The organism is Deinococcus peraridilitoris DSM 19664 (assembly GCF_000317835.1).
GTDB classification, from domain to species: domain Bacteria; phylum Deinococcota; class Deinococci; order Deinococcales; family Deinococcaceae; genus Deinococcus_A; species Deinococcus_A peraridilitoris.
This window is the reverse complement of record NC_019793.1, coordinates 3,293,553-3,349,909: the sequence shown is the minus strand read 5'-3', so window position 1 is coordinate 3,349,909 and position 56,357 is coordinate 3,293,553. Positions and strand designations below refer to the sequence as shown.

The 56,357-nt window shown below is 63.4% G+C and carries 52 protein-coding genes and 1 other RNA gene (2 of these 53 cut by a window edge); 13 read left to right on the top strand and 40 right to left on the bottom strand.

Going from position 1 to position 56,357, the window contains the following annotated elements:
* The 22 genes from nuoG to DEIPE_RS16185 form a co-directional block, all read right to left on the bottom strand.
* Positions 1 to 1,708, bottom strand: partial view of an NADH-quinone oxidoreductase subunit NuoG gene (gene nuoG, locus DEIPE_RS16285; protein WP_157448903.1) — the 5' portion only. It extends 434 nt beyond the left edge of the window; only the first 1,708 of its 2,142 coding nucleotides appear in the window; it begins with the start codon at positions 1,706 to 1,708; its stop codon lies beyond the left edge, outside the window.
* Positions 1,705 to 3,042: an NADH-quinone oxidoreductase subunit NuoF gene (gene nuoF / locus DEIPE_RS16280; RefSeq protein WP_015237069.1), complete on the bottom strand. Its 1,338-nt coding sequence runs from the start codon at positions 3,040 to 3,042 to the stop codon at positions 1,705 to 1,707. Before nuoF ends, nuoG begins: the two co-directional genes overlap by 4 nt.
* Positions 3,039 to 3,647: an NADH-quinone oxidoreductase subunit NuoE gene (nuoE, locus tag DEIPE_RS16275; RefSeq protein ID WP_015237068.1), complete on the bottom strand. Its 609-nt coding sequence runs from the start codon at positions 3,645 to 3,647 to the stop codon at positions 3,039 to 3,041. Before nuoE ends, nuoF begins: the two co-directional genes overlap by 4 nt.
* Before the next feature lie 49 nt (positions 3,648 to 3,696).
* A complete protein-coding gene (nuoD, locus tag DEIPE_RS16270) occupies positions 3,697 to 4,920 on the bottom strand; it encodes an NADH dehydrogenase (quinone) subunit D (RefSeq protein ID WP_015237067.1) in 1,224 nt (407 codons plus the stop codon).
* On the bottom strand, positions 4,917 to 5,597 hold the full coding sequence (locus DEIPE_RS16265) for an NADH-quinone oxidoreductase subunit C (RefSeq protein WP_015237066.1): 681 nt from the start codon (positions 5,595 to 5,597) through the stop codon (positions 4,917 to 4,919). The genes nuoD and DEIPE_RS16265 overlap by 4 nt, the downstream gene beginning before the upstream one ends.
* On the bottom strand, positions 5,585 to 6,121 hold the full coding sequence (locus DEIPE_RS16260) for a NuoB/complex I 20 kDa subunit family protein (protein WP_015237065.1): 537 nt from the start codon (positions 6,119 to 6,121) through the stop codon (positions 5,585 to 5,587). Before DEIPE_RS16260 ends, DEIPE_RS16265 begins: the two co-directional genes overlap by 13 nt.
* Positions 6,112 to 6,438, bottom strand: a complete 327-nt coding sequence (locus tag DEIPE_RS16255; RefSeq protein WP_041231658.1) for an NADH-quinone oxidoreductase subunit A — start codon at positions 6,436 to 6,438, stop codon at positions 6,112 to 6,114. Before DEIPE_RS16255 ends, DEIPE_RS16260 begins: the two co-directional genes overlap by 10 nt.
* Before the next feature lie 389 nt (positions 6,439 to 6,827).
* Complete coding sequence (locus tag DEIPE_RS16250) at positions 6,828 to 7,985, bottom strand: ATP-binding protein (RefSeq protein ID WP_015237063.1); 1,158 nt, start codon at positions 7,983 to 7,985, stop codon at positions 6,828 to 6,830.
* A 271-nt stretch (positions 7,986 to 8,256) separates the two neighbouring features.
* Positions 8,257 to 10,284, bottom strand: a complete 2,028-nt coding sequence (locus tag DEIPE_RS16245; RefSeq protein WP_015237062.1) for a M3 family metallopeptidase — start codon at positions 10,282 to 10,284, stop codon at positions 8,257 to 8,259.
* A 53-nt stretch (positions 10,285 to 10,337) separates the two neighbouring features.
* The gene (gene queA / locus DEIPE_RS16240; protein WP_015237061.1) at positions 10,338 to 11,354 is read right to left on the bottom strand and encodes a tRNA preQ1(34) S-adenosylmethionine ribosyltransferase-isomerase QueA; all 1,017 of its coding nucleotides are present in this window, start codon (positions 11,352 to 11,354) and stop codon (positions 10,338 to 10,340) included.
* 10 nt (positions 11,355 to 11,364) lie between these two features.
* Entirely contained in the window at positions 11,365 to 11,898 is a 534-nt protein-coding gene (locus DEIPE_RS16235; protein WP_015237060.1) for a LabA-like NYN domain-containing protein, read from the bottom strand.
* A 118-nt stretch (positions 11,899 to 12,016) separates the two neighbouring features.
* Positions 12,017 to 14,557, bottom strand: coding sequence for a phosphoenolpyruvate carboxylase (locus DEIPE_RS16230; RefSeq protein ID WP_015237059.1), 2,541 nt, complete (start codon positions 14,555 to 14,557; stop codon positions 12,017 to 12,019).
* Entirely contained in the window at positions 14,554 to 15,354 is an 801-nt protein-coding gene (locus tag DEIPE_RS16225; RefSeq protein ID WP_015237058.1) for a TIGR00282 family metallophosphoesterase, read from the bottom strand. The genes DEIPE_RS16230 and DEIPE_RS16225 overlap by 4 nt, the downstream gene beginning before the upstream one ends.
* 83 nt (positions 15,355 to 15,437) lie before the next feature.
* Entirely contained in the window at positions 15,438 to 16,640 is a 1,203-nt protein-coding gene (locus tag DEIPE_RS16220) for an ABC transporter permease (protein WP_015237057.1), read from the bottom strand.
* 89 nt (positions 16,641 to 16,729) lie between these two features.
* Positions 16,730 to 17,344 (bottom strand): RlpA-like double-psi beta-barrel domain-containing protein, encoded by a 615-nt coding sequence (locus DEIPE_RS16215; protein ID WP_015237056.1) that lies wholly within the window; start codon positions 17,342 to 17,344, stop codon positions 16,730 to 16,732.
* Between the two features lie 413 nt (positions 17,345 to 17,757).
* Positions 17,758 to 19,080 (bottom strand): peptidoglycan D,D-transpeptidase FtsI family protein, encoded by a 1,323-nt coding sequence (locus DEIPE_RS16210; protein ID WP_015237055.1) that lies wholly within the window; start codon positions 19,078 to 19,080, stop codon positions 17,758 to 17,760.
* A complete protein-coding gene (locus DEIPE_RS16205) occupies positions 19,071 to 19,421 on the bottom strand; it encodes a hypothetical protein (protein ID WP_015237054.1) in 351 nt (116 codons plus the stop codon). The genes DEIPE_RS16210 and DEIPE_RS16205 overlap by 10 nt, the downstream gene beginning before the upstream one ends.
* Entirely contained in the window at positions 19,418 to 20,299 is an 882-nt protein-coding gene (gene rsmH, locus DEIPE_RS16200) for a 16S rRNA (cytosine(1402)-N(4))-methyltransferase RsmH (RefSeq protein WP_015237053.1), read from the bottom strand. The genes DEIPE_RS16205 and rsmH overlap by 4 nt, the downstream gene beginning before the upstream one ends.
* Before the next feature lie 29 nt (positions 20,300 to 20,328).
* Entirely contained in the window at positions 20,329 to 20,757 is a 429-nt protein-coding gene (gene mraZ, locus DEIPE_RS16195; protein ID WP_041230951.1) for a division/cell wall cluster transcriptional repressor MraZ, read from the bottom strand.
* Positions 20,758 to 21,320: 563 nt separating this feature from the next.
* Positions 21,321 to 21,739, bottom strand: an RNA gene (rnpB, locus tag DEIPE_RS22550) — RNase P RNA component class A.
* Between the two features lie 19 nt (positions 21,740 to 21,758).
* Positions 21,759 to 22,508 carry a pseudouridine synthase gene (locus DEIPE_RS16190; RefSeq protein WP_015237050.1) on the bottom strand — a complete coding sequence of 250 codons (750 nt, stop codon included), beginning with the start codon at positions 22,506 to 22,508 and terminating at the stop codon, positions 21,759 to 21,761.
* Positions 22,509 to 22,536: 28 nt separating this feature from the next.
* Positions 22,537 to 22,905, bottom strand: coding sequence for a hypothetical protein (locus DEIPE_RS16185; protein ID WP_041230950.1), 369 nt, complete (start codon positions 22,903 to 22,905; stop codon positions 22,537 to 22,539).
* Positions 22,906 to 22,963: 58 nt separating this feature from the next.
* Between DEIPE_RS16185 and truB the strand changes: the two genes are divergently transcribed.
* Positions 22,964 to 23,899: a tRNA pseudouridine(55) synthase TruB gene (truB, locus tag DEIPE_RS16180; RefSeq protein WP_015237048.1), complete on the top strand. Its 936-nt coding sequence runs from the start codon at positions 22,964 to 22,966 to the stop codon at positions 23,897 to 23,899.
* 91 nt (positions 23,900 to 23,990) lie between these two features.
* On the opposite strand, the gene DEIPE_RS16175 is transcribed toward truB, so the two are convergent.
* Positions 23,991 to 25,952 (bottom strand): DNA topoisomerase subunit B, encoded by a 1,962-nt coding sequence (locus tag DEIPE_RS16175; RefSeq protein ID WP_015237047.1) that lies wholly within the window; start codon positions 25,950 to 25,952, stop codon positions 23,991 to 23,993.
* 273 nt (positions 25,953 to 26,225) lie between these two features.
* Here DEIPE_RS16175 and DEIPE_RS16170 point away from each other — a divergent pair, with 273 nt between their 5' ends.
* Entirely contained in the window at positions 26,226 to 26,705 is a 480-nt protein-coding gene (locus DEIPE_RS16170) for a hypothetical protein (protein WP_015237046.1), read from the top strand.
* Between the two features lie 88 nt (positions 26,706 to 26,793).
* Here DEIPE_RS16170 and DEIPE_RS16165 read toward each other — a convergent pair whose 3' ends face one another.
* The 3 genes from DEIPE_RS16165 to cysS all read right to left on the bottom strand — a co-directional run bounded on the left by DEIPE_RS16165 (position 26,794) and on the right by cysS (position 29,672).
* Entirely contained in the window at positions 26,794 to 27,342 is a 549-nt protein-coding gene (locus tag DEIPE_RS16165) for a CHRD domain-containing protein (RefSeq protein ID WP_015237045.1), read from the bottom strand.
* 101 nt (positions 27,343 to 27,443) lie between these two features.
* A complete protein-coding gene (locus tag DEIPE_RS16160; protein ID WP_015237044.1) occupies positions 27,444 to 28,148 on the bottom strand; it encodes a CHAD domain-containing protein in 705 nt (234 codons plus the stop codon).
* 81 nt (positions 28,149 to 28,229) lie between these two features.
* On the bottom strand, positions 28,230 to 29,672 hold the full coding sequence (cysS, locus tag DEIPE_RS16155; RefSeq protein WP_015237043.1) for a cysteine--tRNA ligase: 1,443 nt from the start codon (positions 29,670 to 29,672) through the stop codon (positions 28,230 to 28,232).
* 331 nt (positions 29,673 to 30,003) lie between these two features.
* Between cysS and DEIPE_RS16145 the strand changes: the two genes are divergently transcribed.
* Both DEIPE_RS16145 and DEIPE_RS23235 read left to right on the top strand, forming a co-directional pair.
* Positions 30,004 to 30,954 (top strand): GNAT family N-acetyltransferase, encoded by a 951-nt coding sequence (locus tag DEIPE_RS16145; RefSeq protein WP_015237041.1) that lies wholly within the window; start codon positions 30,004 to 30,006, stop codon positions 30,952 to 30,954.
* Positions 30,955 to 31,364: 410 nt separating this feature from the next.
* Positions 31,365 to 32,165, top strand: coding sequence for an IS5 family transposase (locus DEIPE_RS23235; protein ID WP_015237040.1), 801 nt, complete (start codon positions 31,365 to 31,367; stop codon positions 32,163 to 32,165).
* Between the two features lie 21 nt (positions 32,166 to 32,186).
* Here DEIPE_RS23235 and DEIPE_RS16135 read toward each other — a convergent pair whose 3' ends face one another.
* The 4 genes from DEIPE_RS16135 to DEIPE_RS16120 all read right to left on the bottom strand — a co-directional run bounded on the left by DEIPE_RS16135 (position 32,187) and on the right by DEIPE_RS16120 (position 36,727).
* Positions 32,187 to 32,810: a hypothetical protein gene (locus DEIPE_RS16135; protein ID WP_015237039.1), complete on the bottom strand. Its 624-nt coding sequence runs from the start codon at positions 32,808 to 32,810 to the stop codon at positions 32,187 to 32,189.
* 414 nt (positions 32,811 to 33,224) lie between these two features.
* Positions 33,225 to 34,772: a glycine--tRNA ligase gene (locus DEIPE_RS16130; protein ID WP_015237038.1), complete on the bottom strand. Its 1,548-nt coding sequence runs from the start codon at positions 34,770 to 34,772 to the stop codon at positions 33,225 to 33,227.
* Between the two features lie 274 nt (positions 34,773 to 35,046).
* Entirely contained in the window at positions 35,047 to 35,610 is a 564-nt protein-coding gene (locus DEIPE_RS16125; RefSeq protein ID WP_015237037.1) for a YcjF family protein, read from the bottom strand.
* A 121-nt stretch (positions 35,611 to 35,731) separates the two neighbouring features.
* Positions 35,732 to 36,727: a C39 family peptidase gene (locus DEIPE_RS16120; protein WP_052326731.1), complete on the bottom strand. Its 996-nt coding sequence runs from the start codon at positions 36,725 to 36,727 to the stop codon at positions 35,732 to 35,734.
* Positions 36,728 to 36,884: 157 nt separating this feature from the next.
* Here DEIPE_RS16120 and DEIPE_RS16115 point away from each other — a divergent pair, with 157 nt between their 5' ends.
* Positions 36,885 to 37,475 carry a peroxidase-related enzyme gene (locus DEIPE_RS16115; protein ID WP_015237035.1) on the top strand — a complete coding sequence of 197 codons (591 nt, stop codon included), beginning with the start codon at positions 36,885 to 36,887 and terminating at the stop codon, positions 37,473 to 37,475.
* A gap of 53 nt (positions 37,476 to 37,528) precedes the next feature.
* On the opposite strand, the gene ypfJ is transcribed toward DEIPE_RS16115, so the two are convergent.
* Both ypfJ and DEIPE_RS16105 read right to left on the bottom strand, forming a co-directional pair.
* Positions 37,529 to 38,368 carry a KPN_02809 family neutral zinc metallopeptidase gene (ypfJ, locus tag DEIPE_RS16110; RefSeq protein ID WP_015237034.1) on the bottom strand — a complete coding sequence of 280 codons (840 nt, stop codon included), beginning with the start codon at positions 38,366 to 38,368 and terminating at the stop codon, positions 37,529 to 37,531.
* 121 nt (positions 38,369 to 38,489) lie between these two features.
* Positions 38,490 to 38,822 carry a DUF2171 domain-containing protein gene (locus DEIPE_RS16105; RefSeq protein ID WP_015237033.1) on the bottom strand — a complete coding sequence of 111 codons (333 nt, stop codon included), beginning with the start codon at positions 38,820 to 38,822 and terminating at the stop codon, positions 38,490 to 38,492.
* A gap of 151 nt (positions 38,823 to 38,973) precedes the next feature.
* Here DEIPE_RS16105 and trmFO point away from each other — a divergent pair, with 151 nt between their 5' ends.
* Genes trmFO through DEIPE_RS16085 form a run of 4 tightly spaced genes read left to right on the top strand, consistent with a single transcriptional unit; the run spans position 38,974 to position 43,950 of the window.
* Positions 38,974 to 40,368, top strand: coding sequence for a methylenetetrahydrofolate--tRNA-(uracil(54)-C(5))-methyltransferase (FADH(2)-oxidizing) TrmFO (gene trmFO, locus DEIPE_RS16100; protein WP_052326810.1), 1,395 nt, complete (start codon positions 38,974 to 38,976; stop codon positions 40,366 to 40,368).
* Positions 40,369 to 40,403: 35 nt separating this feature from the next.
* Positions 40,404 to 41,378 carry a class I SAM-dependent rRNA methyltransferase gene (locus DEIPE_RS16095; RefSeq protein ID WP_015237031.1) on the top strand — a complete coding sequence of 325 codons (975 nt, stop codon included), beginning with the start codon at positions 40,404 to 40,406 and terminating at the stop codon, positions 41,376 to 41,378.
* A gap of 44 nt (positions 41,379 to 41,422) precedes the next feature.
* The gene (locus DEIPE_RS16090) at positions 41,423 to 42,175 is read left to right on the top strand and encodes an RNA methyltransferase (protein WP_015237030.1); all 753 of its coding nucleotides are present in this window, start codon (positions 41,423 to 41,425) and stop codon (positions 42,173 to 42,175) included.
* A gap of 44 nt (positions 42,176 to 42,219) precedes the next feature.
* The gene (locus DEIPE_RS16085) at positions 42,220 to 43,950 is read left to right on the top strand and encodes a GAF domain-containing sensor histidine kinase (RefSeq protein ID WP_015237029.1); all 1,731 of its coding nucleotides are present in this window, start codon (positions 42,220 to 42,222) and stop codon (positions 43,948 to 43,950) included.
* 29 nt (positions 43,951 to 43,979) lie between these two features.
* Here the strand turns inward: DEIPE_RS16085 and apaG are convergent, their stop codons facing one another.
* Positions 43,980 to 44,351, bottom strand: coding sequence for a Co2+/Mg2+ efflux protein ApaG (gene apaG / locus DEIPE_RS16080; RefSeq protein WP_041230946.1), 372 nt, complete (start codon positions 44,349 to 44,351; stop codon positions 43,980 to 43,982).
* 103 nt (positions 44,352 to 44,454) lie between these two features.
* Between apaG and DEIPE_RS16075 the strand changes: the two genes are divergently transcribed.
* Both DEIPE_RS16075 and DEIPE_RS16070 read left to right on the top strand, forming a co-directional pair.
* On the top strand, positions 44,455 to 44,721 hold the full coding sequence (locus DEIPE_RS16075) for a CBU_0592 family membrane protein (protein WP_015237027.1): 267 nt from the start codon (positions 44,455 to 44,457) through the stop codon (positions 44,719 to 44,721).
* 181 nt (positions 44,722 to 44,902) lie between these two features.
* On the top strand, positions 44,903 to 45,946 hold the full coding sequence (locus tag DEIPE_RS16070; RefSeq protein ID WP_245557549.1) for a M42 family metallopeptidase: 1,044 nt from the start codon (positions 44,903 to 44,905) through the stop codon (positions 45,944 to 45,946).
* Between the two features lie 199 nt (positions 45,947 to 46,145).
* Here the strand turns inward: DEIPE_RS16070 and DEIPE_RS16065 are convergent, their stop codons facing one another.
* The 5 genes from DEIPE_RS16065 to topA form a co-directional block, all read right to left on the bottom strand.
* On the bottom strand, positions 46,146 to 46,502 hold the full coding sequence (locus tag DEIPE_RS16065) for a hypothetical protein (protein WP_015237025.1): 357 nt from the start codon (positions 46,500 to 46,502) through the stop codon (positions 46,146 to 46,148).
* Positions 46,503 to 46,781: 279 nt separating this feature from the next.
* Positions 46,782 to 47,801, bottom strand: coding sequence for a tRNA dihydrouridine(20/20a) synthase DusA (gene dusA, locus DEIPE_RS16060; RefSeq protein WP_015237024.1), 1,020 nt, complete (start codon positions 47,799 to 47,801; stop codon positions 46,782 to 46,784).
* 155 nt (positions 47,802 to 47,956) lie between these two features.
* A complete protein-coding gene (locus DEIPE_RS16055) occupies positions 47,957 to 49,090 on the bottom strand; it encodes a CofH family radical SAM protein (protein WP_015237023.1) in 1,134 nt (377 codons plus the stop codon).
* Positions 49,091 to 49,154: 64 nt separating this feature from the next.
* Positions 49,155 to 49,463 (bottom strand): cupin domain-containing protein, encoded by a 309-nt coding sequence (locus tag DEIPE_RS16050; RefSeq protein ID WP_015237022.1) that lies wholly within the window; start codon positions 49,461 to 49,463, stop codon positions 49,155 to 49,157.
* 1 nt (position 49,464) lies between these two features.
* Positions 49,465 to 52,377, bottom strand: coding sequence for a type I DNA topoisomerase (gene topA, locus DEIPE_RS16045; RefSeq protein ID WP_015237021.1), 2,913 nt, complete (start codon positions 52,375 to 52,377; stop codon positions 49,465 to 49,467).
* Positions 52,378 to 52,553: 176 nt separating this feature from the next.
* Between topA and DEIPE_RS16040 the strand changes: the two genes are divergently transcribed.
* A complete protein-coding gene (locus DEIPE_RS16040; protein ID WP_041230945.1) occupies positions 52,554 to 53,690 on the top strand; it encodes a S1C family serine protease in 1,137 nt (378 codons plus the stop codon).
* A gap of 41 nt (positions 53,691 to 53,731) precedes the next feature.
* Here the strand turns inward: DEIPE_RS16040 and DEIPE_RS16035 are convergent, their stop codons facing one another.
* A complete protein-coding gene (locus DEIPE_RS16035; protein ID WP_015237019.1) occupies positions 53,732 to 54,703 on the bottom strand; it encodes a branched-chain amino acid transaminase in 972 nt (323 codons plus the stop codon).
* 138 nt (positions 54,704 to 54,841) lie between these two features.
* On the opposite strand from DEIPE_RS16035, the gene DEIPE_RS16030 reads away from it, so the two are divergent.
* Complete coding sequence (locus tag DEIPE_RS16030) at positions 54,842 to 55,477, top strand: YdcF family protein (RefSeq protein ID WP_015237018.1); 636 nt, start codon at positions 54,842 to 54,844, stop codon at positions 55,475 to 55,477.
* A gap of 20 nt (positions 55,478 to 55,497) precedes the next feature.
* On the opposite strand, the gene murJ is transcribed toward DEIPE_RS16030, so the two are convergent.
* Positions 55,498 to 56,357: the 3' portion of a murein biosynthesis integral membrane protein MurJ gene (gene murJ / locus DEIPE_RS16025; RefSeq protein WP_015237017.1), read on the bottom strand. 682 nt of this gene lie beyond the right edge of the window; 860 of the gene's 1,542 nt are visible here — the last part of the coding sequence; its start codon lies off the right edge, out of view — the gene reads right to left on this strand; the stop codon is at positions 55,498 to 55,500.

Genomic DNA, 56,357 nt, shown 5'->3' with positions numbered 1-56,357 from the left:
CCGTGAAGATCGCGTTCGCCACCTGACCTGCAGCGGCCGGGTCCAGACGGGAAATCAGGGCGACCTTGGCCGCTCCCAGTTCGGCGTACCCCAGCCCCCGGACCCGTGGCACGAGGTTCAGGTGCGCGAGGCCGCGGGCGTTGGAACTGGCGGGCAGCGGCAGAATTCTGGCGCCGTACTTCGCGGCGATCTCGCGCAGCTGGGCGTGCAACTGGGGACTCCCCTGATTCAATACGTCCGCGCCAATGATTACGATCGGGCGCTCGGCCTTTTCGAGCAGCGCAGCGGCGTCACGAACCGCAACCGAACCTTTCCCGGAAGCCAGACCGGCCACCACGTCCAGACCCGCCTCGTGCGAAGCGAGGGCCGCCTGCGTCGCGAGCCGGGTCTCCTGCGAGGCGAACACGGCCAGCTTCTCGCGCTGTCGAGCGGGGCGCTCGGTCAGGCGCAAATCGGCGATGGCCGTGCCGTGCGGCAGCTCTGGGGGAATCAGGCCACCGCGCAGCATCTCCAGAATGCGCAGTTCGACGATGGGCGCCTCTTCTCCCAGATCCGCGCCGATCACGACCACGGCGTCGCTGGTGGCCACTTCGGTGAGGGTCGGAACGGGCAGCTCCACGCTCATGGCGTAGCGGGGAAAGTGGTCGAGGCTCGGCGTACCGAGCAATGCCGCGACGGCCTCGAGGGCCACGCCCTCTTCCAGGGTGATGTCGCCGCTGGTGTACAGGCCCACGTCAGCGGGGTCCACACCCTGCACACCGCGGTTGATCGCGGCGATGGCCTTGTCCCAGGTCGTTTCGACCAGTTCGCCGTCCACCCGGATCATGGGAAAGCGCAGGCGATCGTCGCTGGCGAGCGGGTGCCCGAAGCGGCCCGCGTCGCAGATCCAGGCCTCGTTGACCTCGCGGTTCTCGGCGGCCAGGATGCGCTCGATGCGGCCGTTACGGGCGTCCACCGTAATGGCGCAGCCCACTGGGCACAGCGTGCAGGTGGTGGGGGTGTGGTCGTACTCCCAGTTGCGGCCACGAAAGCGCGCCACGTTGTCGAGCAACGCCCCCACCGGGCAGATGTCGGCGATGTTGCCCTGAAAGCCGACGGGCAGGCCGCCTTCCTCGGTGTCGATGAATGTATGACTGCCGCGCTCGATGAAGTCGAGCACTTCCTGCCCGGGGACTTCCTCGAAGTAGCGCACGCAGCGCTTGCAGTGGATGCAGCGCTCCTGATCGAGGATGATGAACTCGCTCAGCGGATGGTGCTTGTCGGCATGGCGCCGGTCGAATTCGAAGCGGCTCTCGCCGTAGCCGTACTCGTAGGCGCGGTCCTGCAACTCGCAGGCGCCGCCCTTGTCGCAGGTGGGGCAGTCGAGCGGGTGGTTGAGGAGCGTGAATTCCATCATGCCCGCCTGGGCCTTCTGGACCACATCGGAACTGGTCTTGATGACCATGCCCTCGGTGGCCATCATGGTGCAGGAGGCCATGGGCTTGGGGAACCAGAAGATCTTGGGCTGTTCGCCCTCCATGATCATGTTCCCGTCGGGCCCTTTGCGCGGCGACCCGGCCTCGACGAGGCACATACGGCAGGCTCCGACCGGCGAGAGGTAGGTGTTCGCGCAGAAGTAAGGAACGTCCTTGCCCGCGGCAAAAATGGTGTCAAGTGCGCTCGTGCCGGTGGGCACGTCGACTTCGATGCCGTCTACGATGACTTTCACGCGTCTTTCCATCTCCTTCGTGCGGGGTACATGGGCTTGCCGGTGCTGGCCAGCGCGTCGTACTCCTCGCGGAACAGCTTGACGCTGCTCACGACCGGCCCGAGGCAGGCGTCGGCGAGCGCGCAGAAGCTCTTGCCCGCGATGTTGTCGCTCATGTCGAGGATGAGGTCCACGTCACGCGGCTCACCGCCCCCTCGCACGAGCTTTTCATACATGCGGGTCATCCAGCCGCTGATGCCTTCGCGGCAGGGAGTGCATTTGCCGCAGCTTTCGTGAGCGTAAAAGCGCACCAGGTTCCAGGTGGCGTTCACGATGCAGTCCGCCTTGGGGACCAGGGTCACGCCGCCCGTGCCGAGCATCGAGCCCTGCGCGGCGACGCTTTCGTAATCCATCGGCGTGTCGAGAATCGCGTCCGTGTAGGGCATCATGGGGCAGCTCGAACCGCCGGGAATAATGGCCTTGATGTCCTCCAGGGGTCCGCCGCCCCAGTCATAGATCAGCTCCCGGAAGGTGGTACCAAGGGGCAGCTCGTATACGCCGGGGCGCGCGACCGGGCCGGAAAGCTGGAAGAGTTTGTTGCCCTTGCTCTTCTCGGTGCCCATGTTCGCGTGCCATTCCCAGCCGTAGCGCACGATCTGGGCAGCTGCGCAGAAGGTCTCGACGTTGTTGATGGTCGTGGGCAGCCCGTACACGCCCGCCGCTGCGGGAAAAGGCGGCTTGAGGCGTGGGTTGGCGCGCAGGCCCTCAAGCGAGTTCATCAGCGCGGTTTCCTCGCCACAGATGTAGGCGCCGGCGCCCCGGTGAACCACCAGGCGCATCGAGAAGCCACTGCCCTGGATGTTGTCGCCCAGCAGACCCGCCGCCTCGGCTTCACGGATGGCGGCGTTCATGCGCTCGGCGGCCAGCACGTACTCACCGCGGATGTAGATGTAGCCGACGGAGGCCCGCATGGCGTAAGCCGCGATGATCATGCCCTCGATCAGCTGGTGCGGGTCTTCGGAAAGCAGGTAGCGGTCCTTGAAGGAGCCCGGCTCGGACTCGTCGGCGTTGCAGACCACGTAGTGCTGGCGCCCGTCGTTGAGGGGCATGAAGGACCACTTGAGGCCGGTCGGGAAACCCGCGCCGCCACGACCGCGCAGGCCGGACTTCTTGACTTCGTCGATCACACCGTCGGGGCCCAGCGCGAAGGCGCGGGTGAGGGCCTGGTACCCACCGTGCTGGCGGTAGACATCCAGGGTCCAGGAGCCCGCTATCCCGACGCGGGCATACAGCGTCGGCGCGAAGCGTGGGTCCCGGCCACTGGTGATGGGTTTGGGGGGGATGGCAGTGGTCATGACACTCCTCCTACGGGCACGAGGTCATCGCTCGTCGCGCCCACAGGCTGGCCGTCCGCGGTGAACTGCCGCCCGGCCCGAATCGCAAAGGGCATCGGCTGGTCGAAGGCGGGCGCTTCTCCGGCCCGCATGGCGGCGAGCAGTTCCTGGCACCTGCGCGGTCCGACCCGTTCGTAGTAGCCGTCGTCGCCCAGCTGCACCACGGGCGCGGTGCCGCACGAGCCGAGGCACTCGACCTTCTGAACGCTGAAGAGGCCTCCGGCGCTGACCTCGCCCGGTTGCACGTCGAGGGTTTCGGTGAGGTAGTCCCACAGTTCGTCCGACCCGGCCTGCGCGCACATCAGGGTAGAGCAGACCTGCAGGTGATATCTGCCGGTCGGGACGGTGTGGTAGGTGCTGTAAAAGCTCATGACGCTGCGCACTTCGGTGGCGGTCGTGCCGATTAGGGCCGCGATCTCTTCCATGTGCGCTTCGCTCACGAAGCCGTAGGTGTCCTGCACGTCACGCAGCAACGGCATCAGGGCGCTGCGGCGGCCGCGTTCGGTGTCGGGGTAGCGCGAAAAGATGTCGCGCACCAGCTCGGGCCGGTCGGCGAAGTGACTCACCTGGAGTCACCTTTGAAAATCTGGAAAATCAACTCTTCGTTCCTTTCGTTCATCGGTCCACGTCACCCATCACGGGGTCCATGGAAGCCAAAACGGTGATCAGGTCGGCGAACTGACCACCGACGCCCGCGTATTCCATGGCCTGCAGGTTGACGAAGCTCGGCGCGCGAATCTTCACCCGGTAAGGCATGGAGCCGCCGTCCGAGACCAGGTAGTACCCGACCTCGCCGCGCGCAGACTCGACGGGCACGTAGACTTCTCCAGCCGGGGGGTGAAAGCCTTCGGTCACCAGCTTAAAGTGGTGGATGACCGCTTCCATGCTGGTTTCGAGCGCCTCACGAGGCGGCAGGCTGATCTTGCGGTTGGGGTCCTTGAAGGGGCCGGGGCGCAGTTTGTTGACAGCCTGTGCGATGATCCGGCCACTTTCGCGCATTTCCTGCACACGCAGCATGAAACGCGCCAGACTGTCGCCATCCTGCGAAACGGGCACCTGAAAGTCATATTGCTCAAGGCCGCAGTAGGGACTCGCCTTGCGCACGTCGTAATTCACCCCGCTGGCACGCAGGTTCGGGCCGGTGAGCCCCAGATCGAGCGCCAGCTCGGCGCCGATCACGCCCACGTGCTTGGCACGGTCGAGGAAAATGGGATTCTGCGCGAAGAGCGACTCGTACTCGTCGATCTTGCTGTCGAGCACTCCCACGAACTCGCCGACGTGCTGCGCCCAGCCGTCGGGAATATCGCGCGACAGACCGCCCACGCGCAGCCAACTCTGGTTCATGCGGTAGCCGCTGACTTCCTCGAAGAGGTCGAGGATGGTCTCGCGCTCCCGGAAGGCGTAGAAGAACGGCGTGATGGCGCCCAGATCGAGCATGCCGGTGCCGATGAAGACGAGGTGGCTGGCAATGCGCCCGAGTTCGTGCAGAATGACCCGCACAACGTTGGCGCGCTCCGGAATGTCGGCGCCCAGCAGTTTCTCGACGGACAGCACGTAGGCCAGCTCGTGCCCAAAGCTGTGCAGGTAGTCGGTGCGCGGCGCGTACGTGATGTTCTGATGGTACGTGCGGTGCTCCATGGTCTTTTCAAAGCCGGTGTGCAGGTAGCCCATGTGGTTCACGAGCCGCACGACGTACTCACCGTCCATGTCGACCACCAGCCGCAGCACACCGTGGGTGCTGGGATGCTGTGGGCCGACGTTCAGGCTGAGAATCTCGGTGTTGCGCAGCGCAGCCTCGTCGGTGCGTACCTCGGCGCTCGGGTCACTCTGGATGGTCATGGTTCACCTGCGCTTTTGATGGGGGGCGCCTCGGGGCGGTCCTGCAGGCCTTTGCGCTCGCCGCCCCGCCAGCCGGTCAGGCCGCCGCTCTGCCCGGTCAGGCCGGCACGAAAAGAAGCTGGATCGATAAAGCGGCCCTCACGAAACTGCGTGGGCGATTCGCCCAGCGGAAAGTCCTTACGCAGCGGGTGCCCCTCGAGGTCGTCGGGCGTGAGGACCTTGCGCAAATCGGGGTGCCCTTCGAAGTGCACGCCCACCATGTCGAACACCTCGCGCTCCAGGTAATTCGCCGCTTTCCAGACCGGGTACAGGGAAGGCAGGGGCTCGCCGTCGTCGACAAACACCCGCAAAAAAATTCGGGTGTTGGTGCTCAAGTTGTAGAGGTTGTACACGACCCCAAAGCGCTTGGGCGTCGGCAGCACAAAATTCATATAGTCGATCCCGACCACGTCGAACAGCACAAAGCCGGCCTGCCTGAAGTGCAGCGCGAGCTGCACGAGTTGTGCACTTTCGACCACTGCCGTGGGTTCAAGGCCGCCTTCGAGCGTGAGTCGGGCGCCTTCAAGGGCTGCACGCGAGCGCCCCAGGTGCTCGGCACTCGCCACGGCGGGCTCCACCGGATTGGGTTGCTTCGTGTGCTGCATGTCCAGATTCTGGTCGCGTTTTACCTCGTCCATGCTTCCACCATCGGGAGCTGCTGGCCGAGCTGGTCAAAGCCCTCGCCGCGAATTTTCTTCTGCAGCTGCATCACGCCGTAAATCAGCGCCTCGGGGCGGGGCGGGCAGCCGGGAACGTACACGTCCACTGGCACCACGCTGTCGACGTTCTGCACGATGGCGTAGTTGTTGAACATGCCGCCGCTGCTGGCGCAGGCACCCATCGCGATAACCCATTTGGGATCGGGCATCTGGTCGTAGACGCGGCGCATGACCGGGGCCATTTTTTTGCTCAACCGCCCGGCGACGATCATCACGTCAGCCTGGCGCGGCGAGGCGCGGAACACCTCGCTGCCAAATCGCGCGAGGTCATTGCGGCCGTCGGTGGAGGCCATCATTTCGATGGCGCAGCAGGCCAGGCCGAACGTGGCAGGCCACAGGCTGTTGCTGCGTCCCCAGGCCACGAGTTTTTCGAGCGATGTGAACAGGATGCCCTCGTTTTCGAGTTCCTGCACGTCACGCTCGAAGAGGTCCTTTAGTCCCATTCGAGCACTCCCTTGCGAACGATATAGATGTAGCCGACCAGGACAAGGGCCACGAAGGTCACGGTCTCCCAGAAGGCAAAAGCGCCGAGTTTGCCGTACGCCACGGCAATCGGGTAAAAGAAGGCGGTCTCGATGTCGAAGATGATGAACAGCATCGCCACGAGATAGAAGTGGACTGGAAAGCGCTCGCGTCCGCCGGGCAGCGGGTCGTTGCCGCTTTCGTAGGCCATCAGCTTGGTGCGGCTGGGCTTTTTGGGTCCCAGGATGGCGCTGACGATGATGGCCAGAATGCCGATGCCCAGGCCAATCAACAGCATGATCAGGGCGTGGAGATATTCGATGGTGCTGCCTCCCTCAGGCGACCACATCACTCGTGCAAATTTTCACGAAGAGCATCAAGGCGGGTCCCGAAATCTAAACGAGTTGGTGTCTGGACGAAAAATTCAAGAAAAAGCAGAGATGTACACCTTGTTTTAGCATGAAATTCTCAGCCGCGACACCGCTACGTCACTATGATGCGGCGCTGGTCTCCGGCACTCTCCCACGCCGAGCACGCCACAGTATCCACGGCCCAGCGCAGAGCAGCCTGCTCGGAGTTGTAGGCTTACGCCCGCAATGCCAATGCTGTTTCACCCAAAACGGCGCACGGAGGAATTCAAAACAACCTCTGCATGCAAAACGATCAACAGGTGCCTACTGAAGCAGCCTACTGAAGCACTTCGACGAAGTCTTCCTCTTCCTCGGCCACCATGGGCAGCGTGAAGTAGAACGACGAGCCTTCACCCCGCAGCGATTCAACCCAGATCTGACCGCCATGGCCTTCGACGGCCAACTTGCAGAAGGCCAGGCCCATTCCCGTATCAAAGCGACTGTGCAACGTCAGACGAGATTGCTCGAAGGCACTGAACAGCCTGGGAATATCCTCAGCCGGAATACCTTCGCCATTGTCCGTGAGACACCACTCGACGTAAGAAGGCAGTTCACGCACCGAAAGCACAAGGCGTCCGCCACGCCGCGTATGCTTCACAGCATTTGACAGCAGGTTGGCAAGAATACGCCGCAGGATTTCCGGATCCGCGTGCAACGGCGACAAGCATTCGGGCAGCTTCAGGTACAGTTCGCGCTCACCCAGCTCTGCGCCGACGTCACCCCGGGCCTGCTCGATGATGTCGAGCAGGCTCGGGGTGAACAGGAACGTGCGGTTGAGGTGCATCTTGCCAGCCTGCATCTTCCGAACATCAAGCATGTTGACGGCCAGATGCAGCAGGTGCTGTGATTCGTCGCGGGCCAGCCGCAGCAGTTCGGCAAGATCGTCCGGTACGCGTTCATCGTCCTCCAGCACGACATCAAGCAGGCCGAGAACCGCACTGATAGGATTCTTGAGGTCGTGAACCAGCATGTGGACCAGCTGGTCACGCACCCGTTCCTCGTGTGCCCCAGCCTCAAGACGCTGCTGTTGATAGCGGGCACGTTCCTCGAGTTCTCGCAGCTGCCGGACACGTGCCAGCTGCGTTCTGATCATCAGGGCCAGGGCGACGGCAGGCGTCGTCGGTGCCACCAGCGCATCCACCCCTGCCGTGACGAAATTACCGAGTCCCTGCTCGCCCATGGCCATCCAGCGGGTATGCACGAGTTCCGGCCGCGAGCGCAGGATCGTCAGAATCTCCGCCAGCGGTAACTCGCTCGGCAGATCGTTGACCAGCAGAACCAGATCAGGCGTCGCCGCGTGCGTATCCCTCAACAGGGCCTCGGCAGTTCCTGCATGGTGCAGATGAACCTCAGGCAAGACCCTCGCCAGCACCTCCGCCCGCTCTGTTTGCGCACAGGCGATGTAGACGTGAGGTCGGGGCAGGGCAGTGCTCATGTCCCTTGATTTTAAACTATTATTCAGGTTTGATTCAGAAATTCTTCACTTAAGGGCCGGTTGAGCAACCTGAAAAATCAAATCCTCAGAATGTTTCGAGATCTTGGGGACAGCCCAGGCCACGAACACCGATCACGAAGGCTGGTCTGACCCACCGGACCGTGCCGCAATGGCCGATTGTAATCACAAGCAGGCGGACCAAACATGTGGCCTGAGGCAGAACCAAAAACAAGGGAGGCTGAGCCTCCCCCATCTGCAGACGGCCGTGCGATCAACTGACAGACAGTCCCGAGCGACGCAGTAGGGCCTCGGCATCAGGGTCACGACCCACGAAATCCCGGTAAAGCTGCGCCGGATCCTGGCTGTTGCCACGTGCCAGCACCTTCTCGACGAACTCGTTGCCGGTCACTTCGTTGAAAATGCCTTCCTCTGCAAAACGCGAGAAGGCGTCGGCATCGAGCACCTCAGACCATTTGTAGCTGTAGTAGCCCGAGGCATAACCCACCGAGCTGCCGAAAATATGGTTGAAACCCGCGATGAAGTAGTAGTCGTGTGGCAGCTCCACCGGATTGAATCGCGCCAGGATCTCGCGCGAGAACTCGATCGGGTCACGCTGACCGTCCCAGTCCATGTGAAGTGCCAGATCGACTGTACCGAAGCTGATCTGACGCATGGCCGCGTTGGCCGCCCGGTAGTTGCGCGCACTGATCATCTTCTCGAACAGCTCCTGGGGAATACGCTCGCCGGTTTCAAAGTGCCGGGCGAACAGATCGAGGGCATCGCGCTCCCAGCACCAGTTCTCCATGATCTGCGAAGGAAGCTCGACAAAGTCCCAGGCGACGCTGGTACCGGCCAGGCTGCGTGTCTCCACGCGGGAGAGAGCGTGGTGCAGCAGGTGCCCGAACTCGTGGAAGACCGTTTCGACCTCGCGGTGATTGAGCAGCGCAGGCAGACTGCCCACAGGTGGAGTGAGATTGCCGCACATCAGGCCCAGGTGGGGCAAAAAGCCATCAGGCGTGGGGCGACCGGTGATAAAGGCATTCATCCACGCGCCCCCACGCTTGCTGTCGCGCGGGAACCAGTCGGTATAAAAGCTCGCCACGTGCTCACCCTGGCGGTTATACAGGTTGTAGTACCTGACCTCTTCATGCCAGCCGGGCGACTCGGCCTCCTCGACACGCGCGCCGAAGACCCGGCGCGTGATCTCGAACAGGCCCGTGAGCACGCTTTCCATCGGAAAGTAAGGACGCAGGGCTTCATCGTCCAGGGCGTACTTGGCTACTCGCTGCTTCTCGGCCCAGTAGGTCACGTCCCAGGGTTGCAGTGCGGGCGCTTCCGGACCGGCCTGCTCGCGGTAAAAGGCTTCCAGCTCGGCGTTTTCCCGCTCGTAAAAAGGCCGGACGCGCGCTTCGAGGTCGGCTTCGAAGGTCTGGGCACGCGCGCCACTGCCCGTCATGCGCTCGGCCAGCACCAGATCGGCAAAATTGTCAAAGCCCAGCAGCCGTGCCTTTTCGGCGCGCAGCCTGAGAATCTGCCCCACCAGCGGACGGTTGTCGCGCCCTTCATCCACGGCCAGGCGGTTGGAGGCTTCCCACAACTCCTGTCGCAGGCTGCGGTCGTCGGCATAAGTCAGCACCGGCTGATAGCTGGGCAGGTGCAGCGTCAGTCGGTATCCGTCCCGACCACGCTTTTGCGCTTCAGCGCGCAGTGCCGAGCGGGCCCGCTCGGGAACGCCGGACAGACGGTCCTCGTCAACGTACAGCTCGAATGCCGCGGTGCCGTCGAGCACGTTCTGACGGTACTTGGTGGTCACCTCCGCCAGTTCCAGGTCGAGCGCCTTGACACGTTCCTTCTTTTCGGGAGGCAGATCGGCTCCCTGGCGGCGAAAGCGGTCCATGGTGAGCTGCAGGAAACGCGCACGCTCCCCGGTCAGCGCCCGCGCGTGCGGGGTTTCGGAGTAACGCTTCGTGGTCTGCCACAGCTCATCGGAAAGTTCGAGCTCGGTTTCAAACGCGCTGACCTTGGGCAGGATGGCGTTGAAGGCCGCGCGCCAGTCATCGCTGGACACCACAGCCTCCAGGTGACCGACAATGGTAGTGACGATGTCGAGCTCGCGCGTCAGCCCGTCGAGGTCGCTCAGAAAGCGCTCCGGATCATTCGCGGCCGTGAGCGTCGTCAGCCGCTGACGTGCAGACGCCAGCAGCACGCCCACGGCGCTTTCGGCGTGTTCCGGCCGAATCTGGTCGAACGGAATCTGGAAGCCGACACCGAGCAAAGGATTCACACGTTCCGAGATCATGCCGGGAGTATACGCGAGCGATTTCTGAGGAGGTCGACACCCGGCAATTTGGCTTATCGAAGTGGTGCGTGCTCGCTGCCAGGAGACATCCGGTACAGCAGCATCGCGTCACCCAGACTGTAAAAGCGGTAGCGCTGAGAAATCGCTTCCCGGTACGCGGCTTCGATGAGTGGTGCGCCGGCAAAAGCCGCAACCAACAGCAACAGCGTCGAGTTCGGCAGGTGGAAGTTGGTGATCAGCAGGTCAGGCACGTTCAGCTTGTCACCCGGACGAATGAAGATACGCGTCTCGGCCGTTCCTGCCTGCAATGCGCCGTCACACCAGGCACTTTCCAGGGCACGCACCGTCGTCGTGCCAACAGCCACCACCCGCCGGCCTTCACGGCGGGCGCGGTTGACAGCCTCAGCCGTTGCCGGCGGCACCTCATAGGATTCCGCGTGCATCACGTGCTCCTCGATGGCGCCGCTGATCGGCCGGAAGGTTCCCGCCCCCACGTGCAGGGTGATCTGCACGCGCTCCACGCCCATCGCGTCGATACGCGACAGCAGTTCAGGAGTGAAGTGCAGTCCGGCTGTGGGCGCAGCGACGCTGCCGGGCGCACGTGCGTAGACCGTCTGGTACCGCTCGCCCACATCACCGTGAATGTAAGGTGGAAGCGGCAGGCGACCCAGGCGGTCAAGGTGGGGCTTCACGTCTTGCGAAAAACGCAGCAGACGGGCGCCGTCGGGAAGCTGACCCACCACCTCGGCTTGCAGATCGCCGAACAGCAGCTGGCTGCCAGCCCGCCGGGCGCCTCGCAGCATCGCGCTCCAGGTGAGCGGTGACTCTTCGCGCAGCAGCAGTACCTCGATACGCCCACCCGTGGGTTTGCGTGCCTCCAGCCGCGCCGGAATCACCTTTGACTCGTTGAAGACCAGGACGTCACCCTCACGCAGGAAATCCGGCAGCTCGCGAAAGATGCGGTGCTGCAACGTTTCTCCTACAATCATCAGACGCGAGGCGTCACGGGGTTCAGCGCCCCGCTGGGCGATCAATTCTCCGGGAAGTTCAAAATCAAGCAATGTGGACACGTAACCCCACTCACGCCGGTCGGGCCTTGGCAGGCATCAGGGCACCCTCGATGTCAACCAGATTGGTGAATTTATCCACCACATCCACCAGCTTCTGAGCAGTGTGCTCCCGGAAGGCCACGACCTCAATGCGCTTGCCCCGCTCCTGAAAGACCTCCATCATGTCGGCAAAGTCGCCGTCGCCGCTGCCCAGCACGATCACGTCAAGATGATCGACCAGCCGGGTCATGTCGGCGACCATGCCCATGTCCCAGTTGCCTTCCCAGATGGGCTTTCCCTGCTCGGTAACGTGATGCAGCTGCAGATTCATGCGCCGCACCTTGTAGCCCAGCGTGCTGAGCTTGTAGATGAAGGGCCGCGCCGAGGACTCGCCCTCCTTTTCCACCACGTACGCCACGGCGCGCACGAGTTCGCGCCCCTCACAGCCATAACGCAGCAGCGTCTCGAAGTTGACGGTACGCTCGTGCAGGTCACGCGCGGAGTGATAGAGATTCTGGGTATCGATAAAAATGCCAACTCTGGGTTTATGAACGACGTAGTGCATTAGGGAAGCTCCTAAAAGCTGTCAGCGGTCGGCTTTCAGCGGTCAGCAAAAGATGAGCCCAGGCTAACACGCTGCGCCGCGCAACGGGCCAGGCCAAAGGCCGACCGCTGAGCGCTTCTCAGCCCGTGTTGCGCATGCCGGCCGCAATGCCCTGAATGGTGAGCAGCAGGGCACGCTCCATGTCCTCTGGCATCTCCCCGCCCTGCGCGCGAGCACGTTGCAGCAACTCGACCTGCAGGCGGTGAATCGGGTCGACATAGGGATTGCGCAGTTCGATCGAGGTCCGCAAGCGGGGTTCGTGCAGCAGCAACGGTCCGCCGACTGCGTCCTCGACGCGCATGACCGTCTCGGCGTAGGCCTCCTTGATACGTGAGGCGAGCGCCGAGACAGGCGCGAGGCGCAGGTACTCGTCGAAAATCAGCAAGTCACTCTTGGCGAGGCTCATCTGGGCGTTGTCCAGCACCGCACGGAAAAAGGGCCATTCGCGGTACATTTCACGTGCCTGGCCTTCACCGATGGCCCTGAGTCCCTCTGCCAGACCGTACCAGCCTGGCAGGTTCGCACGGTTCTGCGTCCACGACATCACCCACGGAATAGCCCGCAGGTTGTGCAGCGTCGGTGCGCCGGGACGCCGCACAGGGCGCGAAGCGATGTTGAGACGCGCGATTTCGTGAATGGGGGTCACCGCTTCGAAGAAGCCGAGAAAGTCCTCGTGATCGACCAGCGCGCGGTATGCCTGCACGCTCGCAGCTGCGCCACGCGAAAGTGCCTCGGTCCAGTCGGAGGGCAGCAGCTCATCGTCGCGGGCTGCCGCCAGCAGCAACCCGTGCAGCGCCTGTTCGAGGTTACGGTGGGCCAGCAGCGGGTGGCTGTACTTGTCCGCCAGCGCCTCTCCCTGCTCGGTCAGGCGCAGACCCGCACCGATGGTACCACCCGGTTGCCCCAGAATGGCCCGTGCAGCCGGCCCCCCACCCCGACCGATCGAGGTGCCACGACCGTGAAAGAAGCGCCACGTGACCCCGGCTTCCCGGCACACGGCGGCGATGTTGCGCTGTGCTTCGTGCAAGGCCCAGTTGGCTGCCAGAAAGCCGGCGTCCTTGTTGCTGTCGCTGTAACCCAGCATGATTTCCTGCACGTCGTCCTGCAGGACACGGCGGTACTCGGGCAGTGCGAGCAGCTCACGTATGACTCCTGGCCCATTGGCCAGGTCGTCCAGTGTCTCGAACAGCGGCACCGGCAACACCCGAAAACCCACCTCACGGGCCAGCAGCAGTGGTTCGAGCACGTCCGAGACGCTCTCGGCCATCGAGATGACATAGCGGCCAAAGGCCCCCGCGCCCACGGCGCGAACCGCGTGGGCGACCTCACGGATGGGCCCCACCGTCCGTTCCAGCGCCTCGGGGCGCTCCTCTCCTGCCGGCCACAGGGGTCGGCGGGACGCCAGTTCGCGGCGCAGCACCTGCTGTTTTTCCGTTTCAGAAAGCGTTTCGTAGTTCTCCACACCTGCTTCACGCAGCAGCAGCGACACCGCCGCGCCGACCACCTCGGAATGCTCGCGGATGTCGAGGCTGACCAGATGACGTCCGAAGGTACGGGCCAAGGTCAGGGCAGGACCCAGCAACTCATCGGCACTGCGGCGCTGCCCGGCAAGGCGCAGCGCGCCGTCGAGCGCTTCCAGGCGGCCCACCACGTCGACATCCTTACCGCGCGCGACACCGTCATAAACACCGTCATAAATGGCCTGGATTTCGCCGCGCCAGGGTTCCTGACCTTGTTGCTGCTGGCTGACATACGCAAAGGCACGCGCGAGAACCTCAAGCAACTGGTCACGCGCCCGCTCGGCATGCAAGGCCAGCGTATCCCGCGTCGCCTCGGGGGTCACGAACGGATTCCCGTCGCGGTCTCCCCCCATCCACGAAGAGAACTTCAGGGGCAGCTCCACACCCTTACCTGACACGGCGTCCCGCACTTGCGGCGAGCGGCCGTAGACCCGTTCGAACGCCAGACGCCAATCGCGTGACAGACGCGGCAAGGCCTGGGCGATCGAGCGAACGTAGCTCAAGCCAGCCTTGACTTCGTCTTGCACGGTCGGCTTGAGGCGGCGCAGTTCCAGCGTGCCCCACATCGCCTCGATGTGCGCGGTTATGCGGGCCAGGGCCTCCTCGTTCAGGTTGGGCAGGTCGCGGGCGATCTCCTCCAGGTGGGTGCGGGTGGTGCGCCGCCGCATTTCGGTCGGGTGGGCGGTGAAGGTCAAGTTGAGCTCGACACTGCGCGACAGCGCCTCGACTTTCTCGGCGCTCCATCCGCGCGCCTGCAGCTTGACCAAGGCGTCTTCGAGGCTTTGGGGACGTGGGCCTTCACGGCCGCGCAGTGCGCGCACCCGCTCGTATTCTTCGGCCAGGTTGACGAGCTGGAAGTACCACGAAAAGGCCCGCACGAGGTTCTCGGCGTCCTGCGGGGAGGCGCTCGCCAGCACGTCACGCAGGGGCGCGTCCCGTCCGGCATCGCGGGCGTCACGGACCAGGGCACGGACCTGCTCGACCAGCTCGAAAAAAGCTTCACCTTCCTGTTCGCGCAGCACGGTCCCCAGGGCGCGCCCCAGCGTGCTGACATCACTGCGCAGTTCACCCTGACGCGCGTTTTGCCGGACGTCGGTCATGTCAGTGCCTCCTGTTGGCCAGCTTGTGGCCGGTCGTCACCTTCGGTGTAGCGGTAACGCTCGATGCTGAGGGTTTTGCCGTGTTCGATGGTCAGTGCCACCGCGTTGAGCTGCGCGCGACCCTCGGCCACACCGAAGCGGTGCGGCAGCCGGGTCACGAAGCGGGCGATAGGGCCTTCGGTGTCCGCGCCAATGATGCTGTCAAGCGGTCCGGTCATGCCGGCATCGGTCTGAAACCCGGTGCCCTGAGGAAGAATACGGGTGTCCGCCGTCGCCACGTGTGTATGCGTACCGATGACCGCCGCCACCCTCCCGTCGAGGTAATACGCGAATGCGGCCTTCTCGCTGGTGGCCTCAGCGTGAAAGTCCACAAATACGTTGCCCAACTCACCGCGCTCCAGAAGCGCGTTTGTGCCCAGAAAAGGATCGTCCAGGGCTTCCATGTAGGTACGGCCCATGGCGTTCATGACGGTCAGCCGCTCTCCATTGACCTGGAAGGTCGACCACCCTACCCCGGCCGCGCCCAGCGGGTAATTGAGTGGTCGGATGATGCGCGGATCGTCCAGCAGCGAATAAATTTCCTTGTTTCCCCAGGTATGGTTGCCCAGCGTGATGCAGTTCACGCCCGCGTCGAACATCAGGGCGGCGCTTTCACGGTTGAGACCGAAGCCTCCCGCGCTGTTCTCGCCGTTGGCGATGATGAAGTCAAAACGCCCCCGCACGGTGGGCAGGTGGTTCTGCAACACCCGGCGGCCCGGTTTTCCGTACACGTCACCGATGAAGAGCAGGCGCAGCATGACGGTACTTTAACGTACTTGGCACACCAAGCGTCGGACCTGGTCAGACACCCGCCCAAGGCAGGCGTGCTGAGCCGCAATCCTCAACGTATGATTCTTGCCGGCTCGATTCCAGCGGCGCGTCTTGCCGGCAACAGGGCGGCCAGCAGGGTTATGCTCAGCCCGACCAGATTGACCCAGACAAAATCGGCAGGGCGCAGTTCCACGGGCAGGGCGCTGATAAAGTAAAGATCACCGGGCAGTTCGAAGGGCTGCCATTGAAAATACAGGCTCAGCAGAATGCCCAGGGCATTGCCCAACAGCAGACCGGCCGCACCCAGCAGGGCCCCTTCGAGAACGAACGTTCGGAGAATGTCGCTTCGGCGTGCCCCTACCGCACGCAGAATGGCAATTTCGGGTGTCTTTTCAAAGACGGTCAGGGTCAGCACGTTGGCGATTCCGAAAGCGGCAACCAGCACGATCAGAAAGACCACGATGCCGATCACGCGTTTTTGCAGCGCCAGCTGGTCGATCAGGGTACGGTTGAAGTCCTGCCACGGCACGGCGCTGTACTCGATGCCAGCGCTGAGCTGCAGACCGACTTCCGGTGCACGGTCGGGGTCACGCAGCTTCAGCTGATAACCGGCGATGTTGCGGCTTTCCTGCAGCGCCTGCAATGTTTCCAGCCGCACAAAGGCATATCCCGCGTCGATCAGGTAATTCCCGGTCCGGAAGAGACCCTTGACGCGCAGCGCAGCGCGGCGTTGCTGGCTGTTGAGCAGCCGCAGTTCGTCGCCCGCGAACGCTCCGACGGATTGGGCAAGAGCGCTGCCCAGCAGCACCTCTCCCGGCTGCAGGCGCTCCATCAGTTGACGCTCCTCTGGGCGCAGGTCGATCACGCTGGCGTGATCGGGAGTGACCGCAAAAATGGTGGCAAAGTCGATGCCCGCACTTCGACCTGCGCTGGCTGGCCGGGTCAGCAAACCCTTGTCAGCCAGAAACGGGGCGAAAGCGACGACCTGTGCGTGGCTCCCGAGGCGCTCTTCCAAAGCAGGGTCGCGCGGTCCGGGTGTCCATCGCGACAGCGAGAGCTGCGGCGTGGCCCGGAGGGTGGCGTCGATCAATGCCCGGCTGAAACCGTTGGTCAGTGACAGTGCGGTGATCAGCACCATGATGCCCACGGCGACACCGAGCACCGTGATGACGTTTTGTGTTCGGCGATGACGCAGGTGCGCAAAGGCGAGGGTCAAGGGCAGAGAACGTTTGGGCTGGAAGTCGCCGTGCACCCGGTCAGCATAGCAGGGCATTCCAGGCGAACAGGGCCTGCAAAAAACCGACCCAGGCTGGTCGGTCTGTGCGAAAGTCTGTTCAAAAATACCTGGCCGGACTCAGGTGGTCACTGAATCGCCGTGATGCGGATGTTGCGCGCGCCCCATTGAAGCGCCTGAGATCGACTGCTCATCCAGATGTCCAGCGAGTTGCGCTTGCGGGCGGCCATCGTGTCCTCGACGATGAACACCCGACCGGCCAGCAGACTGTTATACCTGCCCGACATGTCCTCCAGGCGAACCCGGGTGCCATAGGGAAACTTGGCAAGGAGATCGCGTGACAGGGCGATCACGCCAAAGCGGGTGCGGGTGCCGGTGGCCGTAATGAATGGGGTGCTGTCGGTCTGTCCGACTTCACTGTTATAGGCTGTCGCACGGACCACGGCCACACGCGGTGTGCGCTTCGCGGCGCTCGTCTGGGCCTTCGCGACACCCTGCTCGCGGAGCCTGGTGGCGTCCGCCTTGGCAGCCGCTGGCTTTGGAGCGGCGGTCTTGGCCACCACCTGCTGTGGGACGGCTGAAGGTTGGGCCTTGGTCACGGTCACGTCAGGCTCGCTCAAGGCTTCCTTGACTGCCTGCTCCACGAGCGCACTTGCAGGCAGGGCTGGCGTAGCGAATGCACTGCCTGTCAGCGCCAGCCACAGGGCGCCTTTGAGTGTGGAAAACACGCGTTTTAAAAGCATAGAACTCCTATGGCACTTCCGGTATGGAAGCGCCGAGTGGGGTGTTGTTTGGATCAGGTTTTAGTCAGGCGCAAGAGCGCTGCTACTGAACTTAGGTCGCCCTGATGACAGTGTTATGAGAAAGAGGGATTTTCTTTCTCATAAATTGGCGTATAATAAACCACATTCGGGACACAGTTATGCCGATTTTTCTCGCCTCAGACACGAATTGCGGAGTGAGGAAAACTCTAATATTCTCATTTATATTCTCATTTATAGAAGAGGTCGAGGGCATAAAAGGGTCATGCTTCGGATTGTTTTCGGGCTGTTGTGGCCTGAAATCACAGCGAAGGCAGCCAAACGTGAGCTCATTCGCCAAAAAAAGTCTCTGGGCATCCACCCAGAGACTTTTTTAATGAGAAAAATCTCATGCTTTACTCACTTTTAACAGGAGGGTACGCCCACTGGGAAAATACCTCGGTTGCAATGTCGCGATAAATCGGCGCAGCCAACTGCGATCCGTGATAGTCGTGTGTCGCGCCGTGCACCATCACTGCCAGGGTCACCCGGGGGGCCTCAGCAGGGAAAAACCCGGCAAAAACGCTGTTATACAGGGTGCTGCTGTACCGTCCGTTCTCAGCCACCTGTGCAGTACCCGTCTTGCCAGCCAGCTGGTAGCCGGGAATGCCGGCCGCATGCGGAATGCCTTCCTGCACAACCGAAGTCAGGAGTGTCCGCATGGTTTCGGCGGTCTCAGGACGCAGCACCTGACGTGGCTCCCCCGTGGGTTCATCGCTGACCAGCCGGGGAGGAAGGTACTGGCCGCCATTGGCCAGGGCATTGTAGGCAGCCGCCAGCTGCAAGGTGGTGCCCGACATTCCCTGACCGAATGAGGTATTGACCCGGACAATATCGTTCCAACGCTGCCAAGGCTGCAGCAGCCCGGTCTCAGTGTAGACGTTTTTCATTCCCACCTTCTGCCCGAATCCATATGCGGTGAGGTAAGCGTACATTTCGTTCGGTGTGAAGTGCTCTACGATGTGGCTCATGCCCACATTGCTGGAGTAACGCAGCACCTCCTTGGTGGACAAGGTCGGCGGGTGTGCCACGGCATCGTTGATGGTGTTACGGCCGATTCGGCGCCGCATGGGCGTGCTGTACCCCGTCCCGGGAGTCGTCAGTCCGTCGTTGATGGCGGCACCGATAATCAGCGCCTTGATGGGGCTGCCCGGCTCGTAAACGTCCACCAGCGGCCGGTTGCGGCGGTCTGCCGCCGGAAAGTTCCGCCAGTTGTTGGGGTCGAACGGTGGATAGCTCGCAGCCGCCAGAATTCGCCCCGACTTCACGTCAAGCGCCACCACCGAGCCATACTTGCCCTGCCGGTCCTTCACAGCCCGCGCGAGGACCGACTCGGCCACCGCCTGCAAGCGGGGATCGATGGTCAGCGTAATGTCCTCACCGCGCGCGAGTCGGTCCTCGAAGCTGGCCTCGAGACCTTCCAGGCCCCGGTCAGTGCCGACCATGCCGAGCAGCTGCCCGGCAAGCTGACCTTGAGGATACATCCGCTTCTGCCCCACGGTCTTGGCGAGCACCGTGCCGTCTTGAGCCAGAATGCTGCCACGCGACACTACGGTCTTGGCAGTGTACCCCTGCGGAAGCCGCATTTCGATCTGCGCATAAGCGTAAACCAGCAGTAGAAACGCAGCCAGCCATACGGCGAGCATCAGGCGAGAACGGTTGCGCAGCTTTACTTCCATCGGGTCTGGACCTCCAGCGGTCGGTGGGGAGCGGGCGGGGCTACATCGGGCAAGGGTTCAAATTGAGCACTGGATTTACGAGCACGACTGAAAGGAACCATCTCGTTGGCAAGCGCCCATTCGCGCACCCGGGCACTGGAGGTGCGCGCCTGGATTTCGAGCTGCAGAGCCTGCTTTTGCTGCGTCAGCATGGTGAGCTGCCCGCGCACTTCCAGCAGCTCCGGACGCAGCGTACGCGTCTGAAAGCGCAAGCCGACCAACACGCCACCCAGCAGCAGGTAGATCAGGGTGTAACGCAAGGCGCGCGCACGCCACAGATTCTGATCCCACGAGGTATTCACGTGACCCCCCCCGCATTCGGCGCATTCTTGACGGCCACGCGCAGTTTCGCGCTGCGCGCGCGTGGATTGCTTTCCTGCTCGTCTTCGCCTGCTTCGAGAGGGCGTTTGTGCAGGGGCGTCAGTTGCGTGGAGCTACGCAGAAAGCGCTTCACGATGCGGTCTTCCAGGCTGTGAAAGGAAATGACGGCCAGCCGCCCTTCCGGCGCGAGGATTTCCTCGGCCGCCTGCAGCCCGTCCCGCAAGGCGCCCAGCTCGTCGTTGACGTAGATTCTCAGTGCCTGAAAGGTCCGCCGGGCAGGGTGAATGCCACGCGAGTAGCCCGGGTACGCGCGCTTGATGATGTCGGCCAGTTGGACGGTCGTTTCGATGGGTGCCTGCTCACGGGCCCGGACAATGCCGCGCGCCAGGCGACGCGAGTGACGCTCTTCCCCATACTCGTAGATCACAGCGGCCAATTCTTCTTCCGGTAATTCGTTGACCACGTCTGCAGCGCTTTCACCGGCCTGCGACATGCGCATGTCAAGGGGCGCGTCGGTGTGGTAGGAAAATCCCCGGTCCGAATCGTCCAGCTGAAAGCTCGAGACCCCGATGTCGAGCAGCACGCCGTTCACGGACTCGACACCCCGCTCGGCCAGCAGGGTTCGCATCTCCCGGTAGTTTCCCTGAATGACATGAAGTCCGGGGAGCTGCTCCTGACGCAGCCGCTCCAGGGCGTAGGGGTCCTGGTCAATACCGTATACGGTCGCCCCGGCACCCAGCAACAGCCGCGTGTGTCCTGCACCACCCAGGGTGCCGTCGACAATAACGCTCCCAGGCCCAGGCCGAAGGGCGTCGAGCACTTCGGTGGCCAAGACAGGGGTATGGGTCAGGTTCGTCATGAGGTTTGTGAGTATGTCTAAAGATTAGCTCAGGCAGTGAAGTTTGCCAGCAACTCCGGGCGCGGTGGGTCGTCCTGCACGGTCTGTATCGCCGCTTCCCAGCGTGCGGGGTTCCAGAGTTCCAGCCGGTTGGGCGCGCCCGCCACGATGACCTCGCCTTCCAGACCGGCGAAGGCACGCAGGGTTTGCGGAACCGAAACCCGGCTCTGATTGTCGAGGGTACTCTTCGAGGCACCTGAATAGAAAAAACGGACGAACGCCCGGCTGTCCCGGTCGGTCAGGGGCAGCCCTTCCAGCTGCTCCTCGACCCGCCGCCACCCGGCCAGCGGAAAGACGTACAGGCATCCCTCCATCCCCCGCGTGAGAATCATGCCGTCTTCGACGAATTGTCGAAAGGAAGGTGGAATGACCACCCTGCCTTTCTCATCAATCGAATACGGGTACTCTCCGTAGGGCAATCCGTCCTCTTTCCCCACCGTCTCCCACCGTCGTTTTCGGAAGAAGTTGCGCCGAACACTTTGTAGACGACGCTTTTCGGTTGTGTGAAGTGTAACACCAAGCCCCACCTTTTACCACTCTCACCCACTTTTCACCCCAATTTTCCCACATGAGAAGCAAATATCCCCACCTCGCTCATCAAAAGCAGGCCAGCCGGGGTGTGCCTTTCCCACCCTGAACACCTGAGCCGCGCGGCGTTCTATGAAACCCTGAGGGGCGCAACGTTCGTCACCTGCCGGAGCGGGGGCCTTCCATGAAGGTTCGCGCACTCGCCCCGGTCGCGCGCAGTCCGTTTGGAAACGCCGTACATGCTCTCCCCAGCAGCATCCACACCTTCGAAACCACCGCACCCCTGAGCCTCCGGCAGCGGTCGGCCCGACGCTCTTTCCTGCAGGGATTCACTCTGACCCGATTGGCGTCTGATTATCTGGCAGAGTGGTCCGCGACGTACTCCAGGCGCAGTGGCTGCCTCACGTAAAATGGGCATCTGCCGACTCCGGTGCATAAAAAACCCCGCCGAAGCGGGGCTGGGAAGGTAGTAAGCCGGGTTCTGTTCACTGACGTTCGCCAGTGCCACGATCATCTCTCTGGGACGCCCGTCGCCGGGCGCCTCAAGCGGCCATCCTGGGGATCAGGGGAGCGGGCCGCTCCTCCCCCACTGTCGGGCCTTGCACCGGATGGGGTTTACCAGCTCTTCTGGTCTCCCAGAAGACTGGTGCGCTCTTACCGCACCGTTTCACCCTTGCTGCCACCGGCCAAAGCCGAAAAGCAGCGGTCTCGTTTCTGTGGCACTTTCCGTCGGCTTCGCATGTGCCCGGTTCTCCTTGGAGGACTGGCCTTTTGCTCGCCGCCCAGCCGTTAGCTGGCATCCTGCCCTGCGGTGCCCGGACTTTCCTCACGCCGGACGCTGACGCCCGAACGCGCGACCGTGTCCCTTCCCAGCGTCACAGTATAGCGCTCATCAGCCCCAGCGCTCGCGCGTCTCTTGCCACGCCTCACGCCACGAGGAACGTGGCATGCGGGAAGGGTCTTCCAGTTGCTGCAAGTCCGACGTGCTCAACGCGCAGAACTCGCCAGTGCGCAGGTCGCCCAGAAACAGGCCGCCGAAGCGTACGCGAACCAGCCGCGTGACTTCGGCGCCCACGGCCTGCACCATGCGGCGCACCTGCCGGTTGCGTCCTTCACGGATGGTCACGTACAGACCACCGTCGGCTTCCTCAACCTCGGCCGGCGAAGTCCGGCCCTCGTCAAGTTCGACGCCTTGGCGCAGCAGGTCGAGCGCTCCGCGTGGAAGCGGGCTGTCCAGCCAGACACGGTACTGCTTTTCGTGAGCGTAACGCGGGTGGGTCAGACGCAAGGTCAGGTCACCGTCGGTGGTGAGCAGCAGCAGTCCCTCGGAATCCCGGTCAAGCCGACCCACCGAATGCAGGCCAGGGTAAGTCGGCATCAGGTCCAGCACGCCCTGACGCCCCAGCTCGTCGCGGGCGCTCGTGATGATACCGCGGGGCTTGTAAAGCATGAACGTCACGTGCTCCGAGACATCCGGCGACAGCAGCACGCCATCGACGCGGACTTCGTCCCCTTCGCCGACGCTCTGGCCCAGCGTCGCAGGAACACCGCCGACCGTCACGCGTCCCTCACGAATAAGCTCCTCCGCCGCCCGGCGCGATGCGACGCCCGCCCGCGCCAGCCGCTTTTGCAAGCGCTCCATCAGGAGACCTCCACTCCCGTGCCGAGCGTCACAGGCGTGACCGTTCGCGGGGCAACACGATGGCCAGCACGGCCAGCACGACCAAGCCCGCCCCAACACCCAGCGGAAGAACGGCGGGGATGCCCGACACTGCCGTGATGCCCGCCAGGGCAGCCGGAACGAGCGTGGCGCTCACCAGCAGGTTTCCCGTCGCCAGCCCCGCAATCGAGCGTCCCGAAGGACGCGACGCGGACAGGGCCAGTTGCAGGCCCCAGGCGGCAATGACGGCGCCCGTAAAGCGTGCCACCCAGACAGGCGTCACCGTCAGGCCCAGCAGGCCCGCGGACGGCATGAAATACAGCACGCCGCCCACGGTCAGGAAAAAGGCGGCACTCAGCACGAAAACGACTCGAAGCATCGCTTCAGTGTAGAGCCTGTGTTCAGGACAGACCGCCCGATCGCGCTAGGGTGAAGGCATGCCCGTCTACGCCGTCGACAAGCCCCTCAAGCGCACCTCGCACGATGTGGTGAGCCGCGCCCGTCGTCTGCTGGGAACGAGACGCGTCGGGCATACCGGCACCCTCGATCCCCTGGCCAGCGGCGTATTGGTATTGTGCAGCGAGTCCAGCACCAAGCTGGTGCAGTTCATGGACAGTGACAGCAAAGACTACCTCGCGTGGATTTCGCTGGGCGCAGCCACCCTTACCCTCGACGCCGAAGGCCCCGTGACCGAAACGGCATTCGCGACCCCGCCCGGCGTGACCGAGGTCGAAGCCGTCCTGCGTGATTTCATCGGCCACCAGCGACAGATTCCCCCGCAATACAGCGCGCTGCAGGTCGGAGGACAGCGCGCATACGCTGTCGCCCGTGCCGGGGGTGCGCTCGAACTGCCCGCCCGTAGCGTTGTCATCCACGACCTGCGCCTCCTGGGCGTGTACCCCTCGCTGGCTGCCGTTCCTCCCCGCTTCGCGCCCGGTGAAGACAATGTGTGGGCCCCGGCCGAGAGCGGGCGTTTCTTTCCACTTCCCGAGGCGCTCGGTGAGTTTCCCACGCTGGTCGTGTGGGCCCGGGTGGGCAGTGGCACCTATCTGCGCTCGCTCGCCCGGGACATCGGCGAGCGGCTCGGAATGCCCGCCCACCTGTCAGGTCTGGCGCGCACCCGTGTCGGGCAATTCCAGCTGTCAGGCGCCTGCATGCTGGAGGATTTGCCGAACGCGGCGGGCATCGACGACTTAGGTGCCCTGGAGCTGTCCCGCCTGGCGCTCGACGCCCGCACGGCCAAGGACCTGCGCGACGGTAAGCGACCGGACACGGAACTGCAGGGTCGTTATGCTGCCGTACTTCAAGACGAGCTGGTAGCCGTGGTGGACGCCGACGGTCACCAGCTGCGCGTTGTCCGCGCCTGGCACTGAGGCGGCGACACTGTCCCGCGCCCCGGTAAGAGAAGAAGGGCCGACTTTTCAGTCGGCCCTTCTTCTCTTACATCCTCAGGTGCCGATCGGCTCAGATGCTGATCTGGGCGTAGCGTGCGTTTTCCTGTATGAACTGCTTGCGCGGCGTGACTTCCGTGCCCATCAGGTGATCGAACACCTCGTTGGCGGCGATCAGGTCTTCCACGTCGATGCGCTTGAGCGAGCGCGTTTCGGGGTTCATGGTGGTTTCCCACAGCTGCTCGGCGTTCATCTCGCCCAGACCCTTGTAACGCTGGATCTCGAACTTCTTGCCTTCCTTCTGCAGCTTGTCGACGCGTTCGCGCAGTTCCTCGTTGGTGTAGAGGTACACCTCGTTGTTCTTGCCGCGTCCCCAGCTGAGCTTGAACAATGGAGGCTGGGCCATATAGAGGTAGCCCTGCTCGACCAACGGGCGCATGTAGCGGAAGAAGAAGGTCAGCAGCAGCACCGCGATGTGTCCGCCGTCCTGGTCGGCGTCGGTCATGATCACGATCTTGTGGTAGCGCAGCTGCGACAGATCGAAGTGCATCTTGTCGCCGGTGCCCTCGACGCCCGCACCCATCGCGCCGATCATGGCGCGAATTTCGGCGTTCTTGAGGATCTTGTTGAGCTCGGACTTCTCGACGTTGAGAATCTTGCCGCGCAGCGGCAGGATCGCCTGAAAACGGCGCTCGCGGCCCATCTTGGCGCTGCCACCTGCCGAGTTGCCTTCCACGATGAAGATCTCGGATTCGGACGGGTCCTGGCTGGTGCAGTCGGCCAGCTTGCCGGGCAAGTCGTCGTTCTCGAGCGGGTTGCTGCGGCGCACCAAGTCGCGCGCCTTGCGGGCGGCCTCGCGGGCACGGGCAGCCTCGGCGGCCTTCTCCACGATGATCTTGCCGACCTTGGGGTTCTCTTCGAGGAACTCGGCGAATTTCTCGCCGACAATGGCGTTCACGGCCGTCTGCGCCTCGCTGTTGAGCAGCTTCACCTTGGCCTGCGACTCGAACTGTGGATCGCCCAGCTTGACGCTGATGACGCAGTGGATGCCTTCGAGCAGGTCGTCGCCGGTGGGGACGGGGTTGCCGGCCTTGACGAGGTTCTTGTCGCGGGCATACTTGTTCAGGATGCGCGTGTACGCGGTCTTGAAACCCGTGAGGGGCGTGCCGCCGTCGCGCGTGCGGATCATGTTGGCGTAGGACAGGATGCTGTCGTCGTAGGCGGTCGAGTGAATGAAGGCCACCTCGACCTCGACCTCGCTGTGTGTCCCCTTGAGGACAATGGGTTCCGGATAGAGCAGCTTGCTGTCGTCGATGACCAGGTGACGCGCGAAGGTCGCGATGCCGCCCGCCTCGTGAAAGGTTTCCTGCTTGATTTCACCGCCGTGCAGTTCGGTGCGCTCATCGGTGATGACGATCCGCAGCCCGGTCAGGTAAGCGAGCTCTTTCATGCGCCGGCGGATGCGGTCGTAGTCGAACTGGTTTTCGAATTCGCTGAAGACCGTGTTGTCGGGCAGGAAGGAAACCTTGGTGCTCCACTTGACGTCCGCGGGCGTAGGGCCCAGGACACGCAGCGGCACGGTCACGGGACCGCCCTCGAAGCGGATGTTGTGAAGCTTGCCGCCCTTGTTGACGGTCACGTCGAGGTACTTGCTGAGGGCGTTGACGACGCTCGAACCGACGCCGTGCAGACCGCCCGAGACTTTGTAGGCACCCTGGCCGAACTTGCCGCCGGCGTGCAGTTCTGTGAAGATGACTTCGATGGCCGAGCGGCCTTCGCTTTTCATCATGTCGACGGGAATCCCGCGTCCGTTGTCGGTCACGGTGACCGAAGCGTCGGCGTGGAAAGTCACGGTGACTTCGTTCGCGTAGCCAGCCAGGCCTTCGTCGATGGCGTTGTCGATGATCTCGGTCATCAGCTGGTGGTAACCGTCGATGCCGGTGCCGCCCTGCACGTACATGCCGGGGCGTTTACGGACCGCTTCGAGACCTTTGAGAACGGTGATGCTGGATGCGTTGTATTCGTGCTCTTTCATGGCCCTCCTTGATTCACGGCACGCCCCGGCCCGGCCCTATGAAAGGCAAGGGAGGCGTGGGCCTTGGATGCGTCATCACTTGACGCTTCAGCAGAAACGAGCGCTGAGCGCCCGTATGCGTTCCTCATTATATCAGGATTGGTTGAAAATAATCAAGAAAATTATGCCTATAACATATGAAACCGAAAGGCTAGTGGCTGGGCAGAACAGCGCTTCCCCGGTCTCTGCCCGCCCCTTTCGCGTCTCACCCCAGCGGTACGGTACGGTAAGCGCATGGAGTTTCTGCGAGAAGTTCACCGCTTCGCCCTGCCGCTCCCCATCATCGGGCATCATCTGGTCCTGCTGACGATGGTGCTGTTTCTGTGGAGCATGGTGTTCCTGCGCCGCACGGTGGTACCTGCTGGCTTTGTCAGGGCGTTGCGCGTCACCTGGCTTGCTGGAGCGGTCAATACCCTGGCAGGCATCGGCCTCGCGCTGATGGGCCTGCGTGTTCCGAGCTCGGTTCCTGCCAGCCCCGGCTCGAACGTCACGGCGTTCGGTTATCCGGTCGATCCGGTCCGGCACGCCGAACACTACATGTACGCCGGCTTCTTCGTGCTCAGCCTGTTTCTGATGGAACTGCTCATCGCCGGCAAGGTCGTCAAGCCCGCCATTGGCCTGCGCTTTATGCCCTTGCTGACCTTCTTTCTGCTGGGCGTGGCGTACATGAGCGTGCGCGTCGCTTACTTGCCAGGCGCCACACCCGGCAGCTGAAGGTTGCCTCCCCAAAAGGGAGAGGCAGGCAAATCGCCTGCCTCGAGTCACGTTGAAGGAAACGACGGTGTTTCAGGCTGCGGTCGCCTCAGCTGCCCTGAATCACCGTCAGCGGACCGCGCACTTCGCCTGCGCGGTTCGTGGTCGTGTGGATGTCCATGTAGAAGTTGCCTGCCATAAGTGCCGCACGCTGCGCGTCCGTGAGGGTCACGTCTCCCGTGAAGGTTCCGCTGTTGGCGTTCGTCATCATGACGGTCATGGCGAACAGAAATGGGCCGTTGGGCATGGCTGCCGGGTCGGCAGCCATCTGGTGAATGTGCACCGCCGAGGTGATGCGGGGATTGGGCGGATCGACAGGGTCGGTGGCGTAGTTGCGTAGTGGACCGCTCAGGCCCGCATACGAGCCGCGGACCCGCAGGCGGTTGCCCTGCAGCGTGGCCGTCGCCACCGAAATGGCGTTGGTATTGGTCGGTGGAGTCGGCAACACATTGCCGGGCATCATGTTGGCCGAATACTCCGAGGTGGCCGCCGGCTGCTGGGCCGTAGCAGGCGCACAGGAAGCGAGCACCGCTCCCAATCCCACAATACCTGCTCCGGAAAGCACCTGACGACGATGAAGCTGCTTGGTTTCGCTCATGCTGATCCCCCAAAAGCGTGAAAGAAGGCGTGACTCAGCATGGGCTATGCGGGACTGCCCTGATTGGATTTCCTCTTAAGAGAAGCTCAATGCAGCGAGCCTCACGACCTGCCGAGCAAGGTCATCCATTGCTCGCGCGCCAGGATGCGGCTCTCGGCAGCGGCCCGCTCCTCGCGAGTCAGCAGTGCCTCCCGGTACTCCGGCACGGCGTCCTGCGCCTCCAGCACCTCACGCGTCACCTGGGCGTCCTGCAGGCGTCCGAGCGCCTGCAAGACCTCTTCGAGCCCGGCAGGCGCTTCGCCCAGCAGGTCAAGCGTATGACGGTAGGCCTTGAGGTGTTTGCGCCAGGCATGCCAGGCCTCGGCATCTTCGCTCTCCAGCACCTCCTGCGACTCGCTCACCAGGGCCTTCCAGTCCTTGCGGGCCCGCTCACGCAGGCGGGCCTTGAAGTCCTTGGGACGGCTGGGAACAACGGGCGGATCGGGCAAATTCACCTTGCTCCACAGCACCTGCCGCCGGGCAGCCCAGGACTCGTCGAAACGCTGCAGGTACGCGTCGTCGGCACCGAGTTCCTGCAGGCCATCGCGCAGATGGGCCTGCACGGCGTCGTGATCGCGCACGGGAGCGATGGCGCGCCTCAGGTCACGCCACGACCGCTTGACCTTGCCGGAGGCACCCGCAGCGCGCAGATCTGCTCCAACCTTGCGGGTCAGCTTGCGCACTTCGTGAACAGCGCGGGCGTCACCCTTCTGAAGGGCCGGCCACAGTTTTTCCAGCTGATTTTGTCGTGTGTTGCGTTCACCCATGATGGGCCACTTGAGCAAAGTTGCTACGCGGTGATTGTCAACCGCGCAGCAAAGCCAAGAAAGTGTTGATCGCTTCCGGGTTTACCGCTTCCAGCGTGTGCCGCTGGGCGTGTCCTCCAGCGTGACGCCCGCCTCGGTCAATTTGGCACGCAGCTCGTCGGCCTGGGAAAACTGCTTGTTGAGCCGGTAGTGCTGCCGCGCTTCCAGCACCAGGTCCATCAGGGTGTCCAGCAACTCGCCTTCTCCGTGATGCGTCACCGCGCTTTCCACGAACAGGCCCAGCACTTCGCCTCCCAGGCGGGCATAGGCGTCACGGGCCTGCTCCAGCGCTGCCCTGCTCACGGGTCCGGCCAGCGCTGCATTGACGTCGCGGGTCAGGTTGAAAAGGGCCGCCACGGCCTCGGGCGTATTGAAATCGTCGCGCATGGCGTTCTCGAATTCGCGGGTGTGCGCCTCGATCTTGCCGGGAAGCTCTGGCGCGCCGTGTTCGGGCGCGTGCTCCAGACGGCGCTCGACTTCCCGGAAGGCTTCACGCAGCCGCGCGTATCCGGCGGTTGCCGCCCGCAGCGGTTCCTCGCCGAACTCGGTCACGCTGCGGTAATGGCTCGAGACCAGCAAAAAGCGCAGCACCATCGGGTCCCACTCCCGGCACAGTTCTTTGAGGGTGCGGAAGTTGCCCTTGGACTTGCTCATCTTCTCGCCGCCCGCCACGGTCACCAGGTTGTTGTGCATCCAGTAACGCGCAAAAGCGTGCCCGGCCGCCTCGGACTGCGCAATTTCGGCTTCGTGGTGCGGAAACTGCAGGTCCAGACCGCCCCCGTGAATGTCAAAACCCTCGCCCAGGTACTTGAGGCTCATGGCGCTGCACTCGATGTGCCAGCCTGGAAACCCGACGCCCCAGGGTGATTCCCAGCGCATCAGGTGACCGCTCTCGGCCTTTTTCCACAAGGCAAAATCACGTGGGTCACGCTTTTCCTCGCGCACGGCCTCACGGGTGCCCACCTCGAGCTCGTCGATTTTGCGGTTGGACAGTTCCCCGTAGCGCGGCCAGCTTTTGACGTCGAAATACACGCTGCCGTCTGACTCGTAGGCGTGACCCAACGCGATCAATTCCTCGATCAGCTTGATCTGCTCGGGAATGTGCCCGGTCGCGCGCGGACTGATGGTCGGGCGCAGAACGTTGAGCTGCTGCATGTCGTCCATGTACGACCAGAAGTACTTGTCGGCGATCTCCATCGGTTCGAGCTTTTCGAGCGAGGCGCGGCGGGCGATCTTGTCCTCGCCCTCGTCGGCGTCGTCCACGAGGTGCCCCACGTCGGTGATGTTCGAGACAAAGCGCACCCGCAGGCCCGAATACTCGAAAAAGCGCCGGATCACGTCAAAGGACACCTGCGCCTTGGCGTGCCCCAGGTGAGCGTCGCTGTACACGGTCGGTCCGCACACGTACATGCCCACCCGCCCAGGTGTGGACGGCTCGAATTTGACCTTGCGGCGCTGCTGGGTGTCGTACAGGAAAATGTTCATAAGCCTCCTGAAAAAAGTTCAACAACGGGTTCAAAACCGGACGGAACAAAAAGTGCGCCGCGCAAGCACAAGACTTACGCGGCGGCACATTCGGCGCTGGCCTCCGCTAGGAACAGCAACAGGCGATAGCGGTCATGGAGGCAGTATAACAACTTCAGGCAGGTCAGCAGCCTCAGGGCGAACACGGCTGCCCCACGAACCGCGCCGCCTCGTGGAGGGCCGTGACTTCGGTTCAACTCCGCTGCATCCTCCGCCTTCTGGCGCATTGCGGCCCCCCTGCTCCTCACGCACACTGAAGCACGGCCCGGATCAGCAGGCCGTCGAGGTGAACATGACCGCAACCACAGAACGCATCCGGCCTTTCACCGCACAGGACTACGAGGCGTACGTGAGCATGCTCAATGCCGCCCACCCCGAGGACCCACAGACCGTCGAGGACGTGAAACTGTTCGATGCCGGGCGCGAGCCTCACGAAACCTTCGCGCGCTTTTTGCTCGATCGCGGCGGGCAGGTCGTCGGCTCGGCCGTGATCGGCACACCCCGCTACAACCCACAGCCCGGCGCCAGCATGCTTAACCTGCACCTGCACCCACAGGCGCAAAGCGCCGCCGGGCAGCTGTACGACTTTGCCGTGCGTGAAGCCCAGGCTCTGGGCGCCCGTATCCTGGTAGCGGGTGCGCGCGAGGACTGGTGGGAACTGCCCTTTTTGCAGGCACGCGGCTTCGTTGAACTCGACCGCATGTGGGGCTCCACCCTCGACGTCCGCGAATTTGACCCGGCGCCCTTTGCGGCCTTTCAACTGAAGAGTGCGCAACAAGGCATCCAGGTGCGGCCACTGGCAGAGCTGCCCTACCAGGAGGAGGCGTTTCAGCGCCGCTGGTACGCACTGATAATCGAGTTGCTCGGTGACGTTCCCTCTGCGAGCGAATTTCATCCCTGGCCGTTCGAGACATGGCAAAAGCGTGTCGCGCAGAGCCCCAAGCTCGTTTCCGAGGCCTACTTTATGGCCCTGGACGGCGAGCAGTTGGTCGGGACCTCGGAACTGTTCCCCTCCAACCGGCCCGGCACCCTGCAAACGGGTCTGACGGGTGTCAGGCGGGCGTGGCGGCGCAAAGGGATTGCGCAGACCCTGAAGCTGGTGGCGGCGGAGTACGCACGGTCGCAGGGATTTCAGTTTGTGAGGACCAGCAATCACAGTGTGAATCGGCCGATGTTGTCGATCAATGAGGCGATGGGGTTTATGAAGGAGCCGGCTTGGGTGAATCTGGAGCGGCGGCTTTGAAGGGGAATTTGTGGGGTGTTTTTTAGTTTTCTTGCTTTAGCCCCACCCCCAGCCCCTCCCCAGAGGGGGCACGTCGTTGTGCACCGGGGCGGCCCGGTGCTTCGGGATATGGCCATTGTCCTGTCCTTGTTCCTGTAAGGAGGGGGAGCGAAGCGCTGCGCTCGGCAGGTTCAGGTGGAGCGCGCCACAAGGCGATGTTGCGCCACCTTTCGGCAACGGCCCACCTGGGCGTCCACACCAGAGCAGGCGTTGAAGGTGGTCCGGGGAGTTGGTGTGCGCCGGGCGTGGCCGGAGCACACTGAAGGTCCATCACACGTTAACCTTCGTGGGCTCTCCTTGTTCAAGATGCCCTGGCTCTAGGTCGTGTCGGCCAAGGGTAGTAGCTCACGAAGAGCTAGTATCCTTTCTCCCTGTGCCGTCGCGAAATTACTGATGAACAATGGGTACGCCTTGCCCCACTACTGCCCGCCAAACGTGGCAATGGCCGTCCCTACCACGACCACCGAGCCATCGTCAGTGGCATCCTCTGGGTCCTCCGTACAGGTGCGCCCTGGCGCGACGTACCCGAGCGCTTTGGAAAGCGGACCACGGTGTACAGCCGATTCCGCCGCTGGACTGCTCAAGGCATCTGGACTTATGTCTTCGCGCGCCTGCTCGAACTCGCTGATCATGCCGGGCAACTCGACTGGTCCAAGCACTTCGTGGACGGTACCGTCATTCGCGCGCATCAACACGCCGCCGGAGCCCGCGGTGGTCAGCAACAGGAAGCGCTGGGACGCTCCCGGGGCGGGTTCAGCACCAAGATTCACCTGCGCGCCGAAGGGAGCGGAAAGCCCTTCGCGTTCCTGCTGAGTGGTGGCGAGCGGCACGAAGCTGCTTTCTTCGCGCCGCTCATGCAACTTGGGGCAGTACGTCGTCCCGGCCGTGGGCGTCCAAGAACCAGACCGGATAAGCTCGTCGGGGATAAGGGGTATAGCTACGACAGCATTCGCCGTGACCTTCGTCGTCGCGGTGTACTTGCCGTGGTGCCCCGCCGGCGTAATCAAGGAAAGAGCACGCACTTCGACCGAGAGACGTATCGCGAACGGAACCTCGTTGAACGGCTGGTTGGGCGGTTGAAACGGTGGCGGCGTGTTGCCACGCGCTACGAGAAGCGGGGGTGGTGTTTCGAGGGTATGGTGGCGCTCGCGTGCATCCTCGAATGGTTGTGAAGCGGCCTCCCTATGGTGCTGTCACTCGTCGAATGTGACGCCAAGCCACGCTTGCCAAGCTGACAAGTAGGGAAGGAGTTCAGGCTGTGCTTCCCAACTGTGCAGAATTTGAGCAAATTGGTGGCGTCGAACGTCACGATGAACAAGCCGATGTGGGCCTTCGGCGGCGTAGAAGTGCTGAATGTAGGTACTCAAGCCAGCGACGAAGCCTGTCAAGTTCTCACTGAGTGGCTGAGCAGTCCACATCAACGGCGTGCGCTTCTTTCGGGGTTCCACGACAGTAAGGGAGCCATACAGTACACCGCCAGCATTTGACGCCACATCGACGATCAGGGGGTATTCGCCTTCGCCACCCACAACGATCCAGGTGTTCGGCCAGTCCGGCGTGTCATAGCCTTCCTGTCCATCGTTGAGCTCATCGGGGCCGAGTAGCGCTTGTTCATTCCCTCGTGTGTTGATGCTGAGGCGACGCGGTGACAAGGCCCGGTAGAAGTCAATCCACGGTTCAGGAAGTAAGAAGCGGCGTTGCAAGTGCAGGAGTTGCTCAGGGCTGGCAGGGCCGGCATATTCGGCGAGGTGGTAGTGCCGAACTAAGTCACGAAGGCGTATTACTGCGTCGTTGAGGGGCGAGGTCGAGTTGCTCATGAATTGATCTTGGTCAAGCGTACTGTAGTCAAGTCAAAGCTTGAACATTGGCACCTTGGCCAACACGCTCTAGGCGCACCCCACCTTGCCCCGTACCGTCCCGACCTCCAACCCCACGAGGCAGGAGCGTGTCTGCCCACTTCCCGGCGGCACCACCCACTTGCGAAACACCAAAGAGCTCGGCGCTCCAACGGAACCTGCCGAGCGCAGCGCTTTGCTCCCCCTCCTTACAGGAACAAGGACAGGACAATGGCCATATCCCGAAGCACCGGGCCGCCCCGGTGCACAACGACGTGCCCCCTCTGGGGAGGGGCTGGGGGGTGGGGCTAAAGCGAGAAAACTAAAATAAATCACCCCACAAGCCAAAAAAGGCCCCTCCCCAACGCAAGAGGCCTCCAACCAACAATTTCTCCCTTACCCCACCGACACCAGCTCCCCCACCTCCCCTTTCAACCGGGCGGCCACAAACGCTGACAATTCCCCAATCTTGACCCGCTGCTGCTCCATGCTGTCCCGGTCCCGCACGGTCACAGTGTCCGTCAGGCTGGCGTCTTCTCCCTTGCCGATGGTGTCGAAGTCGATGGTCACGCAGTAGGGCGTGCCGACCTCGTCATGGCGGCGGTAGGCCTTGCCGATGTTGCCACTGTCCTCGAAGAGAATGCGCCCGAGACCGAGCGCCTGGAGCTGCGCCTTGACCGCCTTGGCCTTTTCGACGATCTCAGGCCGGTTCCGCGCGAGCGGGATGACGGCGACCTTGATGGGCGCGAGGTGCGGGCGCAGCTTCAGGACAATGCGCTCGTTGCCGTTTTCCAGCGTTTCTTTGGTATAGGCCTCGGACAGGACCGCCAGCATGGCGCGGTCGACCCCGGCGGAGGGCTCGATCACAAAGGGCACCACCGGTTTCTGGGTTTCCGGGTGCGGAATGACCAGTTTCGCCACGCTGTCCTCGTTGGGCAGCACGGTCGCGCTGAGGTTGTAGTCGGACTGCGCGCGGGTGTGGCTGCCAAGATCGAAGTCGGTGCGGTTGGCAATGCCCTCGATTTCCTCGTAGCCAAGCGTGGGGTAGTCGTACATCAGGTCGTAGGTGCGCTTGGAGTAGTGCGCGAGGTCTTCTCTGGGCACGTCCAGAATCTGGATCTTGCTGCGGGGCACGCCCTGGGCTTCCCACCAGGCGAGGCGGGCCTGCAGCCAGTGCTCGTGCCAGTCCTCATCGGTGCCGGGCGTGCAGAAGAACTCGATTTCCATCTGTTCGAGTTCACGCACCCGGAAGATGAAGTTGCGCGGGGTGATCTCGTTGCGAAAGGCCTTGCCGATCTGCGCGATGCCAAACGGCAGGCGGCGCGAGGTGCTGTCCACGACGTTCTTGAAGTTGGTGAAAATGCCCTGGGCGGTTTCGGGGCGCAGGTAGCCGTAGCTGTCCTCGTCGGCCACGGGGCCGATGGTCGTCTTGAACATCATGTTGAAGGGGCGCGGGGCGGTCCAGCCCCCGGCCTCACCGCTGAAGGGATCGCGCACGGCGGCCGCATTGAGGGCCTGCTCGGCCTGCTCGGGGTTTTTCACGAGGGCGGCGACCAGGGCCGCGAAGTTTTCGGCGTTCCCGAAGCCCATGGCCTGCGCTACAGCGCTGACGACGTTCTCCTGCTGATCCTTGAGCAGGTGATCGAGGCGGTAGCGCTTCTTGCTGGCGCGGTTGTCGACCATCGGATCGCTGAAGGTCGCTTCGTGACCGCTGTGCCGCAGTACGAGGCGGTGCATGATGATGCTGGCGTCCAGGCCCTCCATGTCGTCACGCTCGTAGACGTTGGTGCGCCACCAGGAGGCCTTGAGGTTGTTCTTGAGTTCGACGCCCAGAGGGCCGTAGTCGTAGAAGCCCTGCAGGCCGCCGTAGATTTCGCTTCCCTGGAAAATAAAGCCGCGGCGCTTGCAGAGACTGACGAGTTCTTCCATCGTTTGTGCGGGCATAGAACCTCCTTGTCATGATCACCAAAGGAAAACCCCAGGTGATCCTAGAGACCACCTGGGGACGAGCGTGTGCCCGCGGTTCCACCCCAGTTCCCTGAATTTCAGGGCCCTTTGTTGCCGTTTGGTGCTCCCCGCTGCCCTTCCCGGACCGTTACCTGCCTGGCTTCCACCATCCCAAGCTCGCTCTCGGCACTTTGTCCGGTACTCCTGCGGATCAACGCTCCTTCAAGATAATCGGGATCAGGCTCCGCGGCAAGAACAGCCGTTTGGCCCTTCAGGACGATTTGGGTCCGTCCTCGCGGCTTTCGGCCCGTTGACGCAGCTCTTTGGCGAACTGACCGAGGGCTTCCAGGGTCGGTTTTTCCACCTGCTGCAGGGTCTGCTGGGCCACCTGTCTGCGTTCGGCATTGACGAACGGCCTGCCCTCGATCTTGCTCTGGAAATAGCGCTCGGCAAGGCGTCCCAGCGCGAAGGTCCAACCGTACACCAGGGGGGCCGTCACCACGCCTCCCAGAATGGGTGCGACCGTCTTGATGACACCGCGCATGACCTGACGGGCCATATAGCCGTAAGCCACGGTGGCTCCAAGCTCCTTGAGAATCTCGCTGGAGCGGGTGGCGTCGAGTTCGTAGCCATAGATCTTGCCGATGTGCAGGACCATCTTGGCCTGCACGGGCGTGATCAGCAGCATGTCGGCAAACGGAATGGGCTCGACGGCCACCGCGCCCGAGAGCAGTGCGGCACTTTTGATGACGTCCTCGACATTTTCAGCGCGGCTTTTTTGTGGATCGATATCAAAGCGGAAGTTTTCCAGAATCTGCTTGACCAGGGGAAACATACTTCAACTGTATACGCCGCATGTCGGCAGGGGTTCCCTGACGGGCAGGAAAATAAGGAAGTCTAAGCGTCACCGGCCGCGCCGTGCTTTGGATGCCCCGACACGGCGCCCTCTGGTGCGGTTACAGACCGACGAGGCTTCTGACCTGCGCTTCGTGGGTGGGTGGGTAGACGGGAATCATCAGGCGTCCCTGGGTATTCCACAGAATCTCGAAATCCCGGTAGGAGACGTAGGCGGCTTCGGCGATCATGGTGTCGGCGACCCACACGAGGCTGGTGGAGTCGTCAAAGCCCCGCACGACGCGAAAGTGTGGAATGCCGCCGGGCCGGTCGAGCCATTGCAGCACAATCACCGGAATGCCCTGGCTCACGAGCCGTTTGACCGCGCCAAGGTTGCCGCTTTTGTACACCGTGGCTTTGAGTCCATAGCGGCGCATCAGGGGATCGATGACGCTGGCCGACATGTAGCCGCCTTTGGGGCGCAGCACGGGGCGCAATTCCTCCTGACTGACCCGGAAACCGTAGTAACCGAGGACGCTGCTCACGGCGGCGGGACCGCAGTTGTTGTAGGTCTGCCGGGCGTAGGTCAGGCCACCCAAATACGCCTGTGAGGCTGCGCCCATGCTGGCAGCACGCACCACTGGCTGACCACGGGAACTGAAGCCGCTGCTGGTCACGGCGGGTGGCTTGGCATTCCAGGCGCTCGGTCCTGCGACCGCCGCTCTGGTGGTGGGGTTTCGGGCAGCGGGCAGCGGAGAACCACCGGGAAGCTTCAGTTGCCGGCCTACGTCGACCGTAACGCTCTCCAGGCGGTTCAGCGCCATCAAGCTCTCTACGCTGGTGCCAAATTCCTTGGCGATACGGTAAAGCGTGTCGCCGCGCCGGACGACATAGGTCGGCAGCGGGGCGAGTTTGGGGCTGGTTCTGACGCCGGTCACGGGCACAGCAGGAGTCGCGAGCGGCTGACCCGTTTCACCGGGCCTGGGCAACTGGTCAAGCGGAGAGGAAAGAATGGATTCGGTGAAATCCGGAATACCGGAAGGCTCAGGGGCCGCCGTTTGCGCCAGGCTCAGACCGGACCACAGGGCAGCAGCCAGCAACGCCATGCGAGGAAACATTTGATTAGTCTTGCATTTAGGTCTCGTGAAAGGATGATAAAGAGACGTTTGTCACGCCGGCGAGGGGCCCGGTGTCTGACCACTCTCAACTTGGTCCACGGCACGCAAAACGAAGCGGCCCAGGCTGAAGCGGCCCGCATCGCTGCATAGTGGAAACATGAACCCCGAAATTTCTCGTTTGAGGCTGCCCCGACGCGAGGATCTGCCGCAGGAGGCGCGTGAGCTGATGAGCGCCGCAGAAGATAAGTTTTCCTTTGTGCCCAACGTGCTGCGAGCCTGGGCCGTGCGCCCTGACCATCTGGTGAAGTGGCGGGCCTACTACGACCTGATCATGCAGGGCGAGTCAAGCCTGACCCGCACACAGCGCGAGATGATCGCGGTGGCCGTGTCGAGCGTGAACCGCTGCGTCTACTGTTCCACCACCCACCCGGCCTTTCTGCGCCTCGAACTGCAGCGCGAAGGACGCGATCCCCTGCTGGCCCACGTTCTGCAAAGCAATCCTGACCACGCCCTGCACGATGAGCGCTTCACCCCACTCGAACGGGCGTTGCTGTCCTTCGCGCTCGACCTGACCCTGCGCTCTCACCAGCTGGGACAAGCACACGTCGAGGCACTGCGCACTGCCGGGCTTTCCGACGAGGGCATCTTCGACGCTGCACAGACCGCTGCGATGTTCAACTTCACCAACCGCCTGGCCAATGCAACCGGCCTGTTGCCCAACGACGAATATCATGCCATGGGGCGCTGAGGCGGGCGGTCTCAATCTCCCCTGCCAATTCGCCGGTCAATCACTGGCTGCCCTCAGGGCCGCTGAACGCTGAAGGCGTCGCAGTCGTCGATGTTGCCACTTTGCAGACCACGCTGGAACCAGGCGACCCGCTGCGCGCTGGAGCCGTGCGTGAAGGAGTCGGGGACCACACGACCCTGCGATTGCTGTTGCAGGCGGTCGTCGCCGATCGCTTCGGCGGCAGTCATGGCGGAGCGCACGTCAGCGCCGTCAATGATGCCGCGCTGCGCGGTGTAGTGGCCCCACACGCCCGCCAGACAGTCGGCCATCAGCTCGGTGCGCACCGACAGGGCGTTGGACTGCGCACGACTGAGGCGTTGCTGCTGCTCTTGCACACGCGGCAGGATGCCCAGCTCGTTCTGGATGTGGTGACCGATCTCGTGGGCGATCACGTAGGCCCGTGCGAAGTCTCCAGAAGCGCCCAACCGTGTTTCGAGCGTACGAAAGAAACTGAGGTCCATGTAGACCTGGCGGTCCAGCAGGCAGTAGAACGGGCCGGTCGCAGAACTCGCTGAGCCGCATCCAGAGTTGACGGTTCCGTCGAACAGCACCAGACGCGGTGGATTGTACTGCCGTCCGGCTTTCTGAAAGATGGCAGCCCAGGTGTCCTCGGTATCACCCAGGATGGCGCTCACGAAATCGGCGTTACGGTCGTTCGCGGGCGTCTGCTGCACCTGTCCCTGCGTTCCGGAGCTGCTGCCCGCACCCAGATAATCCAGCGGGCTGCCGCCGAAAAGCAGGCTGGCCAGCAACGCAAAGATCAGTCCACCGCCACCGACGGCGAGTCCGCCACCGACGCCCCCACCACGCCGGTCCACCACATTTCTGCTGCGCCGCAGCTGTTCCCAATCCATGCCGTCATGCTGCGCGCGCGCTGCTGAAGACAGGTTGGAAGTTCTTGCAGCCATCTTCAAGAATGAAGGAAAGAAGCGGGATTACCCGCTTCTTTCCGGCGATCAGGGTTATTGCTGAGCCTTACTGCTGATCGTTGCGCTGCTCGTGGGTCTTGTGGAGGCGTTCGCCCTGCACGTCGCTCCGATTGTGCCGTTCCTGCAGGTCATTGCTGACCCCTTTGTTCGGGTCGTCGGCGTGCCATTGCCGCATCACCTCTTCACCTGCCAGGTTCAGGTGGACATACTGATCGACGCGCATGATCAGGTCGTCGGGAATCCAGTGATGATTGCCGTCCGTGTCCTTGGTGATTTTCACGTAATCACCCTCGACGTGATCCACGCGGCCGAGTTCCTGGCCGTTGATGTCACGAATGCCCATGTGGTGCTGAATCGAGCGTCTGGTGTTCGGGTCCATGCTTCCACCTCCACCCCTGTTTTAAACGGGTGAGGTGGACGGCCCGACAAAAGGGCGTGAACGCGTACCATGCCGTTGGCACATGAGACCGAGGGGCGCAAAGGTGCGCGGCGCCCGCCGCCGGGCTTTCCCCTTCGCTACACTGGCCCGGATGAAGTCGCCAAGCAACCCGGGCCACCAGCCTGGCCATAACACTGTGACGGTCGTCGGTGCGGGCCTCAGCGGTTCGGAGGCAGCGCTGGCCGCCGCGAACGCCGGCGTGCAGGTCATTTTGTATGAGATGCGTCCGCAGAAGATGACGCCCGCTCACCGCAGCGCCAACTTTGCCGAGCTGGTGTGCAGCAATTCGCTGGGTGGAGAAGCCGATACCAACGCCAAAGGGCTGCTGCAGGCCGAAATGCTCAGCGTCGGCAGTGTCGTCATGCAGGCCGCCCATCAGGCCCGCTTGCCCGCCGGGGGCGCACTCGCCGTCGAGCGTGACAGCTTCAGCGCGCAGGTAACCCGCATGGTACGCGAGCATCCCGGCATCACAGTCCGCCAGGAAGAACTCACGGAACTTCCCGAAGGCATCACCGTGATCGCCACGGGCCCGCTCACCTCGGACGCCCTTGCGCGGGCACTTGCGCCCGTGACGGGTGGGGAGCACCTGAGTTTTTATGACGCGGCCGCGCCCGTGGTCGCCTTTGACTCGATCGACATGGATCTGGCCTTTCGCGCAGGCCGCTACGATCAGAGCGCCGATTACATCAACTGCCCGATGAACAAGGAGGAGTACGAGCGCTTCTACGCCGCGATAGAGCTCGCGCGCAGCCATACGCCTCACGACTGGGAGAAGCTGGAGTTCTTCGACGGCTGCATGCCGATTGAGGAAATCGCGCGCCGAGGCTTCAACACACCGCGCTTCGGTCCGATGTCGCCCAAAGGCCTCGACGATCCACGCACGGGACGCTGGCCGTACGCGGTGGTGCAGCTGCGACAGGAAGACCGCGAAGGCCGCATGTGGAGTCTGGTCGGTTTTCAGACGGGTCTGAAATGGGGCGACCAGAAAACGGTGGTGCAGCTCATTCCGGGACTGCAGAACGCCGAGATCGTGCGCTACGGCGTAATGCACCGCAACACTTACCTCAACGCTCCCAAGCTGATCGACAGCACCTTGCAGCTGCGCGAGCATCCACGTCTGCTGGTGGCGGGCGTGCTGGCCGGAACCGAAGGCTACCTCGAAAGTGCCGCGACGGGCTGGCTGGCAGGCACCAACGCTGCCCGGCTGGCCCGGGGCGAAGAGCCGCTCACACCCCCGCAGGAAAGCATGCTGGGCGGGCTGGTACGCTACCTGGCTTCAGCCAACGCCAAGAACTTCCAGCCCATGAACACCAACTGGGCGCTCGTGCCCGACCTGACAGTGGAGGGCCGCAAGAAGCTCGGCAAGCGCGAGAAACGCCCCCTGATGTACCAGCGCGGCCTGCAAGCATTCCGCGCCTGGGCCACCGGGCTAAAAAGCGTTCAGGTCTCCCCTGGCACACCCAGTGCCGAGACGGTGCCCTCCTGAGAACTGGAAGGCAATCGCTCACTGAGATCATCCTTATGGCATCCACTTCCCTGACCCAGCGTCTGCAGAACGCTGCCCGACGTCGTGAACACCTCCATGATGAGAACACCACCCTGTACCGCCTGGCGCACCTGAGCGAAACAGACGGCGAGTTCACCCTGGAACGCGCCGGAGAGGTCGGCGTCCTGAGCTTTTACCGTGAAGCTGCCGGACCACGTGAACGCGAGCTGGCGACGTTGTGCGGCGAAACGCTCGGCCTGAAGGCCGTGTACCTCAAGCGCCGCCCACCGGAAGCGCGTCACGTTGCCAACATCGACCGGGAGTACCTGAGCCCCAGGCAAGCGGCCTGGGGCGAAGCGCACGCTGAAGTGGTCGCGCTGGAACACGGCGTGCCGTTTCTGATTCGTCCGGGCGGCGACCTGTCCATCGGGCTCTTTTCCGACATGCGGCCCGCGCGCCGCTGGCTGCGGGAGCATGGACGCGAGTCGCTGCTCAACACCTTTTCGTACACCTGCGGTTTTGGGGTCATGGCGTCACTTGCGGGCGGACAGCGCGTCAAGAACCTCGACGCTTCACGCAAGGTGCTGACCTGGGGACAGCAGAATTACGCGCTTTCCAGCTTGCCCTGCCGGGAGGAAGATTTCGTCTACGGAGACGTGTTCGACTGGCTGGCACGTTTCGCGAAGCGCGGCGTCACCTTCGAGCAGGTGGTGCTCGACCCGCCCAGTTTCGCGCGGGGCAAAAGCGGCATCTGGCGCGCCGAGAAAGACTACGCGTCGCTTGTCGCGCTGGCATGCCGGGTGACGGCGACCGGTGGTCAACTGCTCGCCTGTACCAACCACGCCGGGCTGGAAGCAAAGGTGTTCGAGCGTATGGTCGGTGGCGGACTGCACCTCGCAGGCCGCCAAGGTCGCGTGACCGCGCGGCTGGGAGCCGGCGACGACTATCCGCAGGCCTCGCACCTCAAGGTGCTGGTCGTGCAACTCGACCGCGATGGTGGGGCAAGCTGACCGGGTGTGAAGGTCCCGCTTTCCAGGTGCCGTAGCATGCCCTCGTGACTTCTCTTGCCGTCATTCTGGTTTCCCCAAAAAACCCGGGTAACATCGGGTCCGCCGCACGGGCCATGCTGAACATGGGCGCACGCGACCTGCGCCTTGTCGCGCCACGCTGTGACCACCTCGGCGACGAGGCGCGGCGCATGGCCGTTCACGCGGCAGAATTGCTGGAGCGCGCCCGGCTGTACCCGGATTTGCGCTCGGCGCTGGCTGACCGTGACGTGGCGGTGGCGTCCACGGCGCGCGAACGCAAGAATCTGCCGCTTCCACGCCCACCGGCCGTTCACCGTCCCCTGGTGGCGGGCGCGAACGCACCAGCGCTGGTGTTCGGGCCCGAAGAATCAGGACTGACGAGCGAAGACATCGCGCTGTGCCAGGCAAGCGTGCGCATCCCCACCGGGGAGTACGCCAGCCTGAATCTGGCGCAGGCGGTGCTGGTGTGCTGCTACGAATTCCTGCAGGCGGGCGAGACGCCCAGCATCGAGTACAGAGCGGCTCCGCGTGAAGCGATGGACAGCATGTACGACCATTTACAGGAATTCATGCTGCGCGTTGGATACACCGACGCACAGCGCGCACCGCAGATGATGCGGCAGTGGCGCTCGCTGCTCGACCGCGCCCGGCCCAGCGGGCGTGAAGTGCAGTTTCTGCGGGGGCTCTTGCAACAAGGGCTGTGGGCCGCCAACCGGGCTCCGTCCGGGTCCTCTTCGACGCAAAAGGCGGACGCACCCGAAGACAGCGACCGAACCTGACCAGGGACACGGCGCCTTCAGCAGCGGCGCTTTACAGTGGGTGGGTGACCGTTCCACGAGAAGCCCCACGCTTTCCGGCAGCGCCGGAAGGCAACGTCACCAAGCGTGTCCGGCTGGTCCGAACCCTACTGCCACCCTTGATCGTCCTGGCGGTGGTGCTGTACGAACTGCTGGTGTCCCAGATCGGCGAGCGCCGGACCGAACAGTGGGCGCACGTGGCGTTTTATGGTCTGGTGGGGCCGCTCGTCACCTTCTTCACGATCATGTGGCTCGAGGAAGGCTTTGTGGCGCGTGAAAAGGCCGAGCGCGAACTGCGCCACCTTTACGGAGAGTTGCGCGCCTCGCACAACCAGCTCGACACCGTGCAGAGCCTGATCCGCACCCTGGCAGAAGCCGCGGACCTCGAAGAGGTGATGGACGTGGCCGCACAGGGCGTCATGCGGGCCACGGGCGCCACGCATGCCTGCCTGCGTCTCGCCGGAGGTCTTGAGCGCGCCGCCCGGGGCAACACCCTGCTGGAAGCCCCGTCTGCGGACCTGTACCCGCTGCTGATGCCCGTCACGATCGGTGGAGAGCGCGTCGGTGAACTGGCCCTTCATTTCGAGCAGGCGCCGCCTGGCGACCGTGTCCGCCTCGCGGGCGCACTGGCTGCGGAGGTCGGCACGGCCGTCGAAGCGGCCCGTCGGCGGGCACAGGACCTCATCACGCTGTACGAGGTCGATCAGTCCATTCGTGCGGAACGCAACATGCGCCGCCTGCTCGAGCGGGTGACCGAGACCATGGCTTCACTGAGCAGCGCCCAGGCGCGGGCCGTGTACCTGGTGGACGAGGACGGTGTGCTGCGTCATGTGTGGGCGCAGGACGTGAACGGACAGACCCGCCGGGGCGGGCGGGTGCCCGGTTTCGTCAAACGCGCGGCGGTCACCGGTACCCCCCTCGAAGGCGGCGAGCGCGAGGCTGCCACGGTATTTGAGGGTACCCGTTGCGTGCTGGGAGTGCCCATGCACACCGAAGAGCGGCTGATTGGCGTGATTGCCCTGGGGCGCGAGGAAGGGCAGGGGTTCGAGGGCACGCGCATTCCACTGCTGGCCCTGATGGCCAGCCAGGCCACGCTGGCCGTGCGCAACGCCCGTGCTTACCTGTACAGCGAAGAGCTCGCCATCGGAGAGGAGCGCAACCGCATCGCCCGTGAAATTCACGACGGGGTCGCGCAATCTCTGGCCTTCTGCGCCTTGAAGCTCGACGTGGTCGAACGTCAGATCGGCAAGGACCCGGCGCGCGCCGTGGCAGAGGTGCAGCTGGCCCGCACCATCCTGCGCGAGCAGATCCGCGAAGTCCGGCGCAGCATCTTTGCGTTGCGTCCCATCGACCTGGAGCGTTTTGGCTTGCTGGAGACAGTTCGGCGCTATGTCAAGGATTTTGGCGAGCAGAACAACGTGCGCACCCACCTCGACATCCGGGGTGAGGTGAGTGTCTCCCCCAGCGACGAGGCGGTGCTCTTCCGAATTTTGCAAGAAAGCCTCAACAACGTGGCCAAACACGCGCGGGCCCGCGAAGTTACGGTGCGCATTTCTGGTGGGGATCAGGTGACACTCGAAGTGGGCGATGACGGGGTGGGCTTTGATCCGGCCCTGATCTCAGATCGCGTGTCGTCGGCCGGGGGGCTCGGCCTGATGCAGATGCGCGAGCGCATTGAGACCCGCGGCGGGCACTACGAAATCAGGAGCGCCCCGGGCCACGGAACACACGTGGCCGCGCGGCTTCCGCAGGCCTGAAGCGCCTTGTGACTCAAGCGCCTCGTGGCTCAGTTGAGCGTGCGGACTTCGGGCAGGGTGAGCGCGAAGGCCGCAATGGGCACCCGGAAGCGCTCGCCCCAGGCATCACGAAACGTATACGTTCCGGCCATGTGGCCCGGCGCAGTCGACAGGCTCGTGAAGCTGTTGTACTCGAACACTCCGCCAGGTCGCAGCAGCGGCTGTTCACCCACGACACCTTCTCCCTGCACCTGCGTCACCTGACCGTTGCCGTCGTAAATCTGCCACTCGCGTTCGATCAGCTGATAGCTTTCTTCAGCGTGGTTCTCGATCCGGATGTGATATACGAAGACGTGACGCCCTGGAGTGGAGTGCCCGGGTGCATAGTGCACGCGAACTGACACGCGAATATCAGGGATCATGGGCCGAGTGTAGCGTCGAGCCTCGCCGTGATGCACGGGGTACGCAACCATTACTTGTGCACACGGGAGGCCTGCTCGCAAAAGCAGGACTTAAGGAGTTGGCGTGGATATCTGGCAGATTGTTTCGGTCCTGGGCTCGCTGCAGATTCTGGGAGCGTATGTGGCGTCTCAGAGCCGTCGGCTGAGTCCACACAGCCGCCTTTACAGCGCACTGAATTTCGTGGGCAGTTCCCTGCTTACGGTGGTGGCCATCATCGAAGAGCAGTGGGGCTTTTTGCTGCTCGAAGCGGTGTGGGCGGCGGTGAGCCTCGTGGCGTTGCTGCGTCCGGAGCGCGCGACGGACGCTCATCAGAACGGCCAGCAACATTGATTCGGAATGATTCCGTACGTGTACGGAATCATTCCGAGCGGAGCAAGTGGGCAAGAATACGGATAGGGCGGCATGAAGTGCAAGCAGCGTCCTTTGCGGAGTGTACGGCAGTATGGCGCGATCCGACACAGGACCGGGGCAGGCGTATGCTTCAGCTGCACCTCTCCTGTACACTCCGCAAGTGAACATCAATTTTTTGCAGCCGCTGCTGGAAGCCGCTGGTCCCAGTGGATTCGAAGCGCGCGCAGCCAAAGTCTGGTCGGAGGAAGCCGCGACTTTCGCGCACCGGGTGTATTCCGACCACTACGGCAACGTCTATGCCGAACTGAACCCCGATGCGGGCAGACCCATCATCCTGATGGGCCACCTCGACGAGATCGGTCTGATGGTTTCGCACGTCGACGACAAGGGCTTCATCTCGGTGCTCAACCTGGGCGGCTGGGACGCGCAGGTACTGGTCGGTCAGCGGGTTCGCCTGCTGGCCGAGGAAGGCGATCTGCTGGCAGTGATCGGCAAGAAGCCAATTCACCTGATGGAGGCAAGCGATCGGGAGAAGGGCAGCAAGCTCGAAGATTTATGGCTGGACACCGGGCTGGAAGCCGAGGACGTCAGACGACGGGTTCCGGTGGGCACGGTGGGCGTGATCGAGCAGCCGGTCTTCACGGTGGGCGAGCGGGTCGTGAGCAAGGCGCTCGACAACCGGATCGGCGCATACGTCGTGCTGGAGGCTTTGCGGCAGTTGCACGGCGCCGGGGTGCCGCGTCGGGTCATCGCGGTCGCCAGTGCTCAGGAAGAAATCGGGGCTTTCGGCGCGCGTGTTGCGAGCTATCAGCTCGATCCGGAAGCGGCCCTGGTGGTCGATGTGACCTTTGAGACGGCACAGCCTGGCGTGGACGTAAAAAAGGTTGGGCGCGCCGAGTTCGGCTCGGGGGCGAATCTCAGCGTTTCGGCGCTGACGAGCCCCAAGATCGTGAAGGGATTGATCGACACGGCGCGGCGACACGAGATCCCCTACACCCTGTCGGCCAATCCGCGCCGCACGGGCACCGACGCCGACGAGGTCGCACTGACACGCGCCGGGGTACCGTGCGGGGTGGTCAGCGTGCCGCAACGCTACATGCACTCCCCGAGCGAAATGGTGGACATGCGCGACGTCCAGGCCTGCATCGACCTGATGGCCGCCTGGGTGGGAGAACTGCCCGAAACTTCCGACCATTCGCGCTGAGGATTCATACCATTTCGCATTGAGGAGTTCCTTTGGAAACTCCTCAATGCCGAGCGGAGCGAGTGGAAAAAAGTACGAGCTGGCCGCAATGGAGTTCCATTTTGGTGTTCTTCCAAAGTGGAACGAAATGAAGGCAAGATCGTATCAAATGTCAAAGAAGGCGCCTTACACACGGGCGCCTTCCTTGATGGAACCAGGGTCAGTGCACCGGACGGATTTTTAGATGCGTTTCTGAAGCGCGAGGTGCGCCTGGGTCATCGAGGGCTTGAAGGCCGGACGCACTCTGGGCCTCACAGGTCGAGGCCGTCCGGGGGGCGATGGTTTGCGGCGCGAGCTCGATTCCCAGCTGGTCGAGGATGGCGCGCAGGGTCAGCTCAGGCTTCTCGACGTTGTATCGGCCCTGCAGATACAACGCCTGCAGCGCTGGCCGCCCGAGGACTTGGCGCACCAGTTGCAGATCGACTTCAAAGGTGCCATACGGGCTGCTGACGCGAACACGGTCAAGGGTGGCCGGAACCCAGGCACAACTGAAGCGAACTGCGGGTGTTTGTGTCATGCGAACCTCCAGAAACGGGCGGAGACGCGAACTGATGGGCTTTGCACAGCGTCAAAGGCGCATATCGACCGAAAGCCCGTCAGGCTTTCGGGAATCGCTGACTGTTTCGCCGTGGAGAAGTCGTGCGAGGGACCGTCAACAGTAATAAGAGGAAGATGTGTCTATCTTAAACGCTGGACAAATCGATGTCGTTGGGGGAGCATTGAGCTCCTGAACACATAATTCTCATAGTAAGCGAAAAATCTTCAGAACCGTTCATGTTGGTGTTCCAGACTCCGCTCAGACTGCTGACACAACCAGCGGCTGAGGTCGCGCATCAAGCACACTGTCGGGAATCTGGGAAAGAGCCGCTCGGAGCACACCCGCGTCGGCACCGGGCTGGCAGGCCTGCTCGCTCAGCGTCCGCTTCCAGGCACGGGCACCGCTCTGGCCCGCAAACAACCCTAAAATGTGACGGGTGATACGGGACAGGTAAACGTCGCGGGCCAATTGCACTTCGACATACGGCAGCAGCGCCTCGACCACTTCCCGGCGCGTGCGGGCCGGCGCGTCGTCACCGAACAGTACCGCGTCCGCCAGGGCCAGCATGTAGGGATTCTGGTATGCTTCACGACCGATCATCACCCCGTCTGCCCACTCCAGGTGCGCTTTGCTGTCCTCCAGCGACTTGATCCCGCCGTTGAGCACCACCGTCAGGTGCGGAAAGTCCACCTTCAACTGTCGCACGACCTCATAACGCAGCGGGGGGATCTCACGGTTTTCCTTGGGCGAGAGTCCGGACAGCCAGGCCTTGCGGGCATGTACGATGAACGTCTCACATCCCGCTCCGCTTACCGTCTGCACGAAGCGCGTCAGGTGCTCGTAACTGTCGAGGTCATCAATACCCAGGCGGTGCTTGACCGTCACCGGAACGCCCACCACCGCACGCATGGCCTCGACGCAGCGCGCAACCAGGTCCGGGTGGGCCATCAGGCAGGCTCCGAACATGCCCGACTGCACGCGGTCACTGGGGCAGCCGACGTTCAGATTGATTTCCGCGTAGCCCCAGTCCTGTGCGATGCGCGCGCACTCGGCGAGCGCCGCCGGGTCGCTGCCCCCCAGCTGCAGCGCGAGGGGATGCTCCTCGGGCGAGTAATCCAGGTGCCTTCCCTTGTCGCCGTGCAGGATGGCGCCGGTCGTGACCATTTCCGTGTACAACAGGGCCCGCCGCGTGATGAGGCGCAAGAAAAAGCGGTCATGACGGTCGGTCCAGTCCATCATGGGAGCGACCGACAGGGTGTGAGGCGGCAGGACAGGCATCAGGGCAGTCTAGCGACTTGGGAACTGCGCGACCATGCCGGAAGAACGATCATGACGACCGCTCTTCGCACTCCCCTTCCTGTGCCAAAGCAGTTGTCAGGGTGACCCGGGCATTCGAGCGGCGGGGTGCAGGGTGCAGTTCTGGCCGCTGATGCTCAGACGACCGGCACTTCTTCCCTACGAACCGGCTGCAACATCGTCGGTACGTCTGGAAAGCGGATGACCTGAAAAAAGCTGTTGCGCTGGGCGGGCGTGAACCCGGCGTCAAAAGCAATCCGTACCAGTTCACGCTCTGTGGCGCTGTGGCGGCCATGTCCTCCGGCGGCGCTCACGACGTTTTCTTCCAGCATGGTGCTGCCCAGGTCCGACGCGCCATAAAACAGGGCGGTCTGCGCGACCTTGAACCCCTGCGCGGGCCAGGACGCCTGAATGTTGGGCTGGTTGTCAAGGGCGATACGCGCCACGGCCAGCTGCTGCAGGTACTCGTACGCGCTCGCGCCGGGCGCCTTGCCCGCGAGGCGGGTGTGCGCAGTCTGCAGCGACCACATCGCAAAACCGGCAAAGCCGTTGCCGTGGCTGGCGAGCGCCTTGTCCTGCTGATCGCGAAGCTTGACGAGGTGCGCGGCGCGCTGGGCGTAGCTCTCCCCAAAACCGATCACCATCGTGCTGATGGTGTAGAGTCCTTTACGCTGCGCGATGTCGATGATGCGAAACCAGTCCGAGGTAGAGATACGGGCGGGGGCAGCCCTCGCGCGCACCTCATCTTCCAGGATCTCGCCGCCCGCGCCGGGCAGGCCGTCGAGCCCCGCCTCAATAAGTAGGTCGAGCACCTGAGAGGCGTCCAAAGCGAAGAACTTCTCGAAGCCCAGGATTTCCTCCGGGCTGAACGCTTCGATGCGGATACCGGGATGGTGGGTCTTGATGTGGCGCAGCAGGCCGGTGTAGTACTCCAGCGGCAGCTTGGGATTCACGCCCCCCTGCATCAGGATACGTGTGCCGCCCACCGCTTCAAGCTCGCGTATTTTGTGCGAGATCTGTCCGTAGTCGAGGGTGTAGGCGTCCTTCTGGCGGTCGGTGCGGTAAAAGGCGCAGAAGTTGCAGCCGACGTTGCAGATGTTGGTGTAGTTGATGTTGCGGTCGATGAGGTAGGTGACTACCTCGGGGTTGGCGCGCGTGAGGCGCAGACTGTGCGCCACGCTGGCCACGTCCGAGAGTGGCAGTTCGTACAGCGCGGCGATTTCATCCGCCAAAAGCCGCTCACCCCGTGCTGCCTTGTCCAGAAGGCTCATGCTGGGAGTCTAGCACCGCCCACGGCGGGCAATTATCCCGGTGATGATCTTCAGGAGGACGCTCTCAGGAAAAAGAAGGCAGGGTGATCACCAGCACGGTCGCTTCCCGCACGGGCGTCAGGGTTCGGGCCACACCTTCCGGTACGCGGCAGGTCTCCTGGGCGCGCAAATGCACGAAGTTGCCGTGCGGAAGGTCGATCAGCAGTTCCCCGCTGAGGCAGACGTACCAGCAGCCCTGGGCTTCATCGCTGCGTTTGCGCGTCAGGTGCAGGGTGCACAGGGCGCCGCCACTTTCGGGCAAATCAAGGGCCTCATCTGGAGTGGCCTGGGACAGCCGCGCGAGGTGCAGCGCCGGGGGGCGCGCGACGGTCACGCTACGCTCCGGCGCGGGCGGCCTGATTGAGCTTGCGCCCGATCTGCAGCAACATGCCCTTGGCCTTGTTGACTTCCAGGCCCAGCACCGGCGCGATCTCGTCCACCTTGTGGCCCTCGTCGCGCACGGCAATCACCAGGCGCCGCTCGGTTTCGCTCAGCACTCCGACGTGCCGTCTGAGGGCGTCCCAGGAAGGCGTGACTTTGGCAGGAGCCTTCTTGCCCTTCTTAATTTTGGCCGCCCCAGCAGCAGGTTTGCGTGCAGGCTTGGCCGTCTCGGCGGTACCGGTCTTTTTCGTGGTGGTCTTGGCCGCCTTGCCGCCCTTGGCCGCACTGGCCTTGCCGCCCCGGGCCGTCTTGCCTGCCTTCGATTTCGGTTCCTTGCCGCGCTCTTCGAGGATGCTGCGCGCTTCATCGGGCGTGAGGTTCTCGCCGCCCTCGTCCTTGCGCAGCGTGGCGTTTACGGTCCCGTCGGTCAGGTAAGGGCCGAAACGGCCGCTTTTGAGATCAATGGTCGTGCGGTCGGAAAATTCGAAGCGTTTCAGCGGCCCGCTTGCCGCGCCACGCCGTCCGAACACGCGTGGCTGCGCGAAGAGCTGCTCGGCCTGCTCGTGCGTGACGCTGAACAGTTCCTCATGGTTGTTCAGGCTGCGGCTGTCGCTGCCACGCTTCAGATACGGGCCGTAGCGGCCGTTGTGCGCCCAGACCTCCTCACCCTCCAGGGTGCCCACAAAGCGCGGCAAGGTCAGCAGCTCCAGCGCGCGCTCCAGTGACAGGGTGTTCAGGTCGTCTCCCGGCAGCAGTGACGAGGTCTTGACCGGCGTGTTGCCCTCGCCCAACTGCACGTAGGGACCAAAACGCCCGGCGCGCGCAATCACCGGCAGGCCGGTCTCGGGGTCGTTGCCCAGCGGACGCTCGCCGCTGGGCCGACCGAGCAGCTCCTCGGCTTTCTCGGCGGTGAGTTCGTCGGGGGTGAGCTCCTCGGGCAGGTTGGCGCGCGCCTCGCCTCGCGTCAGGTAGGGACCGTAACGCCCGACCCGCACCTCGATGCCACTGCCCGCCAGCTTGGGCACCTCGATGGTGGCGATTTCGCGGGGATCGATGGCCTCCAGGCGGGTTTCCACCAGGTTCTTGAGGCCCAGGCCCTCCTGCTCTCCCAGGTAGAAGCCACGCAGGTACGGCGCGCGCTTCTGGCGGCCTCCGGCGATGTCGTCGAGGTCTTCTTCCATGCGGGCGGTGAAGTCGTAGTCCACCAGGCGACCGAAGTGGTGCTCCAGCAGCGCCGAGGTCGCAAAGGCAGTCCAGGTCGGCACCAGTGCCTGTCCGCGCTTCACGGCGTACCCCCGGTCCTGGATGGTCCCCAGAATGCTGGCGTAGGTGCTGGGCCGCCCGATTCCCGCGCCTTCCAGCGCCTGCACGAGCGAGGCTTCGGTGAAGCGCGCGGGTGGCTGCGTGGCGTGCCCCAGTGGTTTCAGGTCACGCGCCGTGACGCCGTCTCCGCTCTTCAGGGCGGGCAACAGCACTTCGCGGTCTTCCAGGGCAGCCTCGGGGTCGTCACTGCCCTCGACGTAGGCGCGCAGGAAGCCGGGAAAGTCGATGGCCTTGCCCGACGCAGCGAAGACCGTGTCGCGTCCGTCCTGAGCGCGACCACCCAGGCGCACCTGCAGTCGCCGCCCACGCGCGTCGGCCATCTGAGAAGCGACGGTGCGCTTCCAGATCAGGTCGTACACGCGCCACTCGTCCCCGCTGATTTCGCCGCGCAGACTTTCGGGCGTGCGGAAGCTCGACCCCGCCGGGCGAATGGCTTCGTGGGCTTCCTGGGCGTTCTTGCTCTTTTTCTCGTAGGTGCGCGGCGTGGGGTGCAGGTACTGCTCCCCATACATGGCGCGCACCTGACTGCGCGCGGCGTCCATGGCTTCTTTCGACAGCGTGGTGCTGTCGGTGCGCATATAGGTAATGTAGCCGCCTTCGTACAGCTTCTGCGCGGCACGCATGGTGCGGCTGGCATTCATGCCCAGCTTGCGCCCCCCCTCCTGCTGCAGCGTCGAGGTGATGAAGGGCGCGTAGGGACGCTGCGTGAAGGGCTTCTCCTCGGCGGACAGCACCCGGAAAGGCTGACCGGCGAGCGATTCGGCCAGTTCACGGGCCTGTTGTTCGCTCAGCTGCCACACGTCGGCACTCTTTTTGAGCTGCCCGCTGGCCGGGTCGAAGTCCTTGCCCTGCGCGAGCTTCTTGCCGTCGAGCTCGATCAGGGTTGCGGGAAAGCCTTCTCCTTCGGCAACCTGAAAGCGGCCCTCGATGTCCCACCACGAGCCACTGACAAAGCGCATGCGCTCGCGCTCACGCTCGACCAGCATGCGGGTCGCCACGCTCTGCACCCGACCCGCGCTGAGCTTGGGTGCGACCTTCTTCCACAGCACCGGGCTGACCTCGTAACCGTACAGGCGGTCGAGCGCCCGGCGCGCTTCCTGAGCCTCCACGAGGTTCTCGTCGATGTTGCGCGGATGCTGAATGGCGCTGGCAATGGCTTCCTTGGTGATCTCGTGAAACACCATGCGCTTGACCGGCACCTTGGGCTTGAGTTCCTGCAGCAGGTGCCAGGCGATGCTTTCACCCTCGCGGTCGTCGTCGGTCGCCAGGACCACCAGGTCGGCGTCCTTGACCAGCGACTTGAGCTTGGCCACCTGGCTGCGTTTCTCGGGAGCCACGATATACAGCGGCCGGAAGTCCTCCTCGACGTTGATACCAAGCCGGGCCCAGGCTTCGCCTTTGTAGCGCTCGGGAATTTCGGAGGCGCTGCGCGGCAGATCGCGGATGTGCCCAATGGAAGACTCCACGACATAGCCTTTACCAAGGTATTTCCCGATGGTTTTGGCTTTCGCGGGCGATTCGACGATGACGAGGGTCTTTGGCATAAGTGGGTAAAGGGCGCAGTCTTTCCTTTGGGCGTGAGCGTAGCACAAAACCCGAATTCCGCAAGAAGCGTTGTTACGCTGGCACAACGATCAAGAAACGGTGATCTTCCCGGCGCCCCGCTGTTTCTCACCTTATGTCGCAGTCTTCGTTCACGGCTTTGGGGCACCATAGGGAGGTGAAACAAACCCGCTCGCGTGTGTTGACCGCGCTCGCCTCGGCCCTGCTGCTCACCGCACCTTTGGCCGCCGCGCAAAGCGCTCCTGCTGCTCCCGCCAACCGCACCTCCAGCACCCAGGCCCAGAACGCGGCGGCCAGAGTTCCGGCTGAGGTGTACCAAAAGAACCGCGCGGCCGCCTTTCGCATCGAGCAGCGTGATGACAATGGGGAACTCGATGGGATTGGCACCGGCTACTTCATCAACAAGGATGGTCTGGCGCTGACCGCCTATCACGTGGTCTTCGGGGCCAAGAATTTGCGTGCGCGCACCCTTTCCGGTGAGGTGCTGCCGGTCAAGGTCGTCGGTTACGATGACGGCAACGACATTGCCGTCGTGCAGGTCGAGGTCAAGAAAGACGTGCCCTTTTTGCCGCTGGCCGCCGAAGCGCCCAAGACCGGTGACGCTGCCCTCGCGATCGGCAACGGTGGCGGACGCTTCCTGCGGGCCGAATACGGCAACCTGCAGCGCCTGAGCGTCGAAGCCGGACGGGCCGACTTCCCCAGCGGCACCTTCGAACTCGATGCGCAACTGGTCCCGGGCGACTCGGGCGGACCGATCATCAACGCGAAGGGCGAGGCCATCGGCGTGGTGAGTTACATCCAGGTCGGGAGCGCGTCCGGGCAAGGTGCGCGGAGCAGCGCTCGTGGCATGCAGATCATCTCGTACGCCGTGCCCGTCTCACGGGAAAGCACCCTGGTCGCCGCACTGACCAAGGGCGAGAAACGCGACGCGCCAGTGATCGGTATCCGGGGCGGCACCGACCTGCGCGACGAAGCCTTCGTGCCCACCGGCCTGGGGCCCAAGCCCGGCGTGGTGTTTTTCGAAGTGACGCCCGGCAGCCCGGCCGCCAAGGCGGGACTGCGCCCCATCGAAACGCTGCAGCAGCCGCGCAGCCCCAACGACTATCCCAAGCTGCGTGGCGACGTGATTCTGGCCGTGGACGGCAAGAGCGTGCGTGACTTTACCGACCTGCTGACCCAGGTACGCGCCCGCAAGGTCGGGGACACCGTCACGCTGACCGTACAGCGCGGCGAGGAAACCGTGCAGCTGAAGATGACCCTGGAAGGGCGCGCCCAGGTCCAGATGAACCGCTGAAACGGTAAGGAGGGAGGCCGGGCAGTGCGCCCGGCCTCTTTTTAATTCACATAGGTCAGCCAGTGATCGTAGTTCGGGTCGCGGCCACTTACGATGTCGAGGTAGCGGCGCCGAATCTCCAGGGTGACTTCGCCGGCCTGACCCGTGCCGATCGGGCGGAAATCGATGCTGGAAATCGGCGACACCTCGGCTGCCGTGCCGGTCATGAAGACCTCGTCGGCAGTGTAGAGCTCGTCCCGGGTGGCCATGACGGCTTTGACCTCGTAGCCCAGATCCCGGGCGACGTGCACAATGCTGTCGCGCGTGATACCCACCAAGGTCACCGAGTGGGCGATGGCGTAAAGCACGCTGTTCTTGAGAAAGAAGAGGTTCTCGCCGCTGCCTTCGGCCACATACCCCTGCGCGTCGAGCAGAATCGCTTCGTCGAAACCGGCACTGACCGCGTCCGCCTTGGCGAGACTGGAATTGACGTAGTTGCCGCCTGCTTTCGCCTTGGTGGGCAGCACGTTGCCCGGCGAGCGAATCCAGGAAGAGGTCACCAGCTTCGCGCCGCTGCGCAGGGCTTCGTCGCCCAGGTAAGCGCCCCAGTGCCACGCGGCAACCATCATCTCGACCGGGCACGGCAGCGGATTGACCCCCAGGGAAGCGCCACCGCGAAAAACCAGCGGGCGGATATAGCACTCCTGATACCCGTTCTCGCGGATGACGGCCTTGATGGCCTCGTTGACCTCCTCTTCGGTGTACGGCACTGGCATGCGCAGGATGTGCGCACTTTCCATCAGACGCCGGGTATGCTCGGCCAGGCGGAAAATGGCCGGGCCACGTCCGGTGCGGTAGGCACGGATGCCTTCGAAGACGCTGGAGCCGTAGTGCAGCGCGTGTGACAGCACCGACACCCGGGCTTCCTCCTGCGCGACGAGCTGACCGTTGAGCCAGATTTTTCCGGCCTGAATGCCTTTGTCGCCGCTGGGGGCACTGGCGGGAATGGGCGTGCTGGATGGTTGGCTGTTCATGATTCCTCCTGAAGGGGTAGGGCAGTGAGGGCTGAATCAAGCGCAGTGTAAACCCAGGCTGTGCTGCCGGATGCACCGCAGGCAACCGAAAAGCTGTAGCGCCCGTCCTTGAGACAGCCTTCATGCTAAAGTGGCGCAATGCGTTCTCCAGGCCGCTTTCCCAAGGTGAGCCCGACACCGACGGTGCGCCGTGCCCCGGTCCGGCACTCGGGCGGAAGCGCTCCCGGCCTGCTGCCGCTGCTGGTCGTGACGGCACTCGGCAGCGTCCCGCTGGCTGCACACGCCGCCAGCGTCTCCAGCCCTGCGCCCACCTTGCTCGTGCTGGGAGCTGCTCAGTACAACGGTCACCCCTCACCGGCCTTTCAGCGTCGGCTTGATCACGCCAACCGGCTTTACCGCAGAGGCGGCGTGACACGTATCATCGTCTCCGGGGGTGTTGGCAAGGGCGACCGCTTCAGTGAAGGCGCGGTGGGTGTGAGTTACCTCGCCAAACTGGGCGTGCCCAAGGAACGGCTGCTGGCCGAAACGCGCAGCCGCTCGACCCTGGAAAACGTCACCTATTCCCAGACCTATATTTCAGGCCCGGTCACCCTCGTCACCGACGAAGTGCACGCGACGCGTGCGCTGGCCCTGGCGCGCGGGATCGGCTTGCAGGCCAGCGTATCGAGCGTGCCCCTGGCGAGTCGGGGCGAGGCCGCCGACCGCTACCGCAGCCGTGAGCGCATGCTGCTGGCCGCTTATACCCTGCTCGGCCTGACCGACCTGCAGCGCTGAGCCCGAATCAACGACCGGGCTCAGCGTTTCAGACGCCGCATCAGGGCACCAACCTCGTTCATCCTGAGCAGTACGGCCAGCGCGAGGTACGCTGCCAGCCCGCACGCACTCGCCACCGCGAAGCCCAGGACTCCCGGCACGAAGCGGCCCGGATCGGGCAGCATCAGCGTGACCGCCCACGCCACCAGACCCGCCACGGCGGCCAACGGAATCACGCGCAGCAGGTGCCTGCCCAGCTCGCGCAGCGGAAAACCCAGCTGGCGCTGATAGAGCGTGATCAGCGCCGCGCCCGTCAGCACGCCCATGATGGTGGTCGACACACCGAAACCGTACAGGCCCAGCCGGGGAGTGAGCAGCGAGTACAAGCCGACTTCCAGACAAAACGAGATCGCAGAAATGGTGACTGCCTCGCGGGTGCGCTCACGCGCATAAAAGGTCCGCAGCAGCACGGTGTTGATGGCCCAGGGCAGCAGCGCCAGCCCCCAACCGGCCAGAATCTCACTGCCCGCCACAAAGCGGGTCGGCGAAAATCCGCTTCGCAGGTTGAACACACTCAACGCGTAAGGCGCGAGTACCACCAGCAACGCACCAATGGGTGCGGCCAGGAAGGTCACGGTGCGCAGCAGGCTGAGGGTCAGGCGTCGAAAGGCGTCCCAATCGCCCTCAGCCCGCAATTGCGCGAAACGGGGGAACAGCGCCAGCGCGGGCGACACCACGAAAAGCCCGTTGGCCATGGTAAACATCGCTTCCGCGTTCATATAGCCGGCAGCCGTCCCGGCGGGAAACAAGGCGGCGTTGGACAGAAAGCGGGTCACGAAGACGTTCAGGAACTGGCGCGCCGACGTGGTCAATGCAAACGGCGCCATCTGTATCAGTACAC

Excerpts from the sequence above, each read along its gene's own strand:
- nuoF (WP_015237069.1), bottom strand. The coding sequence starts at position 3,042 with ATGACCACTGCCATCCCCCCCAAACCCATCACCAGTGGCCGGGACCCA.
- nuoD (WP_015237067.1), bottom strand. The coding sequence starts at position 4,920 with ATGACCATCCAGAGTGACCCGAGCGCCGAGGTACGCACCGACGAGGCT.
- DEIPE_RS16265 (WP_015237066.1), bottom strand. The coding sequence starts at position 5,597 with ATGGACGAGGTAAAACGCGACCAGAATCTGGACATGCAGCACACGAAG.
- DEIPE_RS16260 (WP_015237065.1), bottom strand. The coding sequence starts at position 6,121 with ATGGGACTAAAGGACCTCTTCGAGCGTGACGTGCAGGAACTCGAAAAC.
- DEIPE_RS16255 (WP_041231658.1), bottom strand. The coding sequence starts at position 6,438 with ATGCTGTTGATTGGCCTGGGCATCGGCATTCTGGCCATCATCGTCAGC.
- DEIPE_RS16250 (WP_015237063.1), bottom strand. The coding sequence starts at position 7,985 with ATGAGCACTGCCCTGCCCCGACCTCACGTCTACATCGCCTGTGCGCAA.
- DEIPE_RS16245 (WP_015237062.1), bottom strand. The coding sequence starts at position 10,284 with ATGATCTCGGAACGTGTGAATCCTTTGCTCGGTGTCGGCTTCCAGATT.
- DEIPE_RS16235 (WP_015237060.1), bottom strand. The coding sequence starts at position 11,898 with ATGCACTACGTCGTTCATAAACCCAGAGTTGGCATTTTTATCGATACC.
- DEIPE_RS16230 (WP_015237059.1), bottom strand. The coding sequence starts at position 14,557 with ATGACCGACGTCCGGCAAAACGCGCGTCAGGGTGAACTGCGCAGTGAT.
- DEIPE_RS16225 (WP_015237058.1), bottom strand. The coding sequence starts at position 15,354 with ATGCTGCGCCTGCTCTTCATCGGTGACGTGTACGGAAAACCGGGCCGC.
- DEIPE_RS16220 (WP_015237057.1), bottom strand. The coding sequence starts at position 16,640 with ATGCCCTGCTATGCTGACCGGGTGCACGGCGACTTCCAGCCCAAACGT.
- DEIPE_RS16215 (WP_015237056.1), bottom strand. The coding sequence starts at position 17,344 with ATGCTTTTAAAACGCGTGTTTTCCACACTCAAAGGCGCCCTGTGGCTG.
- DEIPE_RS16210 (WP_015237055.1), bottom strand. The coding sequence starts at position 19,080 with ATGGAAGTAAAGCTGCGCAACCGTTCTCGCCTGATGCTCGCCGTATGG.
- rsmH (WP_015237053.1), bottom strand. The coding sequence starts at position 20,299 with ATGACGAACCTGACCCATACCCCTGTCTTGGCCACCGAAGTGCTCGAC.
- DEIPE_RS16190 (WP_015237050.1), bottom strand. The coding sequence starts at position 22,508 with ATGGAGCGCTTGCAAAAGCGGCTGGCGCGGGCGGGCGTCGCATCGCGC.
- DEIPE_RS16185 (WP_041230950.1), bottom strand. The coding sequence starts at position 22,905 with ATGCTTCGAGTCGTTTTCGTGCTGAGTGCCGCCTTTTTCCTGACCGTG.
- truB (WP_015237048.1), top strand. The coding sequence starts at position 22,964 with ATGCCCGTCTACGCCGTCGACAAGCCCCTCAAGCGCACCTCGCACGAT.
- DEIPE_RS16175 (WP_015237047.1), bottom strand. The coding sequence starts at position 25,952 with ATGAAAGAGCACGAATACAACGCATCCAGCATCACCGTTCTCAAAGGT.
- DEIPE_RS16170 (WP_015237046.1), top strand. The coding sequence starts at position 26,226 with ATGGAGTTTCTGCGAGAAGTTCACCGCTTCGCCCTGCCGCTCCCCATC.
- DEIPE_RS16165 (WP_015237045.1), bottom strand. The coding sequence starts at position 27,342 with ATGAGCGAAACCAAGCAGCTTCATCGTCGTCAGGTGCTTTCCGGAGCA.
- DEIPE_RS16160 (WP_015237044.1), bottom strand. The coding sequence starts at position 28,148 with ATGGGTGAACGCAACACACGACAAAATCAGCTGGAAAAACTGTGGCCG.
- cysS (WP_015237043.1), bottom strand. The coding sequence starts at position 29,672 with ATGAACATTTTCCTGTACGACACCCAGCAGCGCCGCAAGGTCAAATTC.
- DEIPE_RS16145 (WP_015237041.1), top strand. The coding sequence starts at position 30,004 with ATGACCGCAACCACAGAACGCATCCGGCCTTTCACCGCACAGGACTAC.
- DEIPE_RS16135 (WP_015237039.1), bottom strand. The coding sequence starts at position 32,810 with ATGAGCAACTCGACCTCGCCCCTCAACGACGCAGTAATACGCCTTCGT.
- DEIPE_RS16130 (WP_015237038.1), bottom strand. The coding sequence starts at position 34,772 with ATGCCCGCACAAACGATGGAAGAACTCGTCAGTCTCTGCAAGCGCCGC.
- DEIPE_RS16125 (WP_015237037.1), bottom strand. The coding sequence starts at position 35,610 with ATGTTTCCCCTGGTCAAGCAGATTCTGGAAAACTTCCGCTTTGATATC.
- DEIPE_RS16120 (WP_052326731.1), bottom strand. The coding sequence starts at position 36,727 with ATGTTTCCTCGCATGGCGTTGCTGGCTGCTGCCCTGTGGTCCGGTCTG.
- DEIPE_RS16115 (WP_015237035.1), top strand. The coding sequence starts at position 36,885 with ATGAACCCCGAAATTTCTCGTTTGAGGCTGCCCCGACGCGAGGATCTG.
- ypfJ (WP_015237034.1), bottom strand. The coding sequence starts at position 38,368 with ATGGATTGGGAACAGCTGCGGCGCAGCAGAAATGTGGTGGACCGGCGT.
- DEIPE_RS16105 (WP_015237033.1), bottom strand. The coding sequence starts at position 38,822 with ATGGACCCGAACACCAGACGCTCGATTCAGCACCACATGGGCATTCGT.
- trmFO (WP_052326810.1), top strand. The coding sequence starts at position 38,974 with ATGAAGTCGCCAAGCAACCCGGGCCACCAGCCTGGCCATAACACTGTG.
- DEIPE_RS16095 (WP_015237031.1), top strand. The coding sequence starts at position 40,404 with ATGGCATCCACTTCCCTGACCCAGCGTCTGCAGAACGCTGCCCGACGT.
- apaG (WP_041230946.1), bottom strand. The coding sequence starts at position 44,351 with ATGATCCCTGATATTCGCGTGTCAGTTCGCGTGCACTATGCACCCGGG.
- DEIPE_RS16065 (WP_015237025.1), bottom strand. The coding sequence starts at position 46,502 with ATGACACAAACACCCGCAGTTCGCTTCAGTTGTGCCTGGGTTCCGGCC.
- dusA (WP_015237024.1), bottom strand. The coding sequence starts at position 47,801 with ATGCCTGTCCTGCCGCCTCACACCCTGTCGGTCGCTCCCATGATGGAC.
- DEIPE_RS16055 (WP_015237023.1), bottom strand. The coding sequence starts at position 49,090 with ATGAGCCTTCTGGACAAGGCAGCACGGGGTGAGCGGCTTTTGGCGGAT.
- topA (WP_015237021.1), bottom strand. The coding sequence starts at position 52,377 with ATGCCAAAGACCCTCGTCATCGTCGAATCGCCCGCGAAAGCCAAAACC.
- DEIPE_RS16035 (WP_015237019.1), bottom strand. The coding sequence starts at position 54,703 with ATGAACAGCCAACCATCCAGCACGCCCATTCCCGCCAGTGCCCCCAGC.
- DEIPE_RS16030 (WP_015237018.1), top strand. The coding sequence starts at position 54,842 with ATGCGTTCTCCAGGCCGCTTTCCCAAGGTGAGCCCGACACCGACGGTG.